Annotated in this window: 55 protein-coding genes, 1 tRNA gene, 3 pseudogenes and 1 riboswitch; of the genes and pseudogenes, 21 read left to right on the top strand and 38 right to left on the bottom strand. The window is 56.0% G+C overall.

Annotated elements, in window-relative coordinates; all coding sequences use genetic code 11:
• Positions 1–116 precede the first annotated feature (116 nt).
• Both TR2A62_RS17850 and TR2A62_RS17845 read right to left on the bottom strand, forming a co-directional pair.
• A pseudogene (locus TR2A62_RS17850) lies at positions 117–1,320 on the bottom strand (IS3 family transposase).
• A gap of 159 nt (positions 1,321–1,479) precedes the next feature.
• On the bottom strand, positions 1,480–3,339 hold the full coding sequence (locus TR2A62_RS17845; RefSeq protein ID WP_009157294.1) for an acyltransferase family protein: 1,860 nt from the start codon (positions 3,337–3,339) through the stop codon (positions 1,480–1,482).
• 1,054 nt (positions 3,340–4,393) lie between these two features.
• Here TR2A62_RS17845 and TR2A62_RS00275 point away from each other — a divergent pair.
• Complete coding sequence (locus tag TR2A62_RS00275) at positions 4,394–4,903, top strand: tetratricopeptide repeat protein (RefSeq protein WP_009159412.1); 510 nt, start codon at positions 4,394–4,396, stop codon at positions 4,901–4,903.
• A gap of 8 nt (positions 4,904–4,911) precedes the next feature.
• On the opposite strand, the pseudogene TR2A62_RS19460 reads toward TR2A62_RS00275, so the two are convergent.
• The 4 genes and pseudogenes from TR2A62_RS19460 to TR2A62_RS00250 form a co-directional block, all read right to left on the bottom strand.
• Positions 4,912–5,028: pseudogene (locus tag TR2A62_RS19460) on the bottom strand (IS3 family transposase); the annotation flags it as partial.
• A 504-nt stretch (positions 5,029–5,532) separates the two neighbouring features.
• Positions 5,533–6,290 (bottom strand): IS5 family transposase gene (locus TR2A62_RS17835; protein ID WP_150103435.1). Its coding sequence is split into 2 segments (ribosomal slippage): positions 5,533–5,966 and positions 5,966–6,290, totalling 759 coding nucleotides; the frame shifts between segments, so codons are not numbered across the junction.
• 184 nt (positions 6,291–6,474) lie between these two features.
• A complete protein-coding gene (locus tag TR2A62_RS00255; protein WP_223296043.1) occupies positions 6,475–6,948 on the bottom strand; it encodes a DUF1772 domain-containing protein in 474 nt (157 codons plus the stop codon).
• 11 nt (positions 6,949–6,959) lie between these two features.
• Complete coding sequence (locus TR2A62_RS00250; protein ID WP_009158931.1) at positions 6,960–7,589, bottom strand: NAD(P)-dependent oxidoreductase; 630 nt, start codon at positions 7,587–7,589, stop codon at positions 6,960–6,962.
• Between the two features lie 86 nt (positions 7,590–7,675).
• Between TR2A62_RS00250 and TR2A62_RS00245 the strand changes: the two genes are divergently transcribed.
• Entirely contained in the window at positions 7,676–8,263 is a 588-nt protein-coding gene (locus TR2A62_RS00245) for a TetR/AcrR family transcriptional regulator (protein ID WP_009158538.1), read from the top strand.
• A 131-nt stretch (positions 8,264–8,394) separates the two neighbouring features.
• Here the strand turns inward: TR2A62_RS00245 and TR2A62_RS00240 are convergent, their stop codons facing one another.
• The 3 genes from TR2A62_RS00240 to TR2A62_RS00230 form a co-directional block, all read right to left on the bottom strand.
• The gene (locus TR2A62_RS00240; RefSeq protein ID WP_009160705.1) at positions 8,395–9,258 is read right to left on the bottom strand and encodes a tyrosine-type recombinase/integrase; all 864 of its coding nucleotides are present in this window, start codon (positions 9,256–9,258) and stop codon (positions 8,395–8,397) included.
• 42 nt (positions 9,259–9,300) lie between these two features.
• Positions 9,301–9,387: transfer RNA gene (locus TR2A62_RS00235), tRNA-Leu, on the bottom strand.
• Between the two features lie 62 nt (positions 9,388–9,449).
• The gene (locus tag TR2A62_RS00230; protein ID WP_009160168.1) at positions 9,450–9,944 is read right to left on the bottom strand and encodes a DUF2306 domain-containing protein; all 495 of its coding nucleotides are present in this window, start codon (positions 9,942–9,944) and stop codon (positions 9,450–9,452) included.
• A 91-nt stretch (positions 9,945–10,035) separates the two neighbouring features.
• Here TR2A62_RS00230 and TR2A62_RS00225 point away from each other — a divergent pair, with 91 nt between their 5' ends.
• Both TR2A62_RS00225 and lipB read left to right on the top strand, forming a co-directional pair.
• The gene (locus tag TR2A62_RS00225; RefSeq protein ID WP_150103434.1) at positions 10,036–10,806 is read left to right on the top strand and encodes a LytTR family DNA-binding domain-containing protein; all 771 of its coding nucleotides are present in this window, start codon (positions 10,036–10,038) and stop codon (positions 10,804–10,806) included.
• Between the two features lie 5 nt (positions 10,807–10,811).
• A complete protein-coding gene (lipB, locus tag TR2A62_RS00220) occupies positions 10,812–11,486 on the top strand; it encodes a lipoyl(octanoyl) transferase LipB (RefSeq protein ID WP_009159018.1) in 675 nt (224 codons plus the stop codon).
• On the opposite strand, the gene TR2A62_RS00215 is transcribed toward lipB, so the two are convergent.
• The gene (locus tag TR2A62_RS00215) at positions 11,487–11,696 is read right to left on the bottom strand and encodes a hypothetical protein (protein WP_150103433.1); all 210 of its coding nucleotides are present in this window, start codon (positions 11,694–11,696) and stop codon (positions 11,487–11,489) included.
• Positions 11,697–11,813: 117 nt separating this feature from the next.
• Here TR2A62_RS00215 and TR2A62_RS17425 point away from each other — a divergent pair, with 117 nt between their 5' ends.
• Together TR2A62_RS17425 and TR2A62_RS17420 are read left to right on the top strand one after the other, a co-directional pair.
• Entirely contained in the window at positions 11,814–12,344 is a 531-nt protein-coding gene (locus TR2A62_RS17425) for a hypothetical protein (protein ID WP_009160641.1), read from the top strand.
• Complete coding sequence (locus TR2A62_RS17420; RefSeq protein ID WP_009157678.1) at positions 12,345–12,923, top strand: hypothetical protein; 579 nt, start codon at positions 12,345–12,347, stop codon at positions 12,921–12,923.
• Here TR2A62_RS17420 and TR2A62_RS18285 read toward each other — a convergent pair.
• Positions 12,906–13,082: a hypothetical protein gene (locus TR2A62_RS18285; protein WP_009157743.1), complete on the bottom strand. Its 177-nt coding sequence runs from the start codon at positions 13,080–13,082 to the stop codon at positions 12,906–12,908. The two genes, TR2A62_RS17420 and TR2A62_RS18285, sit on opposite strands and share 18 nt — an antisense overlap.
• On the bottom strand, positions 13,079–13,309 hold the full coding sequence (locus TR2A62_RS00205; RefSeq protein ID WP_150103431.1) for a hypothetical protein: 231 nt from the start codon (positions 13,307–13,309) through the stop codon (positions 13,079–13,081). Before TR2A62_RS00205 ends, TR2A62_RS18285 begins: the two co-directional genes overlap by 4 nt.
• Positions 13,310–13,654: 345 nt before the next feature.
• Here TR2A62_RS00205 and ctaD point away from each other — a divergent pair, with 345 nt between their 5' ends.
• Together ctaD and TR2A62_RS00195 are read left to right on the top strand one after the other, a co-directional pair.
• Positions 13,655–15,328 (top strand): cytochrome c oxidase subunit I, encoded by a 1,674-nt coding sequence (ctaD, locus tag TR2A62_RS00200; RefSeq protein WP_009160264.1) that lies wholly within the window; start codon positions 13,655–13,657, stop codon positions 15,326–15,328.
• Positions 15,329–15,346: 18 nt separating this feature from the next.
• Positions 15,347–15,898, top strand: coding sequence for a DUF2244 domain-containing protein (locus TR2A62_RS00195; protein WP_009159496.1), 552 nt, complete (start codon positions 15,347–15,349; stop codon positions 15,896–15,898).
• Here the strand turns inward: TR2A62_RS00195 and TR2A62_RS00190 are convergent.
• On the bottom strand, positions 15,877–16,704 hold the full coding sequence (locus tag TR2A62_RS00190) for a glycosyltransferase (protein ID WP_009158094.1): 828 nt from the start codon (positions 16,702–16,704) through the stop codon (positions 15,877–15,879). The two genes, TR2A62_RS00195 and TR2A62_RS00190, sit on opposite strands and share 22 nt — an antisense overlap.
• Positions 16,705–16,714: 10 nt before the next feature.
• Entirely contained in the window at positions 16,715–17,173 is a 459-nt protein-coding gene (locus TR2A62_RS00185; RefSeq protein WP_009160272.1) for a GatB/YqeY domain-containing protein, read from the bottom strand.
• A 199-nt stretch (positions 17,174–17,372) separates the two neighbouring features.
• Here TR2A62_RS00185 and carA point away from each other — a divergent pair, with 199 nt between their 5' ends.
• The 3 genes from carA (at position 17,373) to TR2A62_RS00170 (ending at position 20,501) form a co-directional block, all read left to right on the top strand.
• Positions 17,373–18,533, top strand: a complete 1,161-nt coding sequence (carA, locus tag TR2A62_RS00180; protein ID WP_009160659.1) for a glutamine-hydrolyzing carbamoyl-phosphate synthase small subunit — start codon at positions 17,373–17,375, stop codon at positions 18,531–18,533.
• An 81-nt stretch (positions 18,534–18,614) separates the two neighbouring features.
• Complete coding sequence (locus TR2A62_RS00175; RefSeq protein WP_009158417.1) at positions 18,615–18,902, top strand: hypothetical protein; 288 nt, start codon at positions 18,615–18,617, stop codon at positions 18,900–18,902.
• A gap of 147 nt (positions 18,903–19,049) precedes the next feature.
• The gene (locus tag TR2A62_RS00170) at positions 19,050–20,501 is read left to right on the top strand and encodes a glycosyltransferase (RefSeq protein ID WP_150103430.1); all 1,452 of its coding nucleotides are present in this window, start codon (positions 19,050–19,052) and stop codon (positions 20,499–20,501) included.
• Here the strand turns inward: TR2A62_RS00170 and TR2A62_RS00165 are convergent.
• The gene (locus tag TR2A62_RS00165; protein ID WP_009160652.1) at positions 20,455–21,108 is read right to left on the bottom strand and encodes a GntR family transcriptional regulator; all 654 of its coding nucleotides are present in this window, start codon (positions 21,106–21,108) and stop codon (positions 20,455–20,457) included. The two genes, TR2A62_RS00170 and TR2A62_RS00165, sit on opposite strands and share 47 nt — an antisense overlap.
• Before the next feature lie 110 nt (positions 21,109–21,218).
• Between TR2A62_RS00165 and TR2A62_RS00160 the strand changes: the two genes are divergently transcribed.
• Positions 21,219–21,863 carry a pyrimidine 5'-nucleotidase gene (locus tag TR2A62_RS00160; RefSeq protein ID WP_009159714.1) on the top strand — a complete coding sequence of 215 codons (645 nt, stop codon included), beginning with the start codon at positions 21,219–21,221 and terminating at the stop codon, positions 21,861–21,863.
• Positions 21,864–21,904: 41 nt separating this feature from the next.
• The gene (locus TR2A62_RS00155; RefSeq protein ID WP_040820951.1) at positions 21,905–23,095 is read left to right on the top strand and encodes a UbiH/UbiF family hydroxylase; all 1,191 of its coding nucleotides are present in this window, start codon (positions 21,905–21,907) and stop codon (positions 23,093–23,095) included.
• On the opposite strand, the gene TR2A62_RS00150 is transcribed toward TR2A62_RS00155, so the two are convergent.
• The 3 genes from TR2A62_RS00150 to TR2A62_RS00140 all read right to left on the bottom strand — a co-directional run bounded on the left by TR2A62_RS00150 (position 23,092) and on the right by TR2A62_RS00140 (position 25,207).
• A complete protein-coding gene (locus TR2A62_RS00150) occupies positions 23,092–24,225 on the bottom strand; it encodes an aminotransferase class V-fold PLP-dependent enzyme (RefSeq protein ID WP_009159083.1) in 1,134 nt (377 codons plus the stop codon). The genes TR2A62_RS00155 and TR2A62_RS00150 overlap by 4 nt on opposite strands.
• Positions 24,226–24,299: 74 nt before the next feature.
• Entirely contained in the window at positions 24,300–24,746 is a 447-nt protein-coding gene (locus tag TR2A62_RS00145) for an Lrp/AsnC family transcriptional regulator (protein WP_369699509.1), read from the bottom strand.
• Positions 24,747–24,751: 5 nt separating this feature from the next.
• Positions 24,752–25,207 carry an Lrp/AsnC family transcriptional regulator gene (locus TR2A62_RS00140; protein WP_009159125.1) on the bottom strand — a complete coding sequence of 152 codons (456 nt, stop codon included), beginning with the start codon at positions 25,205–25,207 and terminating at the stop codon, positions 24,752–24,754.
• Between the two features lie 139 nt (positions 25,208–25,346).
• Between TR2A62_RS00140 and ilvC the strand changes: the two genes are divergently transcribed.
• A complete protein-coding gene (ilvC, locus tag TR2A62_RS00135; RefSeq protein ID WP_009158563.1) occupies positions 25,347–26,369 on the top strand; it encodes a ketol-acid reductoisomerase in 1,023 nt (340 codons plus the stop codon).
• A gap of 105 nt (positions 26,370–26,474) precedes the next feature.
• Positions 26,475–27,371 (top strand): DMT family transporter, encoded by an 897-nt coding sequence (locus TR2A62_RS00130; RefSeq protein WP_040820950.1) that lies wholly within the window; start codon positions 26,475–26,477, stop codon positions 27,369–27,371.
• Here the strand turns inward: TR2A62_RS00130 and glmM are convergent.
• The 8 genes from glmM to TR2A62_RS00090 all read right to left on the bottom strand — a co-directional run bounded on the left by glmM (position 27,368) and on the right by TR2A62_RS00090 (position 37,730).
• Complete coding sequence (gene glmM, locus TR2A62_RS00125; protein WP_009159963.1) at positions 27,368–28,708, bottom strand: phosphoglucosamine mutase; 1,341 nt, start codon at positions 28,706–28,708, stop codon at positions 27,368–27,370. The two genes, TR2A62_RS00130 and glmM, sit on opposite strands and share 4 nt — an antisense overlap.
• A 51-nt stretch (positions 28,709–28,759) precedes the next feature.
• Positions 28,760–29,743: a dihydropteroate synthase gene (gene folP / locus TR2A62_RS00120; protein WP_009159779.1), complete on the bottom strand. Its 984-nt coding sequence runs from the start codon at positions 29,741–29,743 to the stop codon at positions 28,760–28,762.
• Positions 29,740–30,630 (bottom strand): dihydroneopterin aldolase, encoded by an 891-nt coding sequence (locus tag TR2A62_RS00115; protein WP_009158524.1) that lies wholly within the window; start codon positions 30,628–30,630, stop codon positions 29,740–29,742. Before TR2A62_RS00115 ends, folP begins: the two co-directional genes overlap by 4 nt.
• A gap of 72 nt (positions 30,631–30,702) precedes the next feature.
• Positions 30,703–31,365: a cell wall hydrolase gene (locus TR2A62_RS00110; protein WP_190275684.1), complete on the bottom strand. Its 663-nt coding sequence runs from the start codon at positions 31,363–31,365 to the stop codon at positions 30,703–30,705.
• 146 nt (positions 31,366–31,511) lie between these two features.
• Positions 31,512–34,067, bottom strand: coding sequence for a putative PEP-binding protein (locus TR2A62_RS00105; protein ID WP_009160058.1), 2,556 nt, complete (start codon positions 34,065–34,067; stop codon positions 31,512–31,514).
• 101 nt (positions 34,068–34,168) lie between these two features.
• Positions 34,169–36,268: a glycine--tRNA ligase subunit beta gene (gene glyS, locus TR2A62_RS00100; protein WP_009159280.1), complete on the bottom strand. Its 2,100-nt coding sequence runs from the start codon at positions 36,266–36,268 to the stop codon at positions 34,169–34,171.
• Positions 36,268–36,789, bottom strand: a complete 522-nt coding sequence (locus TR2A62_RS00095) for a DUF6446 family protein (RefSeq protein WP_009160011.1) — start codon at positions 36,787–36,789, stop codon at positions 36,268–36,270. The genes glyS and TR2A62_RS00095 overlap by 1 nt, the downstream gene beginning before the upstream one ends.
• A gap of 17 nt (positions 36,790–36,806) precedes the next feature.
• A complete protein-coding gene (locus TR2A62_RS00090; RefSeq protein ID WP_009158751.1) occupies positions 36,807–37,730 on the bottom strand; it encodes a glycine--tRNA ligase subunit alpha in 924 nt (307 codons plus the stop codon).
• 191 nt (positions 37,731–37,921) lie between these two features.
• Between TR2A62_RS00090 and TR2A62_RS00085 the strand changes: the two genes are divergently transcribed.
• A complete protein-coding gene (locus tag TR2A62_RS00085) occupies positions 37,922–39,718 on the top strand; it encodes a serine protease (protein WP_009157860.1) in 1,797 nt (598 codons plus the stop codon).
• A gap of 67 nt (positions 39,719–39,785) precedes the next feature.
• On the opposite strand, the gene TR2A62_RS00080 is transcribed toward TR2A62_RS00085, so the two are convergent.
• Complete coding sequence (locus TR2A62_RS00080) at positions 39,786–41,363, bottom strand: thiamine pyrophosphate-binding protein (RefSeq protein WP_009160388.1); 1,578 nt, start codon at positions 41,361–41,363, stop codon at positions 39,786–39,788.
• Positions 41,360–42,811, bottom strand: coding sequence for a TrkH family potassium uptake protein (locus tag TR2A62_RS00075; protein WP_009159572.1), 1,452 nt, complete (start codon positions 42,809–42,811; stop codon positions 41,360–41,362). Before TR2A62_RS00075 ends, TR2A62_RS00080 begins: the two co-directional genes overlap by 4 nt.
• Positions 42,812–42,923: 112 nt before the next feature.
• Here TR2A62_RS00075 and TR2A62_RS00070 point away from each other — a divergent pair, with 112 nt between their 5' ends.
• Positions 42,924–44,000 (top strand): GSCFA domain-containing protein, encoded by a 1,077-nt coding sequence (locus TR2A62_RS00070; RefSeq protein ID WP_040819898.1) that lies wholly within the window; start codon positions 42,924–42,926, stop codon positions 43,998–44,000.
• Positions 43,997–44,815: a hypothetical protein gene (locus TR2A62_RS00065; RefSeq protein ID WP_009159908.1), complete on the top strand. Its 819-nt coding sequence runs from the start codon at positions 43,997–43,999 to the stop codon at positions 44,813–44,815. The genes TR2A62_RS00070 and TR2A62_RS00065 overlap by 4 nt, the downstream gene beginning before the upstream one ends.
• Here the strand turns inward: TR2A62_RS00065 and folE2 are convergent.
• From folE2 to metZ, 4 genes and pseudogenes are all read right to left on the bottom strand, one after another.
• Positions 44,792–45,895, bottom strand: a complete 1,104-nt coding sequence (gene folE2, locus TR2A62_RS00060; RefSeq protein ID WP_190275723.1) for a GTP cyclohydrolase FolE2 — start codon at positions 45,893–45,895, stop codon at positions 44,792–44,794. The two genes, TR2A62_RS00065 and folE2, sit on opposite strands and share 24 nt — an antisense overlap.
• 162 nt (positions 45,896–46,057) lie before the next feature.
• Positions 46,058–46,216: pseudogene (locus TR2A62_RS18280) on the bottom strand (transposase); the annotation flags it as partial.
• Positions 46,217–46,736: 520 nt separating this feature from the next.
• The gene (locus tag TR2A62_RS00055; protein ID WP_009157536.1) at positions 46,737–47,096 is read right to left on the bottom strand and encodes a GNAT family N-acetyltransferase; all 360 of its coding nucleotides are present in this window, start codon (positions 47,094–47,096) and stop codon (positions 46,737–46,739) included.
• Positions 47,093–48,268 carry an O-succinylhomoserine sulfhydrylase gene (metZ, locus tag TR2A62_RS00050; protein ID WP_009158592.1) on the bottom strand — a complete coding sequence of 392 codons (1,176 nt, stop codon included), beginning with the start codon at positions 48,266–48,268 and terminating at the stop codon, positions 47,093–47,095. The genes TR2A62_RS00055 and metZ overlap by 4 nt, the downstream gene beginning before the upstream one ends.
• Positions 48,269–48,327: 59 nt before the next feature.
• A riboswitch (SAM riboswitch) is annotated at positions 48,328–48,405 on the bottom strand.
• A gap of 88 nt (positions 48,406–48,493) precedes the next feature.
• Here metZ and TR2A62_RS00045 point away from each other — a divergent pair.
• Positions 48,494–49,189: a glutathione S-transferase N-terminal domain-containing protein gene (locus TR2A62_RS00045; protein WP_009160544.1), complete on the top strand. Its 696-nt coding sequence runs from the start codon at positions 48,494–48,496 to the stop codon at positions 49,187–49,189.
• A gap of 733 nt (positions 49,190–49,922) precedes the next feature.
• On the opposite strand, the gene TR2A62_RS00035 is transcribed toward TR2A62_RS00045, so the two are convergent.
• The 5 genes from TR2A62_RS00035 to TR2A62_RS00015 form a co-directional block, all read right to left on the bottom strand.
• Positions 49,923–50,528, bottom strand: a complete 606-nt coding sequence (locus TR2A62_RS00035; protein WP_009158735.1) for an inner membrane-spanning protein YciB — start codon at positions 50,526–50,528, stop codon at positions 49,923–49,925.
• 9 nt (positions 50,529–50,537) lie between these two features.
• Positions 50,538–51,395, bottom strand: a complete 858-nt coding sequence (locus tag TR2A62_RS00030; RefSeq protein ID WP_009159771.1) for a DMT family transporter — start codon at positions 51,393–51,395, stop codon at positions 50,538–50,540.
• Positions 51,396–51,505: 110 nt separating this feature from the next.
• Positions 51,506–52,723, bottom strand: coding sequence for a signal recognition particle-docking protein FtsY (gene ftsY, locus TR2A62_RS00025; protein WP_083791090.1), 1,218 nt, complete (start codon positions 52,721–52,723; stop codon positions 51,506–51,508).
• Between the two features lie 578 nt (positions 52,724–53,301).
• Positions 53,302–53,931: a lysoplasmalogenase gene (locus TR2A62_RS00020; RefSeq protein WP_009158067.1), complete on the bottom strand. Its 630-nt coding sequence runs from the start codon at positions 53,929–53,931 to the stop codon at positions 53,302–53,304.
• On the bottom strand, positions 53,928–55,613 hold the full coding sequence (locus TR2A62_RS00015) for an NAD(P)H-dependent oxidoreductase subunit E (RefSeq protein WP_009159531.1): 1,686 nt from the start codon (positions 55,611–55,613) through the stop codon (positions 53,928–53,930). The genes TR2A62_RS00020 and TR2A62_RS00015 overlap by 4 nt, the downstream gene beginning before the upstream one ends.
• A 238-nt stretch (positions 55,614–55,851) precedes the next feature.
• Between TR2A62_RS00015 and TR2A62_RS18635 the strand changes: the two genes are divergently transcribed.
• On the top strand, positions 55,852–56,010 hold the full coding sequence (locus TR2A62_RS18635) for a hypothetical protein (RefSeq protein WP_009157791.1): 159 nt from the start codon (positions 55,852–55,854) through the stop codon (positions 56,008–56,010).
• A gap of 63 nt (positions 56,011–56,073) precedes the next feature.
• Positions 56,074–56,196 (top strand): hypothetical protein, encoded by a 123-nt coding sequence (locus TR2A62_RS19275; RefSeq protein ID WP_009158820.1) that lies wholly within the window; start codon positions 56,074–56,076, stop codon positions 56,194–56,196.
• A 32-nt stretch (positions 56,197–56,228) separates the two neighbouring features.
• Here the strand turns inward: TR2A62_RS19275 and xseA are convergent.
• Positions 56,229–57,505 (bottom strand): exodeoxyribonuclease VII large subunit (gene xseA, locus TR2A62_RS00005; RefSeq protein WP_009159847.1); only part of this gene is annotated, 1,277 nt, incomplete at its 5' end.

The following is a 57,505-nucleotide window of genomic DNA, read 5'->3' as shown; positions in this document are numbered from 1 at the left end:
TTTTGGCTCACCCGCTGACATCAGTCTCACTGAACCAAGCTGAATGAATGTCTGACGCCAGCACCTAATAGGCAACACAGGTTGAGCAGCCGCACTTGAGTGGTCCATGTTGAAAGTTAGTGCATGATTGGCCTTTGGTCCATCGGTACGATGGCTTCTGGCGCTGGTGGGCGGTAGCCCAATGCACTGTGTGGTCGCTTGGTGTTGTAATGGTTCCTCCATCTTTCGATAATGATTTTGGCCTCACGCAGCGAGTAGAAGATTTCGCCGTTCAGCAATTCATCCCTCATTCATCCGTTGAAACTCTCGCAGTATCCGTTCTCCCAGGGCGATCCGGGTTTGATATATGCGGTCTTGGCTCCAACAGCGTTGATCCAGTCCCTGACAGCCTCAGCGATGAACTCGGGACCGTTATCTGAACGGATGTGGGCAGGAACCCCTCGCAGGATGAACAGGTCTGTAAGAGCGTCGATGACCTCCGTCGAGTTCAACTTCCGTTTGACCCGGATCGCCAGACATTCCCGGCTGTGTTCGTCCAAGATGTTCAATGTCCGGAACGCCCTGCCATCGTCAGTTCGGTGATGAACGAAGTCCTTCTCAGCAGATTGCTACGCAATCGCCTGTCAGACAGTGCATAAGACCAGACATGATTGCGATACTCGGGGCGCAGCCGGACGCACGACCCATCATTGAGCCAGAGCCGCCCTTTCTTCGGTTGTTTCATGGGCACTTTAAGCCCCTCACGCCGCCACAGACGTTCCACACGTTTGTCATTCACTTGCCAGCCTGCGTCTCTCAGCAGGGCTGCAACCCGACGATAGCCATATCGACCGTATTGGCGTGTCAGCTCAATCATATCCGCGACCAAGCGTTCTTCGTCAGCACGCCCATGTGGCAATCGACGTTGTGTGGATCGGTGCTGGCCCAGAACGCGACAAACCCGTCGCTCTGAAACTTTGAACTGACTGCGAACATGGTCGATGCAGGCCCGCCGACGCGAGGGGCTCAGAAGTTTCCCGATGCGGCCTCCCTCAAAATCAGCTTGTCCAATGTCAGGTCGGATACTGCACGCCGAAGACGATCATTCTCTTTTTGTAGCCGCTTCAGTTCCTTCAGTTGTTCTGTGCCCATTCCGCACTCGACCGTTATTCTCGAACCAATGGCGAAAAGGTCTCGTTTCTTCTTCCAGCGATAATAGGTTTGTTCAGTCACACCGATCTGTCTGATTGCATCAATCCGGGGCATGCCTTGTCCCATCAGAACTTCAACCTGCCGTAACTTCACGACTATCTCTTCGGGCTTTGGTCTCTTAATGGCCATCGTTGGTCCTCCGCTTTCCTAACGATAGGGGCGGACCACTTCAAAGGGGGAGGCTCAGCATCACATTTCCATAAATAACCACTTTCATGCGACATTGTACAATGCCGCCTAAATCAGGTCGCAGAAAATAATTGTAAACATGACAATTCAATTATTTCTTCAACGTAACAGCTCTCCCATGCTGCGGACAACATCTACAGCGGAAGAATAGGTTAGATGACCATAATCAAAAGTCCATAACTCTCCTTCAGAAGAATATACGGGACACAAAGGAGAGCAATGCTCATTTAAAACAGAGTAATAATATGAATTTTCAATGCCCTCTAATGCGTCTCTTACTTCACTGTCAACTTCAAAACGGTCAAGTTTCAATGTATTTAAATATAGATATTCTGAATCATATTCACTGCCATAATACTGTGACTTAGCAATAGAATGCCAGAGAACGGGATTGTACTCAGGAACAGGTCCCACCACAATTATTCTTTCAGAAAATTCCAACAACTCTCTTATTGTGCGTGAAAAAGAAGCCACAGCAGAACGGTCAACGCGGCTAGATAACACAATTATATCCATAGTGTTATTGGGTAAAAATTCATTATAGATAAAATCAAATAAATCAGTGCAGCGACCTGCTCCATCTAATGGAAGAAGCGCCGTGCACCCAGAAGACGTCGCATGCAAAATATTTAAATCCGGATATTCATCAATCATTGCCTGAGCCAAATGAGCTCCATGAGAATCTCCTACAATCAAAACATTTTTAATACTATCACTTACTGGCAAACAAGTTGCTTGATCATACATGCTAAACTCGTTTCGACCTGATGTTAAAAAGCATTCTTTTCTCATATGCTTTGCTTCGTAATTCTCAAAAAATTTTGCAATTCCAACGTCTGACCAACGTCCTTCAAGCCCCTCACCTTGGTCCACTGAAAAACCAATAGCCACAAATATTGCTCCAACAGCCCCACTTGCGGCAAACACACTGCGCCGCGTTACAAGTATTGGATTTGCACGATTTCTAAAAGGTTGTTCCACCCAACGCCAAGTCACCCACGCTAGTAACAGCGCAGCGGCAGCGAGTAACGCCATCAAATAGTGGCTGGGTTCAGTTAGGCTGCGTATTCGTGCAAACGCAAACAACGGTTGGTGCCACAAGTAAGCGCTGTACGAAATCAGCCCAACGCCAACAAAACCGCGCGTCGATAGCAAACGCGCAGTCCATGTTGTTTTGTCAGCAAACAAAATGATAAGTGCTGTGCCTACTACCGGTACAAGTGCGTATGCGCTTGGGAAAGGAGTATTCTCATCATAATAAAATATTGCAGATATAATCAGTGCTATGCCAATTGCACCTAGAAAATTGCTCGATCGTTGTTTCTGACCGACAGTCAAAAATGCGCACATTGAACCTACTAAAAGTTCCCAAAATCGCGAAAACGTAAAGTAGAAGTTGATTTCTGGCTCATTCCGCCAACCCCATTCCGCCAACAAAAAACTCATCGCCGCTAGCAGAAATATGAAACCGAAAGTGAAGGGTCGAAAAATTCGCCAACACAGCAACAATAACAGTGGAAACATTAAGTAATACTGTTCCTCAACAGCCAGGCTCCAAGTGTGTAGAAGTGGTTTTAGCTCAGTTGCGGAGGCAAAATAACTAGCTTCAGACCAAAACAACCAGTTTGATAAAAACAGACTTACTGCAACTAAACTTTGTGCAAAGTCTTCTAGCTGCGATGGCAACATCCACATGTATGCAAAAGGCAAACAAGCCAACATTACTACAAACAGAGCTGGCAAAATCCTTCGTGCTCTGCGTTCATAAAAGCGCAGAATGGAAAAGTTACCCTGCTCCAACTCACCAATCAATATGCTCGTGATCAGGTAGCCACTAATAACAAAAAACACATCAACGCCAACGTAGCCGCCGCTAAACACACTGAAACCAGCATGAAACAAAATAACCGGCAGCACAGCAACTGCACGCAGTCCGTCAATCTCTCGTCTATATTGCATATTGCCTTTACGTCCTTATCCAATGCGCCTCGTAGCCACCTTCTTTCCCTTATTCAAATACTTAAACTTGTCCAGCATGCAATGACGTCAGACATTGGAGCGAGGTCTGGAAACAGAAGTACGAAACCCGATCCGTAGGAAAAACAAGACAGTGAGCGAGATGAACTCTCGCACTTGCTGGACTAGCCCCCTACGCAGTGTTTTCGGGGGTGCCTAATCAATCACACATAAGAGGCAGAGCCTCCATTGCTCAAACCGCTCTCATGTCCCATTTTATATGACGACGGACACCTGTGACCTCAGAGGTCTGGGAAGCTGCTGAAGGCTTTTCCCTCAAGCACCACATGATCCACGCTTGCAAGGATGTGGTTAAGAACAAGGATTACTATCATGACTAAACGTTACGCTACGCTACGCTACGCTAGTCCGACGCGATGATCCTGAAATCACAGACTACGTAGAGTGCCTATGGGATGAGCTACAGGATGAAAAGCTAGTCCAAGAGGCACTCACACAACCATTCTACGCAAGTTACAGGACGCATTGCCGATATGGTGGTCCTAGCGATGACCTAAAGCACATCCCGATACCAGTATCCTGCTCTGAGGTTGTTTCTGAGGCCATAGAAATCTCAAGGAAGTATCCAGAAGAGCCTGATGAGGAGGTGCTACAGCGTATCTTATTTAAGCACCTGCAAGTCAAAGAACCGCCGCACAGAGTAAGCCCTGAACCAAGCTGAATGAATGAATGTCTGACGCCAGCACCTAATAGGTAACACAGGTTGGCGTCAGGCTATCACTTACTTGTATTGTGCGTCATTCAATACCAGTGCATGACCAACACTAAATACTATCATAATGAGACTTCCTATGTTAGCTACGACTCAGCAACAAACGAATGCTCGGATAATTACGGACGAAATCTCTTCCACTGGCCGATGTTCCCTCGTGTCACGAAAGACCCCGTCGCCCAGCTTCGTTTGTTGCCCTCCCCCTGATCTACATGCGTTGCTCATTTGAATAGAGCTAAAGCAAGCGCAACAAAGGTTCATATTATGAAGAAGATCATCTCTGCTGTGGCTGTCGTTCTAGCTCTCTCTGTGAGTTCTTTGAACTATGGCACTGCTCAGGCTCAAGATTTCCAAAAGGGTGCAGCTGCTTATGACGCTGGTGATTATGCGACTGCTCTTCAGGAGTGGAGACCTTTAGCTGAACAAGGGGATGCTGACGCTCAATTTGGCTTAGGTGTCATGTACGGGAACGGTGAGGGTGTCCCTCAAGACTATACGGAAGCAGTGAATTGGCATCGTAGGGCTGCTGAACAGGGGCAAGCTTTTAGTCAATACAGTTTAGGTTGGATTTACCAGCGGGGTGAGGGTGTTCCTCAAGATAATATTCTAGCGCACATGTGGTACAATATCGGTATTGCAAACGGTAATACATTAAGTTCAAGCATCCGCGATCTGATAGCCGAACGAATGACCCCGCAAGACATCTCAACAGCCCAAGCTATGGCAAGAGACTGCATGAGCAGCAATTACCAGAACTGTGGCAGTAAGAATTAAATAGCTATCCGGCGTAGGTACTCAGCTAGCTTCGGCTGTAACCGCTTCAGTTCTTTAAGCTGTTTCCTGCCCATTCCATCGTACTTCTTCTTCCAACGGTAGTGGGTTTGTTCAGTTACGCTGATTTATCTGATTGCATCGATCTAGGGCAAGGTACGCCTCGGATGGATGCGATTAGTACGCTAGCTAACATCGCACGTAAGTCGTGGCATATCCACTCTCGTAGATTATCAATCCTTCGAGACCGTTTGTTGCAATGAACGCCCTACCTGCATCGAAATACTCTCCTTCTGCCCAACACTCTTGATCATATAACTTGCCCTCGGGCATATCTCGAAGGCTGGTAGGGTTTTCCAGCGTACAGCTAGCTTCATAGTACCTAATACTGTTTTCCGTCACGATGATGGGTGGGTTATCACCAGGGTCTGCCATATTGCATATTTCCTGCGACTGTCCCCAGACCCCTTGAATCGACTGAGCCGCTAATCCTTTAGCTACTGTAGCGGCAAACAAACATCCAATCGCAAGCTTCTTTATCATGTAAGGTTCTTCCCCAAACAAATATCTAGCCAGATCACCCTAAAATCCCATAGGCCAAACTTCAAGCTTCCACGGTCTAGGCTCTGGACTCATAACCAAAACAAGACCGTTGCCGCAAGGGCGATGGCAGACATGAAGATAACAGGGCACCTGTCATAGCGGGTTGCGACCCTGCGCCAGTCTTTCAGCCGCCCAAACATGTTCTCAATCTTGTGACGGCTTCGATAAATCTTGGTGTCATGTTGGATGACGTCTTTGCGGTTCCGCCGCGATGGGATGCAGGGTTTAATGCTTCTTTCTTTCAAGCCTTCTCGGAACCAGTCGGCATCATATCCGCGATCCGCTAACATCCATTCCGCAGCAGGTAGTGAGGGTAAAAGCGCCCGTGCGCCGATGTAGTCGCTGACGTTCCCCGCTGTCAGGAATAGCTGAATTGGACGACCCACCGCATCGGTCACAGCATGGAGTTTGGAGTTCAGGCCACCCTTGGTGCGGCCAATGAGGCGTCCACGCCCCCCTTTTTAAGCCCCATGCTGGACGCTGTACGATGGGTCTTCAGGTGGGTCGCATCAATCATTAGCGTGCCTGTTTCATCGCCTTGAGCGGCCAATTCGGTCAGGATGCGCGCAAAGACGCCCATCTGGGACCATCGAGCCCATCGGTTGTAAAGCGTCTTATGTGGCCCATAATCGGACGGAGCTTCCCGCCAGCGCAAGCCATTGCGAATGACATGGATGATGCCGCTGAGAACCTTTCGGTCGTCAGCACGAGCAACCCCCCGTGGCTTTGGGAACATATGCTTGATGCGGTTGAGACGCTCTTGGTCGAGCCAGAATAGATGCGACATGGACAATCCTCCTGTCGCACATGAATCACGTTACATGGGTGAATGGAATCGACCATCGCAAGGTCCGCTATCCATCCCGAACCAGTCATCCGACAAAAATCGTCAGATGACGGCACTGAGCCCAAACAAGACAACTCCGTCTGAGCTCAGCAAGAAGTTAGCCCGCTCAGCTCAGTCGCGCATATTAAAGCAGATTGGCTGCTATAAGCCAGGAAAGTGCCGCGAAGGCCGAAGCGGCGGTCCGAATGTGGTTCAGCCACGTCCAACGCTTTGCATAGTCCGTCCAATAGATGGCCATGTCGCCCGATCGCTCGGATGTGGCATCCAGACGGTTGTTCATCGGAACATTTCCAAAGCCAGTCACGGCTAAGACGCCAACAAGGTAGCTCAGCGTTCCTGTGACAACCAAAGACAACGCTGCGCCATCCAATTGCCAATAGGCCCACAAGGCAAGCGCTATGGAACCCAGTACCAACCCCATAAACAAAACCATGAAGATCGATTTATATACCGTGCGGTTAAGCCCGATCATGCCCGTGGCTCCCGCCGTGCCGGGGGCTTGCGCAAGCCCCCTCATCACGAAATCAGAAAAGCTCAGGAACACGCCGGAGATCAGAGCCATCAAAAGACCAGAAACCAGTAGAATCCAAGTCATCATGTCCACCCCCATCAGCTCGACAAGCCAACGGCGCGGCCCAGATACTGCGAGTCGATCACCTGGCGGGTCAGGAAACGTGCCAGTTCTCCACGCGAGATTTTCAGGTCCAGTCCGCGTGCGCTGTTCGGCACATCCTCAATAACAGGGCGCCGGGTAGCCTCATCGGAGAAGGCCGCAGGGCGCACGATCGTCCAGTCGAGTCCGCTGGCCTCGACCAGTTGCTCTTGCAGTTCATGATCGCGAAAAACCGGGGCCAGGAGCGCACCGAACATCACCCGCTTCCACCAGAAGTTTAGATTGGACCAGCTGTCACGAGCGCCAAGCGTGGACTGACAGATAAGGCGCTTCACGCCTTGAGCCTGCATCGCCCGGATGACATTCATTGTGCCTTGTGAACGAATGACGCTTTTGCGCGACAAGCCCGACCCAAGCGTAATCACAGCAGCGTCATGGCCTTTGACCGCTTCAAGGACGTCTTTGGCATCCAATGCATCGCCAGCGGTTCGAAACAGGTTGGCGTCAGTCAAACCAAGTTTTTCTGGCTTGCGGGCAAAGGCCGTGACTTCGTGGCCAGCCTCGAGAAGCTCTTTCACAGCCAAGTGGCCAACACTGCCGGTGGCTCCAAACACGATGACTTTCATTTTTGTTCTCCTACGGTTTTGGTGCAAGTCCATTGCTTGACACTGTGTAAAGTTGACATGGCGTCAATAAGCTATAACTTTACGTGATGTCAAGTAAGCTGATTAACACCAAAACCCGCATTCTCGATGTGACATGGAACCTGTTAGAAAATGGGGACAAAACCGTCCGAATGTCAGATATCGCAAAAGCCGCGGGCATTAGCCGTCAGGCGCTCTACCTGCATTTTCCGAATCGCGCTGAGCTGCTTGTGGCCACAACCCGCCACATCGATGTGGTGAAAAACGTGGACGCGCGACTGGCACGCAGCCGCTCGGCGGCGTCGGGGGTAGAACGATTGCACGCCTTCATCGAGGGCTGGGGCGGCTACATCCCCGAAATTCACGGCATGTCAGTTGCCTTGCGCGCCATGTGCAATTCCGACACAGAAGCAGCAGTCGCGTGGAATGACCGGATGCAGGCCGTCAGGCACGGATGTGAAGCCGCAATACACGCCATCTCAGAGGATGGTTTTTTGACAGATGGGCTGACAACGGTAACGGCTACCGACCTTTTATGGACTCTCTTATCTGTCGAAAACTGGGAGCGTTTGGTGCGTGAGTGTGGCTGGTCGCAGTTGGAATATGAGCAAACACTCAAGAAAACTGCTGAAGCCACGCTGATATCGCGAACCTGAAGGTCCGGAAAGTCCGCAACTCGGTCATAGCCGCATTTTTCGCCAGTGTCTGCTCTGGGTCAAAGCTGCCGTTGAAGCCGCGCCCCGTTTATAGGTCCAGAGCCTAGATGCTAACATCCCACCGACTCCGATTAAATAGCTATCCTGCGTAGGTAATCAGCGAGTTTAGGCAGACTGTAGCCTTTACCGTAGTTGGTTCCTACGCCTCCTACACTAGACCATCCACCAACCTGATCTATAGCTTCTAAAGGCACGTCACAGTCTCTCAGGCGGTCCCTGAAGCCATGTCTTAGGCTGTGGGTGGTCTTACCGTCAAAGGGCTGCTTGAGGTGTTTAAAGAACGTTGCTGAGGCCGTTGCACTGTTCAGGTAGCCACAAGAAGCATAACGCCGGAACAGGTAAGGACTGTCGCTCTGAGCCTCTAGTAACTTCTGTAGGGCTTTTGTGGCACTATCAGACACGACAGGTAGCGACCTCTTGCTATTCTCAGTCTTGAGACCCCTGCAATCATTCTCTCTGATATTAATAACCAGTAAGTCCTCAGTGTGGATTACATCCTGTTTCATGAGGCCAAGAACCTCAGACAAGCGACAACCAGTTTCACCAAGTATAGGTAGTATCAAGCGTAGCTGACCATAGGCTAGAGAGGCGCTGTACAGCTTCTTGAGTTCAACCACAGAGAACGGTTCCCTTGAGGTCGCATCCTTACCTTCACCCTTGATAATGACCCTTGAGAACGGGTTACTCTTGTCTATGTCGTACTCCCAATAAGCAAAGTTCAGGATAGACGAAAGACACTGGAGCCTTCTTCTACGGGTGCTGGTTTTCTGCTCACTGTAGGACGCTAGGAACGCTTTAGCATGGCTTCTGGCGTACTGATCCACAGGTAAATCACCAGCTACCTCTATGAGTCGCCTTACAGACTGCTCTGAGGGCTTTGGATTGATCTCTTTGAGGTCGAGATATTCGCGGTAGATTTCGCTGAGAAGGGCCATTTGTCTAAACTCCAGAATCTAAAGGTGAAACTGGAATAAGTATGGTGCGGTCGAGAAGACTCGAACTTCCACGGGTGTTACCCCACAGCGACCTCAACGCTGCGCGTCTACCAATTCCGCCACGACCGCACGTAGTCTGGTAGGACAAGGGGGCGTATAGACCAGCGGATTTGGGTTGCCAAGAGCCAAAATCACGCGGCCACCGGTGTCCGGCGTACACCGCCCCGCGACATCCAAGTGACGATGCAAATCCCGCCCAGCGCGATCATTACATAGCCAAGCTCGGGGCTGCTTTCAAAGAACACACGGTTGGTTGTCCGGCCCGGCAAAAAGTTGGCCAATCCAGCGATCAAAAGCCCCTGCCCGTAGAGCCCGACCATGTGGTTGCGGTGTGCAGCGACGTTGCCTTGGGTGATGTGCCAAATGCCCATCGTCACCGAATACAGCGTCAGGAACGCAAAAAAGTGGATCGGGCTCAGCCCCCACAAAACATCAAAGCTATGAATAAAGAACGACGACAGCGCCGTCGCGACCATGGCCAGCACCCAGAAGTAACCAACCGTCTTATGCAGCCGTTTGCGGCGACGCGGGAAAATGGCAATGGGCCCAATCAATAGGCTGATCATGGCAACAGCCACGTGAAACTGAACAACGGGTGGTGCGGCAAAGAGCGGATCAAGTGTCATAGGGTTTTTCCTTTTGTCTGGTCGTGTTAGCAACACCACCCAAACCCTTAGCGTTCCGCAATTCCGGATACGCAATTTGCAGGAGAGCTTCGTGAGTACCGGCCAAATGCAACACGCGCTTCGTGAAATGCGGGGTGTTCTTAGCGACCCGCGTGCTTGGGTGACCCTTTTGGGCGTGTCATTGGCGCTTGGGTTGGCGGGACCGTTTGGGACTGACCAGAACCTGTCGCTGTTGCCGCGCTGTCTCTATTGGATGGCGATCGTGTTTGGCACGTTCAAGATCGGTGTCTTGATGTCTGTATTGACAGAACCTTGGCGGCTTGGCCGACCAATCTGGGTCGCCCTCACTTGTTTGGCCGTCCTCGACGGGATCATGGTGTCAGTATGGCTCTTTTTATTGAACGGGATCGTCTACGGCATTTGGCCAGACCAGATTGGCTATGCGCTGTTGATCTTGGTAAATGCGACCGTGGTGTCCGGCATTGTTGTCGTGATTTTCCACGTCTTTAAACGCAAGACGATGTCTGACGATGACACCGTTCCACTTCTGGACCGCCTGCCCTTTGACAAACGCGGCGCCATTATCAGCCTCTCTGTCCAAGACCACTATACAGATATTCGCACGACCAAAGGGTCCGAGCTGATCTTGATGCGTCTCAGCGATGCGATGCGCGAAGTCGGGGCAACGACAGGATTGCAGGTTCATCGATCCCATTGGGTTGCGTTGTCCCAAGTCACATCAGCAAGCCGCACTGGCGACCGTGCCGAATTGACCATGTCCGACGGCACTGTCATTCCCGTCAGCCGCACTTATATACCCGCCGTACGTGATGCGGGCCTGTTGCCCAAGGGCAAAGGTTAAGCAAAATGGTTGAATGGATTACCAGCGTCGGGCTGACAGAATACGACGACGCCGTCGCATGGATGGAAACCCGTGCCGCCGCGATCCGCGCAGGAACCGCGGACGAGGCGATTTGGTTGGTCGAACATCCACCGCTCTATACCGCTGGAACCAGCGCCAAGCCTGTCGATCTGGTCGACCCCGATCGCTTTCCCGTCTTCGAGAGCGCGCGAGGTGGGCAATACACCTATCACGGTCCCGGCCAGCGGGTCGCCTATGTTCTGTTGGATGTCGGCGCGCGTGGGCGGGATGTGCGCAAATTTGTCCAAGCGATCGAAGATTGGATCATCGCCACCCTTACCGAATTCAATGTCACAGGGGAACGGCGCGATGGACGGGTCGGCGTCTGGGTCGCCCGCAATGACAAACCGCTCTCGCCCGATGGCACCCCGCACGAAGACAAGATCGCCGCGTTGGGCATCCGCTTGCGCAAATGGGTCAGCTTTCATGGCCTCAGCATCAATCTCGAACCGGACCTGTCGCATTTCGACGGCATCGTGCCATGCGGTATCTCGCAGCACGGCGTGACGTCATTGGTCGATCTCGGCCTGCCCGTAACAATGGACGATCTTGATCTCGCGCTGCGCCGTACGTTTGATATGCAATTTTCCAACGGGCCTCTGGCCCGCCAGATTGATTAACTAGTCGGACCCGCGAAGATCCTCTGGTCCGATGCGGTCAGCAAGATGCATCAACCACGACAGCACGTCCCGCTCGTCTGCCTTTAGATCAGAGCGATCCAAAATGCTCAGAGCTGAGCCGCGCGAGCTGGGCCAGCGATTGTAGAAATCAACAAGGTCACAGGTCGGCTGAGCGTTTGCCACGTTCGGTATGTCCTTTTGGTATGTCATACCGACAACCTAAGGGAGTAATTCGGGCAACTCGCGTGAAAAAAATGTGAAGTCCCTTGGATAAAGGGGATAGGCAAGGTTACGCTCATAACAGACCCGCAAGGGACTTGGAAAAACGTGACTAAAAAACGACTAGAGATCAGCCTCTTTGGGGCCTGCACTGTCCACGGGATCGATGGGACAGGTTTTGAAATTACGGGAACAAAGCACAAAGCGTTGTTCGCCCTATTGGCGACGGCGCCTTTTGGGCGTCGGACATGCTCGTTTCTTCAGGAAACACTTTGGGACCGCTCGGACTATGATACCGGACGCCAGAGCCTGCGCCGCGCCTTGGCCGACATTAAAAAGGCAATGGGCGAAGACGCATTCAGCTGCCTGATTGCGTCAACCAATTCCGAAATCGCGTTGCAACTAGAACATGTACACTTTGTCGGCGAACCGGGGCGTGGTGAATTCCTCGAGGGGCTGAACCTGCGCGAAAAGGGATATGTCGAATGGACCGACAGCATCCGCAACAATCCTAGACAAATCTATTCCCTTTATGGGGCCAGCTTTCAGCCCATCACCAAGGCGATCCTGCCGTCGATCTCGATCCTCCCTTTCAAGATCATCATGGGCAGCCCAGACCATCAGGTCTTGGGCGACTGATTGGCCGAAGAAACATGTCGGGCGTTGTCTCGCTCGAATCTGATCGCAGTGATTTCGCATTTGTCAGCGCGTGAGATCGCGAAACAGCCCTTTGTCTTGAAGGATGTCCGCGACAACCTAGCCGTCGACTATTGTGTGACCGGCAGCCTGCGGGTGCTCGATGACGAAGTGATCCTTGACGCTGACTTTATTGACGCCACATCGCGGGTCATCCTCTGGACACGGCAATTCTCAGGTTCGGTGCGTGATTTCTTGCATGGCGACGGCGCCGCAGTGTCCGAGATTGTTAAAACAGTTGGCCGCACCATTGCCAGCGATGCCATCGCCCACACCAAAGGCTTGCCTGTCAACGAAATCGAAGATCACCGTTTGCTGGTGGCTGGCATCGGCTTGATGCACCAGCTCAAACTCGAGAGCTTTGCCCGCAGCCGCGCCATGCGCTGGTGCATCAATTGCGACACCAGCGCCTGGATCAACGTTTCCCAGAACCCGTGCAAGCCGCCCATGCCCCAACAAATCATTAGCACCGGCACGCAAAACAAACACGTCTGCTTCGGTCTTTTACAAACCTACCACTAGGTTCCGGCTCTGAACCATTGTCGCCGCACGGTCTTGGCCAGCTGAAACCGACGCTACGGCAAACGTTTCACCTAGATGCGCCCAGACATCCGCACGACCTGTCGCATCGTCGCCCATTTCCAGAACCCGCAGGCGCGTATCGCCACCAATCCGGCTCAAATGATATCGGGCATTCCGCATAGGCGGGTCAAACACCCGATGCCGCGGTCACACTCGGGCGCCAGCGGGTCAAAAAGACGGCCCAGTGCCTCGTCCATACCAAACGGAGCATTCAAATACTCGGCTGGTACATGATACGCAGCCCCACGCAGCAGACCCCGGAGCCCAGCAAAATCGCTCTTGTCCAAAAGCACGTCAGCCCGTGCCTCGACGTCAATCCGTTTCATTGTGACCCCCATCAGATGCGGTCCAGTAGGTCTGGATCTGTCTTCCACATCGCGCACCCCACCGGCGGCGTTGTCCTAAAGTAATCACGAAATGCTGTGACTGGCGCCTGAGAAAAGTGTGAAAACCTCGAGGACCTCGGACAATTTTCTCTAAATGGTCAGGTTTCTCTAAATGGTCAGGAATTAAGCAACACAGCCTCTGTTGCCTGCGCCAAATTAACCCACCCCAAATACTGCATCCTTTATTGCCCATCGCGGCAAGGGCGATTAGAACGCCGTAAAAGCCGATGGGGACATCCGACTCGTCCTTCGTTGGTCTGTAGCCAAGATAAATGGGAGAGCCCTATGGCAGACGCCGCCATCCACGGCCATGAGCACGAAGATCAGCGCAACTTTTTCACGCGCTGGGTCATGTCCACAAATCACAAAGACATCGGGATCCTCTACCTGTTCACCGCAGGTGCCGTAGGTTTCGTCTCCGTTCTCTTCACTGTTTACATGCGCCTCGAGCTTATGGAGCCGCAGGTTCAGTACATGTGCCTCGAAGGTGCACGTTTTATCGCAGATAGCGCTGCAACCTGTACGCCAAACGGCCACCTCTGGAACGTTATGATCACCTATCACGGTGTCCTGATGATGTTCTTTGTAGTTATTCCGGCCCTATTCGGCGGTTTCGGCAACTACTTTATGCCGCTGCAGATCGGCGCGCCGGACATGGCGTTCCCTCGCATGAACAACTTGTCGTTCTGGATGTATTTTGCAGGTACGTCGCTGGGTGTTGCTTCGATGCTTTCACCAGGTGGCAACGGCCAGCTTGGTTCGGGCGTGGGTTGGGTTCTCTATCCGCCGCTCTCGACATCTGAGGCTGGCATGTCGATGGACCTCGCGATCTTTGCGGTCCACGTCTCGGGTGCCTCTTCGATCTTGGGTGCGATCAACATGATCACAACCTTCCTGAACATGCGCGCACCAGGGATGACCCTGCACAAGGTACCGCTGTTCTCTTGGTCGATCTTTGTCACAGCTTGGCTGATCCTCTTGGCACTGCCAGTGCTTGCAGGTGCGATCACCATGCTCCTTACCGACCGTAACTTTGGCACAACGTTCTTCCAGCCAGAGGGCGGCGGCGACCCGATCCTGTACCAGCACATCTTGTGGTTCTTTGGTCACCCAGAGGTCTACATCATCATCGTGCCGGGCTTTGGTATCATCAGCCACGTTATCGCGACGTTCTCTCGCAAACCGATCTTTGGCTACCTGCCAATGGTCTACGCGATGGTTGCAATTGGCGCGCTGGGCTTTGTCGTGTGGGCGCACCACATGTACACAGTCGGCATGACACTGAACCAGCAGTCCTACTTTATGCTGGCGACGATGGTCATTGCGGTGCCCACGGGGGTCAAGATCTTCAGTTGGATTGCCACGATGTGGGGCGGTTCGGTCGAGTTCAAGACACCGATGCTCTGGGCATTCGGCTTCTTGTTCCTCTTCACCGTTGGTGGTGTGACCGGCATCGTTCTGTCGCAGGCTGGCGTCGACCGCGTCTATCACGACACATACTATGTGGTTGCGCACTTCCACTACGTGATGTCGCTGGGTGCTGTGTTCTCGATCTTTGCAGGTGTTTATTTCTATCTGCCGAAAATGTCGGGCCGCATGTATCCTGAATGGGCAGGTAAACTGCACTTCTGGATGATGTTCATCGGTGCCAACATCACCTTCTTCCCACAGCACTTCTTGGGTCGCCAAGGTATGCCACGCCGCTACATCGACTACCCAGAAGCGTTCGCATATTGGAACTATATCTCCAGCTGGGGTGCGTTCTTGTCCTTTGCATCGTTCGTGTTCTTTATCGGCGTGCTGTTCTACACATTGTTCGCCGGTCGCCGTGTGACCGAGCCGAACCCATGGAACGAGTATGCGGATACGCTCGAGTGGACATTGCCGTCCCCTCCCCCAGAGCACACATTCGAAACCCTGCCCAAGCAGGAAGACTGGGACAAACCGCACGCCCACTAAGGGTACGCGCATCTCTCAATGCCTTATGAATGGGTAAAACAGATTGATACGGCCTCGGAGAATTCCGGGGCCGTTTCTGCATCCGGCGACGGCATCATCGCCGAACTACACCTTTGGCCCTATCGGTCCTTGCCCAAACGCGGCTTTGCGACCTTTATCGCGATCACCTGTGCAATTATCGCCCTGCCATTGATTGCGATGCTTGGCTCACCGATCTTGTGGGGGCTGCTTCCGTTTATCGTGCTGACAGTGGGCGGAGTATGGTGGGCGATCCAGCGCAGCTACAACGACGGGTCAATCCTCGAACAATTGGTTCTGCGTCGCGAGCTCGTTCAGCTCACCCGTCAAAACCCCCGCGGCTCTGATCAAAACTGGGACGCCAATCCGTATTGGGTGGACTTGCAACTCCACCCCACCGACGGGCCAGTTGAAAATTACATCACACTGCGAGGCAACGACCGCGAGGTCGAACTGGGCGCGTTCCTAACGGTCGAAGAACGCGAAACCTTGTTTGGGGAATTGCAGCAGGTGTTGGTCGCCGTCCGCTCTTATGCGTCGCGCAACCCGTAGGCTGTCGCAGTGACCCGATCACGCTGGGTCTGTTCAATCAATGCACGGTTCTTTGCGATGATCTCTGGATCCGCGTAGCCACGCGGGTGATCCAGATGCAGCATACGCGCGCTATACCGGATCCGGTGCGGTCGCACCCCTGCATGCCGCAGACGGTAGCCAAACTCGCGATCACCACCGCCATAGCCGATACGTTCATCAAACCCGTTGATCTTTAGAACGTCGGATTTCCAAGCAGATGAATTGTTGCCGTTAAACGTAGGCGACACCCTAAGAAGATGATCCAGAATAGACGCGACGCCCCATTCCTTTGCCCCCAGCTTACGTGCGACAGACCCTGAAACCGGCCCCAACTCCCGCAAGCCTTTGGGCGTGAAAATCTGCGCAGCCGCCACGTGATTTTGGGTGATGGCCTGACTGACCTGATTACTAAGCCGACAATAGGACCCCGACAAATAGTGCCCGACCCGTGCCCGCGCACGGTGGGTTGCGATCAAATCCGGCTCAGGGATGCAATCGCCGTCGGTCATCAATAGATAATCACCTGTCGCAGCCTCAATGGCACGGTTCAGGATCGTCCATTTGGCAAAGCCCGTGTCAGAATGCCAAACATATCGGTGGCTCAGCCCTGATGCCACAAGCGCTGCCTTGTTTGCGGCGACAACCTCGTCTCGCGACCCGTCGTCCGCAATCACAATTTCAAAGTGACGATCTGTCTGACCGGCATAGCCCCACAACACTTTTTGCAGCCGCTCTGGCGTGTTGTAGGTCGAAATCAGAACCGAGATCAGCGCAGGCTGGGCCATCCCAAATGCCCTAGCCCAGCTTGGCCTTGACCATCGGCCCGACGCGACCAAAATCCATCTGGCCGGTGTATTTGCCTTTGAGCACGCCCATGACCTTACCCATGTCCCGAATGCTTTCGGCACCGGTTTCTGCAATCGCAGCCGAGACGGCAGCATCTGCTTCGTCATCGCTCAACTGTTTGGGTAGGTAGTCTTCGATAATACCAATCTCGGTGCGCTCTTTTTCGGCCAACTCGAGCCGCCCGCCTTCGTCATAGGCCCGCGCGCTCTCTTGGCGCTGTTTGACCATCTTGCCCAGAATCGCAAGGATATCCGCATCTGTTGTGACCACTTCGTCACCAGTGCCACGGGCATTGATCTCACGATCCTTGATCGCGGCGTTAATCAACCGCAGTGTCGACAAGCGGTCAGCGTCTTTGGCTTTCATCGCATCTTTGAGGCTGGTTCCAATCCGAGTGCGCAAATCCATGATGATCCCCGTTCATGTGCATCTATCAGAGGCCTGACACTATCCCCGGATGCCGCGCGATACAACACACAGCCCCCCACGACGTGCCGCCACAATAAACAGACGTGGTAATTTCGGCGCAGGTGCTTTGGAGCCCTTGACCCTCTCCGGCCACCCCCTTATTGCACAGACACTTTGGCCGCTCGGGGGATCAGTTGATATGTCGATGACGCAACCGCAAAAACCTACAGCCTGCCTCGCTTTGGCGGATGGCACTGTATTCTACGGATTTGGCTTTGGAGCCACCGGCGAAACTCAGGCTGAGTTGTGTTTTAACACCGCAATGACGGGCTATCAGGAAATCATGACCGACCCGTCTTATGCGGGGCAAATCGTGACCTTTACCTTCCCGCATATCGGCAACACAGGCATCACGCCTGAGGATGACGAAACCGGCGATCCAGTCGCCGCGGGCATGGTCGTCAAATGGGACCCGACCGAGCCATCGAACTGGCGTGCATCCGGCGAGCTGACCGATTGGTTGGCCGCACGTGGCCGCATCTGCATCGGTGGCGTCGACACACGGCGTCTGACCCGTGCGATCCGCCAGCAAGGCGCGCCCCATGTCGCACTAGCCCACGACCCCGATGGCAATTTTGACGTCGAGGCGCTGGTCGCATCGGCCCGCGCATTCTCTGGCCTCGAAGGTCTGGACTTGGCGAAAACTGTCACCTGCGCACAATCCTACAAATGGGGTGAAATGCGGTGGGCATGGCCAGACGGCTACACCAAACGCGACACACCCGGTCACAAGGTCGTAGCGATTGATTATGGCGCCAAACGCAACATCCTGCGCTGCTTGGCCTCGGCTGGTTGTGACGTCACCGTCCTGCCTGCGACAGCAACATCCGAGGATGTGCTGGCCTTGAACCCAGATGGCGTATTCCTCTCGAACGGCCCCGGCGATCCCGCCGCGACAGGTGAATATGCTGTGCCAATGATCAAAGAGATTTTGGAAAACTCTGATGTCCCCGTGTTTGGCATCTGCTTGGGGCACCAAATGCTAGCCCTCGCTCTGGGTGCTAAAACGATCAAGATGAACCACGGCCACCACGGAGCGAACCACCCTGTCAAAGACAACGAGACAGGCAAGGTCGAGATCACATCGATGAACCACGGCTTTACCGTCGATAGCCAAACGCTGCCCGATGGTGTGCTGGAAACCCATGTGTCGCTCTTTGACGGATCAAACTGCGGTATCCGCATGGCTGACCGGCCTGTGTTCAGCGTTCAATACCACCCAGAAGCCAGCCCCGGCCCGCAAGACAGCTACTACTTGTTCGAGCGGTTTGCCGATGCAATTTCTGCGCGCGCCAGCTAAGCCCTTCTTTTACCAAGATTAACGCGCCGTTAACCTTGGGATGTAAGTGTCGCCTCTGGGACAATAGGGACACTGCGGGCAATGGGACTGCTCAAGACGCCAAAAGGGACGATTGCGACGAACGGCGGCCTCTCGCTCGATGCTTTGCTGATCTCGCATGGCCGCGCAGGCGCGCGGGCTGTTGAAACTGCACGCAGAGCGACAACAATCCAAGGCGTACGAGTGGCCGACATCCTGCGGCTCAACGGGCGGGTCGCGGCAAAACCTCTGCTCGAACTCGAAGCTGAACGTCAGAACCTGACGATCATCAACCCCGTTGCACAACCCCCAAACCCGCTGTTGATGGATCGGCTTAATCCGCGCTGGTGACTCAAGCATTCAATCCTGCCGTGGCGGACTGCGGGGGGTGTCACCATCATACTGACAACAGAACCTGACCAAGTCGCGCAGCATCTTGGCCACCTGCAATCCCATCTCGGCCCTGTTCAGGTTGCCATTTGTGGCCATGCACGGCTCATGCGGTCCATCCAATCTTTGCGCGCGCCCCAGCTGGCCACCCTCGCCGACACTCGGGTTCCGCTTAACGAAAGCTGCCGCAACATGCGCCCGACAAGGACCGCTTTTGTGTTTCTCGCTGTGCTGGCCGTGATCCTTGTTGCTGGGGTCTTATCACCCTTGGTGACCTTTGCCGTTTTGGCAGGTTGGGCGATCCTGACATTGGCCTGCAGCACCATCATGAAGATCACAACCGCGGTCCTGCATCTACGTGGGACCTCTGCCCCGCCCTCTCGGTCCGCCCCGCCGATCACGGAACGCATGCCTGTCGTGTCGATCATGATCCCGCTGTTCAAAGAAGAAGAAATCGCTGGCCGGTTGCTGGAACGCCTCAAGGCATTGGAATACCCCCACGAACTGCTCGATATCCTATTGGTCCTAGAAGAAGATGACGACACGACGCTCACCGCCTTACAAAACACGGTCCTGCCAGATTGGATCAGATCCATTCGGGTGCCGCGCGGGATCATTCAAACCAAACCACGCGCGCTCAACTACGCGCTCGATTTTTGTCGGGGCAGCATCATCGGCGTCTATGATGCCGAAGACGCGCCCGCACCCGACCAAATCCGTAAAATGGTTCTACAATTTTCCACATCCGATCCTAAAACTGTTTTTCTTCAGAGGGTTCTGGATTTCCACAATGCGGACAGCAACTGGCTGGCTCGGTGTTTCACAGTCGAATATGCGGCGTGGTTTCGCGTCATTCTCTCCGGTCTTTCGAAACTCAACCTTGCAATTCCACTGGGCGGAACGACCCTGTTTTTCAGACGTGACGCGCTAGAGCACCTTGGCGGATGGGATGCGCATAACGTGACCGAAGACGCTGACTTGGGCATTCGTCTGGCGCGACATGGCTACCAGACCGAGCTTTTGGCATCGACCAGCCAAGAAGAAGCGAACGCACGCATGTGGCCGTGGATCAAACAGCGCTCTCGTTGGCTAAAGGGCTACGCAGTCACCTACGGTGTGCACATGAGAAACCCCGCCGCCCTATGGCGTGATCTTGGGGCGTCGCGGTTCTTTGGGATCCAGCTGATCTTTGCCGGCACGCTTTCGCAATTTCTGCTCGCACCGCTGCTCTGGTCGTTTTGGCTGGTCCCGCTTAGCCTGCCCCACCCGCTCGTTGGTGTGATGCCGCACTGGGGGTTCATCGCAATCGCGCTTACGTTTTTCGCGTCTGAGATCGCTGGCATTTTTGTGGGGATGATCGCGGTGCGTGCCACTGGAAAACCACGCCTTATGAAATGGGTGCCCACCCTGCATCTGTATTACCCGCTCGGGGCAATTGCATCTTACAAACGCATATGCGAGCTGGCCCGCAAACCGTTCTACTGGGATAAAACCGCCCACGGCATCATGACGCCTACTCTGCCGCCTGAACCGCCCGCGCATCCAGTTTCAGACGGGTGACATAGGCCGCCGAGATGTGATCGCGCAGCGCCGAATAGGCCGCATCTCCGTCCTTGGTCTCAATGGAATGCACGATTTTGTCATGCTCTGCGATTGTCCCAGCACCGCGCCCTTCGGCCGACAGTGACGTGGTCGCCAGCAACGCCATAGACCGATAGACCAAATCCAGTTGCCGCACCAAAAACCGGTTGTGCGACGCAAGGTGGATTTGTTTGTGAAATCTGCGATTTGCACGGCTCAATGCATCTGGATCATCGGTGAGGCTTTTATCTTCTTCCAACATGTCGCGCAGAACGCGGACCTCTTCGGGGGTTGCATGCAGCGCGGCCAAACGTGCCGCCAACCCTTCGAGCTCGCCACGCACAACATAGAGTTCGGCCAATTGGTTGTGGTCCAGTGATGCTACGATCAAAGACCGCCCATCGCGCGTGAGTAACGACTGGGTCTCCAACCGTTGTAGCGCCTCGCGGATCGGCGTGCGTGACACGCCAAACCGGTCCGCCAATTCGCTTTCGACCAACCGGTCTCCGGGGCCGTAAATACCCACATCAATCGCATCTAGGATCATGCGATACGCATCTTTTTGAGGTTGCCGTTGGTCTGCCATAGTCCCGCACCGATCATTTTGTCAGTCTTCGCTGACACTAGCGGCAATTCAACGAGCCGATCAAGCGAATCCGCGTTGTCAGCTTGACGCACCTGCCCTAGCCTAATCCGATGATACGCCAAGACTTCAGCCAAACAGACACATGGGTCTTTGACCTCGACAATACGCTCTATCCGCCCCACATGCGGCTGTTCGATCAGATCGAAGTCAAAATGACTGACTATGTATCGACCGCTTTGGGTGTCGATCCAACCGAGGCGGACCGCCTACGCGGCCACTATTGGGAAACGCATGGCACCACGCTTGCGGGATTGATGCGAGAACACGACCTAGATCCCGATCCCTATCTCATAGCCGTTCATGACATCGATTTTAGTGTTCTAGACCCCGATCCCGCACTGGCTGCCGCGATCAGCGCGCTTCCTGGGCGCAAGATGATCTACACCAACGGCACAGCCCCCTATGCGCGCAATGTGCTGGCCGCTCGCGGGCTCTCGGACCTGTGGGATGCAATCTACGGGGTCGAACACGCCGACTATCACCCTAAACCAGATCGCGCCGCCTTTGACCGTGTGTTTGGGACAGACGGGTTCGACACAACCCGCGCAGCGATGTTCGAGGATGATCCGCGCAATCTGGAACAACCGCACGCGATGGGGCTGCGTACGATCCATGTCGCCCCTGCCCCTGTGATCGCACCCTATATTGGCGATCATACCCCTGATCTGACGGCATTCTTGTCGCAGCTGGTCTGACAGGCCTTTCCTCAATGGCCGTGGCGGCCTATCTGAACAGTATGAAAGAACAAACTGATATCCTTGTGTCCGGTGGCGGTGTCGCCGGCCTCGTGGCCGCAATCGCGTTTGGGAATGCAGGCTTTGACGTGATCTGCGTCGATCCAACCCCTCCTGTGACAGAGCGTGATGCCGAAGGGTCTGACCTGCGCACCACCGCGTTTCTACAGCCCGCACGTGACTTTCTCGACTTGATCGGGCTGTGGTCCAGCTTTGACAGCTATGCGACCCCGCTGACCACGATGCGAATTGTGGATGCCAGCAGCGATGACCAGATCACTCGCGATTTCGTATCCTCCGACATCTCGGACCGCCCCTTTGGCTGGAATCTGCCCAATTGGCTGTTGCGCCGCCAAATGCTCGCCCATTTGGGCCGCCTACCCAATGTGCAATTCCGCGCAGGCGTCGCCACCACATCGGTCTTTACCCGTCAGTCCGAAGCACGCGTCAAACTCAGCGATGGCACCACCGTTCTCGCGCGCCTTGTGATCGCGGCAGACGGTCGCGGATCACCCATGCGCGAGGCGGCTGGCATCGACGTAAAAACCACACGTTTCGGACAAAAAGCACTCAGTTTCGCCGTCACTCACGACGTACCACACGACACCGTCTCGACCGAAGTGCACCGCTCGGGTGGCCCCTTCACATTGGTCCCCTTGCCCGATCACGACGGCAAACCCTGCTCGGCCGTGGTCTGGATGGAAGACGGCGCCGAGGTGACGCGTCTCTTGGCCTTGGACCCAAAGGAGTTTGAGGCAGAAGCCACCGATCGGTCCGCCCATGTCGCGGGTCAGCTACGTCTGGCCACCCGCCGCACGGCGTGGCCAATTATCAGTCAAATCGCCGACCGGATGAGCGCAGAACGCATCGCGCTGATCGCCGAGACGGCCCATGTGGTGCCACCCATTGGCGCGCAGGGTCTTAACATGAGCCTTGGTGACATCAAGGTCCTGCTTTCCCTCGCACAGGTCAAACCAGACACCTTGGGCGATGCTGAAATGCTGGACGCGTATCACCGCAAACGGATGTCCCCGACCAAACTGCGCGTGTCGGGGATCACGTGGCTCAACCGCGCGTCGCAGGCCGATCAACCCATGGCCCAAGCCGCCCGCGCGATGGGTTTGCGCGCGCTGCACGGATCAGGAACCGTGCGCAAGTCGTTGATGAAGCTAGGCTTGGGCGCGTCTGGTTAACCCAGAACCGCATCCAGCGTTGGCTCGAGCCGCGCCAGTGTTGCGTCGACGTCCCGCAGCTTGTCCAATCCAAACAGGCCCAAACGGAATGTGCTGAAATCCGCAGGCTCGCCCACTTGCAGCGGGACACCAGCCGCGATTTGCATCCCTTCAGCGGCGAATTTCGATCCGTTCTTGATCGCAGGATCATCCGTATAGCTGACCACCACACCGGGTGCCGCGAAATCACCATGGGCTACGGACCGCACACCGCGTTCAGCCAGAGCCGCGCGCACGCGGTTGCCCAATTCCAATTGCGCCTCGGCCATCCGGTCAAAGCCAAACTCACGGCTTTCAATCATTGTGTCGCGGAATTCGCGCAGGCTGTCTGTCGGCATCGTCGCATGATAGGCATGACCTCCCGCGAGATAGGCTTCCATGATGTTTGTCCATTTCTTAAGATCCACGATAAAGGAATTGGCCGTCGTCCCTTCCATCACATCGCGCGCACGCTGGGACATCATCACTAGGCCGGCACAAGGGGTCGAGGACCAGCCCTTTTGCGGGGCCGAAATCAACACATCCACGCCCGTCGCCGCCATATCCACCCAGATGCAGCCCGATGCGATACAATCCAGAACCATCAACGCGCCGACGTCATGGGCCGCAGCGGCGAGCGCTGTGATATAGTCGTCAGGCAGGATCAGACCTGCGGATGTTTCAACATGCGGTGCAAACACAACGTCCGGCTTGGCCTCTTTGATCGCCGCGACGACCTCGTCGATGGGTGGCGGTGCATAGGGCGATTGGCCCTCGTTTCCTGTTGTCTTGGCCATCATCACGGTCGTATCCGCGGCAAAATCTCCGGCGTCGAAAATCTGTGTCCACCGGAACGAAAACCACCCGTTGCGCACGATCAATGCATGTTTGCCACCAGCAAACTGCCGCGCCACCGCTTCCATACCGTAGGATCCACCGCCCGGAACAACGGCGACATGATCCGCGTTGTAGACGTCTCGCAGCATGTCAGAGATGTCGTTCATCACGCCCTGAAACGCTTTGCTCATCGAATTCAGCGACCGGTCGGTAAAGACCACTGAGAATTCGGACAGACCATCAGGGTCAACGGTGCTCTTAAAGGTATCAGGCATGGTATTCTCCTCTGTTACCATAGAAGTAGAACGCGCATCTGGCCGTTGCAAAGTCTATTTTGGTATACCGAGTTCTAGATCGGCCCCATCCGGCGCTCTTCGGAAAGCAGAACATTGGATTCGATATCTCCAACACCGGGCAATGTCATGATCCGGCGTCGCAGCACCCGCTCGAAATCGGCCAAGTCCCGTGCAACCACCCGCAAACGGTAGTCATACAGCCCCAACACGTGATCCACTGACTGTACCTCTGGGATCGCCGTGATTGCGCGTTCGAAATCCTCGAGACTGACGCGCCCTTTGGTCGCCAGTTTGATCCCCAAAAATACCGTGACCCCAAATCCGACAGCCGCACTATTCAGCCGCAGACGCCGTCCCTTTAGAACGCCAGCGTCCTGCAACCGTTTGATCCGGCGCCACATCGCAGGCTGGCTTAGCCCAAACTGGCGCCCTAACGCCCCCGCCGATAGGCGCCCATCGCCGGCCAATGCCAACAGGATGTCGCGGTCCATTGCATCCATCTGGATCACAGCGGCACCCCCGTTTCATCCTTGATCCGGCTGACCAGCATCAACGCTTCGATATCGGCAATATGGGGCAGCGTCAGGATATGGTCCCGATAGAGCTGTTGGTAATCCGCCATGTCACGGGCCAGCACGGACAGCCGCACATCAACCCGCCCCAGAAACGTCTGGATCTCGATCACCTGCGGAACCGCACGTGCGGCCGCAATGAAATTATCAAAGGCACGGGTTTGCGTTTTGTCCAATGCTACCCGCAACGACACCTCGACCACATAGCCCAACGCGGCCCAATCAATCACCGCTTCGACACCTTCGATCACACCCGATTGGGCAAGCTTGTCCAACCTCCGCGTGGCCTTGGCCGCAGACAAACCCGCTTGGGTCGCCAAATCAGCGAGGTTCAGGTCGGGGTCTGATTGATAAAGCCGCAAAAGACGGCGATCCACATCATCAAGCATGAAAAATCTACTACCACGCCAATCAGAGAATGATAATCCTGAATTTTGTGGAAATAGTCAGATATTCAATCTCGAAAATCACCTAACCCCACCCTACAACACTGATCAGATACAAACCTCAGGGAAAAGGACCGCCACTATGCGCGTTTATTACGATCGCGATTGCGATGTGAACCTCATCAAAGATCTCAATGTTGCCATCCTCGGCTACGGCTCGCAGGGCCACGCCCACGCACTGAACCTGCGCGACAGTGGCGCCAATAACCTCGTCGTTGCTCTGCGCGAAGGCTCGCCAAGCCAAGCCAAAGCCGAAGGCGAAGGCCTCAAGGTTATGGGCATTGCCGAAGCTGCGGCTTGGGCTGACGTAATCATGTTCACAATGCCCGACGAACTGCAGGCTGAGACATACAAAAAATACGTCCACGACAACATCCGTCCGGGTGCAGCGATTGCATTTGCACACGGCCTGAACGTGCACTTTGGCTTGATCGAGCCAAAAGAAGGCATCGACGTGATCATGATGGCGCCAAAAGGCCCAGGTCACACAGTTCGCGGCGAATACACCAAAGGTGGCGGCGTCCCGTGCCTTGTTGCTGTTGACACAAACGCATCTGGCCGCGCGCTGGAAATCGGTCTGTCCTACTGCTCCGCCATCGGCGGCGGTCGCTCGGGCGTCATCGAAACCAACTTCCGCGAAGAGTGCGAAACTGACCTCTTTGGTGAGCAGGCTGTTCTCTGTGGTGGCTTGGTCGAACTGATCCGTTGTGGCTTTGAGACATTGGTCGAAGCAGGCTACGCACCAGAAATGGCATATTTCGAGTGTCTGCACGAAGTGAAGCTGATCGTGGACCTGATCTATGAAGGCGGCATCGCAAACATGGATTACTCGATCTCGAACACAGCCGAGTATGGCCAGTACGTCACAGGCCCACGTATCCTCAAGTACGATGAAACCAAAGCCCGCATGAAAGAAGTCCTGCAGGACATCCAGCAGGGTAAATTCGTTCGTGACTTTATGCTCGAGAACGCTGTTGGTCAGCCAACACTCAAAGCGTCGCGTCGCGCAAACGACGAGCACATGATCGAAGAAACCGGTGCGAAACTGCGTGGCATGATGCCATGGATTTCCGCTGGCAAGATGGTCGACAAATCCAAGAACTAAGCGGCGCCCGCCTCTTAGATCTGCGAATGGCCCCAAGGGATCTCGGGGCCGTTTTGCATTTTATGATTGCTGGACATTGCCTGCGTGCTTTGGTCAAAGCGGTTCATGACATCACACCCCACCGCGACAAACTGGTTATCGATATTCCTGCTCGGATTGATCTGGGGCGGAACCTTCATGGTCGTGACCATCGCGCTCGAAGGGTACGGCCCTTTGACCGTCGCTTGCGCACGCACCACTTTGGGGGCCGTTTCGTTGTTGGTGTTGATGTGGGCCTTGGGCCGCCCGATTCCACTCGGTACAATCGTCTGGGGCTATCTTTTGATCACCGGCATCCTGAACACGGCGCTTCCCTTTGCCTTGCTGTCGTGGGGCCAACAATACGTTCCATCGGCATTTGCCGGAATTTCGATGGCGGCCTTGCCTCTCTTTGTATTGCCGCTCGCGCATTTCTTTACCGATGAAAAACTAACCACGCGCAAGACAATCGGCGTCATCGTGGGATTTTTTGGCGCCGCCGTGTTGATTGGACCAAATGCTCTGCGTATCGGGCAAGGTATTGAACCAATTGCACAATTGGCCTGCCTGATGGCCTCTCTGTCCTATGCCGTGTCCAGTATTTTAACCCGTAGATGCCCGCCAGTCGACAGTATCTCGATGGCGGCAATCACGCTCGTTGTAGGGTCGGTTTGTCTGATCCCCGCCATGCTCGCGTTCGAAGGGATACCAGAATGGGTCCCGACCCGCGCGGGCTATGCGATCATCTTCCTAGGGCTGGTGCCGACCGCCTTTGCCGCCCTGTTGCGGGTGCAAACCATTCGCACCGCAGGGTCGGTCTTTATGACATTGGTCAACTATCAGGTGCCCGTTTGGTCGATGATCTTTGGTGCATGGATCTTGTCAGAAGCCTTGCCAATACACTTCTTCGCGGCCCTAGCATTGATCTTGGGCGGTTTGGCCATCATTCAATGGGCAAGCCTGAAATCCCTGTTGCGCCGCTAGGCTGCCGCTTCAACTTCGGCGACGATTCCATCAACGACCTGCTCTAGCAACGCGTTATCTTCGCATTCAGCCATGACGCGCACCAACGGCTCGGTTCCTGACTTGCGGATCAACAGACGCCCCGTCCCGACCAAATCAGCCTCAGCTTGAGCAATCGCAGCTTTGACCAGTGCTGCATTCAACGGATCAGAACCCGCATCATAGCGCACGTTTTTCAACAGCTGTGGCACTGGCTCGAATGTCCGTGACAACGCGCTCGCTGGTTTCCCGCTGCGCTGCATTTCCGACAGGAATTGAAGCCCTGCAATCAGGCCATCACCCGTCGTCGTATAGTCAGTCATAACAATATGCCCAGACTGCTCACCGCCTAGATTGTAGCCACCATTGCGCATTGCCTCGACCACATAGCGGTCTCCGACGCCAGTGCGCTCTAGGCGCAGACCTTTGGCCTCGAGATGCCGCTCTAACCCGAGGTTCGACATAACTGTCGCTACCAAAGCACCGCCACGCAGCATGTCCATTTCGGCCCAACGGGTCGCCATCAACGCCATCAACTGATCGCCGTCACAGACCTGACCGTTCTCATCTAGAACCATCACACGGTCGGCGTCACCATCCAGACAAATGCCCACATCGGCATTGTGGCTCACGATCGCGTCAGCCGCTGTTTGCGTGCTGGTCGAGCCACAATTTTCATTAATGTTATAGCCATTGGGCGAGGTCCCGACAGGGATCACTTCGGCACCCAATTCCCACAGAACTTCCGGGGCACAGCGGTGCGCCGCGCCGTTGGCACAGTCAATCACGACCTTCATGCCATCAAGCCGCTGACCTGACGGAAACGTCGATTTAACCCGCTCTTGGTAGCGAAAACGCGCGTCATCCACACGTTTTGCCCGTCCAATATTATTGGCCTGCGCGGGCACCAAATCACTAAACACCAGCGCTTCGATTTCGGCCTCGGCCTCGTCCGACAGCTTGAACCCATCAGGGCCAAAGAACTTGATCCCATTGTCATGATGCGGGTTGTGGCTGGCGGAAATCATCACGCCGACATCCGCACGCATCGAGGTGGTCATCAATCCCACTGCAGGTGTTGGAACTGGCCCTAACAACAGCACATTCATACCGGTCGACGTTAGACCCGCCGTCAGCGCATTCTCGAACATATAGCCCGACAACCGTGTATCTTTGCCGATCACCACACGGTGGCCGTTCGATCCGTCATTACGGAAATACCGTCCCGCAGCCGCACCGATTTTGAGCGCCATTTCGGCGGTCATCGGATATTGGTTTGCTGTGCCTCGAACCCCATCGGTCCCAAAGAGCTTGCGCATTTTACTATGTTCCTTACCCATCAAACAGGCACGCAATAGATGCGGCTTGCTTCACAAATATGATGCCAACTGCAGTGCCTGCTGTGTAGGGGAAATATCATGAACCCGCAACATCTGCACCCCCTGAGCCGCGCTATGCACTGCAATCGCAACCGATCCATGCACACGGTCTTGGGCCTCGTCCGTACCTGTCAGTGTCCCAATAAAGCGTTTGCGCGATGCGCCCAGTAAAATAGGGCATCCTAACCCATGAAACGCCGATATACGCCGCAGTAGTTCTAGGTTGTGATCTAGTGTTTTGCCAAAGCCGATCCCCGGATCGACCATGATCTGATCGGCAGAAATCCCCGCTTTGATGGCCGCGTTGACCCGCTCTTCGAGGTAGCCATACACATTGCTGACCACGTCCGTGTACTGCGGGTTGTCCTGCATCGTCTTGGGATCACCCTGCGCGTGCATCAGACACACTGGCACGCCAGCACGCGCCACAACCGCCGCTAAATCGGGGTCATGTGTCAGGGCCGATACGTCATTGACCAACGATGCGCCCGCGGCCAAAGCCGCTTCAGCAACCGCTGCTTTGCGCGTATCGATCGAGATCGGAACATCCGACTGCGCGCGGATCGCCGCGATCACTGGTGCGGTGCGCGCGATCTCGTCCGCGACGTCGACATATGCCGCACCAGGCCGCGTGCTTTCGCCGCCAATGTCCAGAATGTCAGCCCCCTGTTCCACCATCTCGAACGCGCGCGCCACGGCCGCGTCGGGGGCATTGAATTGCCCACCGTCGGAAAAGCTGTCTGGCGTGACATTCAAAATGCCCATGATGGCTGGGCGCGACAAATCCAACCCCGCAATCTGTGGTGCGGGTCTGGCCCAAGCCGCGAGAACCTCTGCTGGCACCGCGTCCATCAGGACAATACCGCTCCCGACCTCTTCGGCCTGCGCGGCCCAAACGGCCCCGCCTGCAATCTGCATCGCGGCCCCTGGACGCGCGGGATCAGTGATTGGAATGGGGCGATAAACAGGGCTCATAACGTGGCCTCGTCTACACCGACGATCCGTGCGCCATCACACAGACGCCCAATCGAGACAAGCTCGACCGCACCGACGAAGCGTGCGAACCACGTCGCCAAAACACCTGCGTCCGTGCGATCGGGGCCGTCGACCGCATCCATCACGATCTTGGACGGGGCCCAAACGCTAAGCTGCCCATTGCGCATCCCCCAATCCAGTTCGGTCATCGTACCAACCACAACACATCGCGGGTCACGGTCCATCAGGGACCACGCGACTTGTTCGGTCGCCAATAGATCAATCCGGCGTTGCGCCGTGGCACTGTCAACCGCTGGGACATCCCCCGCTCCGACGCATAAAATAACCGGTGCATCACCTGCAGCCAGCTGATCCAGCCACCCTGCAAAATGCGGTGACGCAATCGCCGCGTCTGACAGCAAAACGACACGTGGATGCAGGGCCACTTGGGCCGTTGAACCATCCCCGTCGCCTGCGCGCTCGCGCACGATCTCGACCCCCAGGGCTCCGCCGCCGCGATCCAGTTTTTCGATCCGAACAAACACCCGCATCGCTGGGGGTTCACGCAGAATACGCTCAGCCACCCGGTCGGCCAAGGTCTCTAACAGGTTCAACCGCTCGGCGGCCAGTTCGGCGTCAATAGCCTCGGTCACGCGATCATAGGACAGGATACGGTCAACATCGTCCGCGACGTCATCGGTCGCAGGCCGCACCTCGACCACGATGCTAAAGCTGATGCGCTGCGTCATATCGCGTTCGGCCTGAAACGCGCCAATCTCAACATCCACAATATGATCGCGCAGCGAAATCCGATCGCGCGGCGCGGGCGTCGTCGCAGTTGCTCGCACCTCGGGGTGGGCAAATGCCATTTCGATTTCAGTTGTCATGGCTCACGCCCTCTCGCTCAGCTGCCCGTATCTACAGTGCCGTGTAGCACCGCACAAGCATCCGGCGCGAGATCAGTTTGACGCAGTGCGCGTTGGCTGGCGGTAGAAATGGTGCGATCCGATGGTCGTGGTCCGCGGAAACTTGCGGGACCAGTTCGGGCTCACCGCGCGCGTATGATAATGCGTGGCGCCATCTGTCAATGTCCGGGGTGCGCCATCCATCAAAATCTGCGCGACCTTGCTAACCTTGGCAAAGGCTGCTGGCTCCGAAATGACTTCGGCCTTGCCGTCACAGGTATATGTAAACTGACAGGCAAACTTGCGCCCCGTGCCTTGGTTAATGACACCGCACAGCGAATTTGGATACCGGCGGTCATCGACACGGTTCAGGATTACCTCGGCGACCGCAAACATGCCCCGTACGCTTTCGCCCCGCGCCTCAAAATACAGCGCCTCGGACAGACAGCGCCACTCGGGTCCACCTGTCGCACTCGGAACACCTGCAAGAAACGCGTTTGAATACTCTGGCTCTGCCGGACGCACCGGAATGTTGCGCGCCTGAGCGGATGGCGGGGTCGTCAAAACACCCGCGCGGCTGGTTGGAATTGCCTCCATTGCGCTGCGCTCTGCGCCCAAGAGCGACCTAAGCCGCGTCTCAAGAACAGACTGTGCAGATCCAGCGGATCCAATGCACAAAGCGGCCACAGCGACCAAAACCAAACGAAAAGAAGTCATTCCAAATCCAACAGACATGCACGATCAAGCCACCGCAAGGCACGGCTCGTCTAGTGCAGAAGTCCCTAAACGTCCACCCAAGCGGCAAATCACGCAGTGTCAAACGCCCAAACACCTATATTTTGCTGGTTCTTCGGCGCAAACCACTACCGGCGGGGTGACAGTTTCTCAGCCACGACCAAACGAGCAGCGGAAAGCCGCGCCACAGGCACGCGAAATGGCGAACACGAAACGTAATCGAATCTGTTTGCGCGAGCAAAAGCGATGGCATCCGTCGTGCCCGCATGCTCGCCACAGATCGACAAAACCACGTCATTGCGTTGCGACCGACCCCGATTAGCCCCGATCGACACCAATTCACCCACACCTTCGACGTCAAAGCTGTGAAACGGATCCTCGGGATAGACACCTTGGCGCACATAATCCGACATGAAACGTCCCGCATCATCGCGCGACAAACCATAGGTCATCTGTGTCAGGTCGTTTGTACCAAAGCTCAGGAACGTTGCATGTTCGGCAATATCCCCCGCGCGCAATGCGGCCCTCGGGGTCTCAACCATCACACCGAGATTATAGTCAAAGGTCTGACCACTCTTGGTTTGCACCTCAGCCGCCAGCGCGTCGATCTGCGTTTTGACCAGTTCAACTTCGCGCCGTGCGCTGACCAGCGGGATCATGATCTCGGGGCGCACGATGACACCACGTTCGGCCAAGGCAACTGTCGCCTCAAAAATCGCGCGCGCCTGCATTTCATAGATCTCGGGGATCGAGACGCCTAAACGCACACCGCGCATACCCAGCATCGGGTTATATTCGCGCAGCTCACCAACCCGTTCGGTCACATCCGACAGCGGGCGATCCAGCGCTTCGGCCAAATCACGCAGGCCCGCACGATCGCTGGGCAAAAATTCGTGGAGGGGCGGATCAAACAGTCGCAAACACACGGGCTGCCCTGCCATAATCTCGAACAATTCGATAAAATCCGCCCGCTGCATTGGCAACAAACGGTCCAGCGTCGTGCGGCGATCCTCTGCATCATCGGCAAAGATCATCTCGCGCATCACAGTCAGACGATCATCGTCAAAAAACATGTGCTCGGTCCGGCACAACCCGATACCCTGGGCCGCGAAATTGCGCGCAGTTTGTGCATCAGACGGCGTGTCCGCGTTGGCCCGAACGCCAATATCGCGCACATCATCCGCCCAGCTTAGCAGGGTCTGGAAGCTTCCATCCAATGACGCCTCGCGCAACGGTGGCTCGCCCACCAATAGCTGGCCCGACGTGCCATCCACGGTCAGCATGTCACCTTCGACCAGAACCCGACCATCCGGCGACACCAATTGACGCTTGCGCGCATCAACCACCAAATCCGACGCGCCAACGACACAAGGCAAACCCATGCCCCGCCCGATGACCGCAGCGTGGCTGGTGATGCCGCCCCGTACCGTGACGACAGCTTGGGCTGCGTGCATTCCGCGAATATCCTCTGGCGTGGTTTCACGCCGCACGAGGATACAGGCCTCTTTGCGCGCCGCACTTGCCTGCGCTTCGTTCGCAGTGAACACAATACGCCCACGGGCCGCACCGGGGCTGGCCGCGATCCCTTGGCCAAAGACGTCCCGCACCGCTTGGGGGGCGACTTGGCGGTGCAACAATTCGTTCAACGCGACCGGTTCCACCCGCATCAACGCCTCTTCGCGTGGGATCACACCATCATCGGCCAAAGCGACCGCAATTTTGACCCCAGCCCGTGAAGACCGTTGTAACCGAACCGCATCCAGAATGCGCAGACTGTTGCTTTCAATCGTAAATTCGATCTGCATCTCTTCGCGCAGCCGCAACCGCGAGACATCGCCAAACCGCAAAAGCTCGGCAAAAATGTCAGGGCACAACTCTTCTAATGATGCGCCGCGTTCGTCCCGCGTCAGATAGATCGCAGGGGCATCAAGGCTCAGCGCCTCGCGCCCTTGGCTTTGGCTCAGATAGCGGCCTTTGATCTGGGTCTCGCCCGTTGTCTCGTCGACATATTGAATCACGCCCGATCCGCTCTCGGAGGCCCCAACACCCAGCGCCATCGCCTGAACAACCAATCCCAGACCAGCATCCGCAGGCGCTCCTTTGGCCTGACGCAGCAACCGCGCGGTTGTCCCTTCCCATGCACGCGCCATCGACCGCAAAACTTCGGTCAATTGACGAATAGGGTCTTGTGGAAACGGCTCTTCTGCATCGGCTTCATAGGCCGACAGCGCAGCCTCTAACGCTTGGGCCGTAGGCTCGCTTGGGACATCAAACTCGTCTGGGTCCAATCGCGCGACATGCACGGCAAACGCTTGGATAAATCGCAGGTACAGCGCGGTCGCGGCCCGTTCGCCGACTTCTTTGGACAATTCAACCAGTTTGGTATTGTTCATCCCAATGTTCAAAATCGCGCCGGGACCACCCCAATCGGGATCCTCACTGCTGGGCCGTACAGACAACAACGGCGCCCCGCCAAAGGGTTCGATCAACACGTCCATATCCGGCATCGTGCCGCTGGCAATCGATTGAACCGACTTAAAATCCAGTGAAACCGTAGTTGGCACAGGCATATCCAGCCGCACCAAACGCTGCAGACACTTTGCCCGTCCGCCGTGAACGTCCGCTGACATCTTGGCCGTGGGCGTGATCAACGTCAGGTTTGAAAAATTGGCACGATGAGGCATGGCGCACTCACCTTTCTGCACTGCGGCGTAAAGAATTCAGCCGCAGCATAGACATTCCACGCTGTCACGCAATGTTTACGTGCGTCAGCGTTGGGGCAGATTTAGCCCTCTAAACGGGTTAGGTCAGCAACCGAAAGACAGGTTTTGCTAATCCGGCTCAGCAGGTTCAGACGGTTGCGGCGGATCACATCGCTGTCTGCGTTCACCTTCACAGCCTTAAAAAATGCGTCAACTGGACCGCGCAATTGCGCCATTGCAGCCATCGCCGTTTCAAAATCTTCGGCACCCATCGCCGCAACAATCGCAGGCTCGCCCGCATCCAGAGCTGCAAACAATGCGCGCTCTTCGTCGGTCTCGGCAAATTTGATATCCGCGCCAAAGGAATACTCGACACCGTCCTTCTTTTCCTCAGCCGTCAGCATGTTGTTCGCGCGCTTGAACCCTTGAACCAAGTTCTCGCCATCGTCGGTCCGCAAGAAACCAGACAGCGCTTCGGCACGGCGCACCAAGAGGCTTAGATCATCATTGCCCGGCATCGCCACACTGGCGTCGATCACATCATGTTTGACGCCACGATCCTTGAGATAGACCTTCAGACGGTCATGGACGAACCCCATCAGGCTGTCAGAAATAGCGTCAGAATCCACACCATCAGACCCATCTTGGGCCTTTGACACCACCGTCGCTTGGCGGGCAAACACGTCGCGCAATCCGAACCGCAGATCGTTTTCGACCGCCAACCGGATCACACCCAATGCCGCACGGCGCAGGGCAAAAGGGTCTTTACTACCCGTTGGCTTTTCGTCGATCACCCAGAAGCCTGCCAGCGTGTCCACTTTGGCCGCCAAAGCAACCGCCATCGACACTGGCGCGGTCGGCACATCGTCTGACGGGCCCAATGGTGAATAATGCTCTTCTATGGCAGCACCAATAGCGGCGTCATGGCCCGCCTCTGCGCTGTAGTAGCGGCCCATAACCCCTTGAAGTTCTGGGAATTCGTAGACCATTTCAGAACTCAGATCCGCCTTAGACAGCTGCGCGGCTGTCGTGGCCATCACAGGATCGGCCCCTGTGGTCGCCGCCAAATGGCCGCTTAGATCCGAAATGCGTTCAATCTGTTCAGCAACTGATCCCAGCTTGTTGTGAAACGTCACGTTTTCAAGCGCTTGTAGCCAGCCCTTCATGCCAGACTTGGCTTCGCGCAGATCGTTCTCCCAAAAGAACTTGCCATCTGCCAAACGCGCCGACAAAACACGGCCGTTGCCAGCCAAAATCGTCGCGCCGTTATCCGCCGTTTCTATATTTGCCACAGTGATAAACTGCTCGATCCGGCCCGTCTTTGGGTTCTTCACGGAAAAGAACTTTTGGTGCTCTTTCATAGACAATTGAAGCACTTCACTCGGTAAGTTCAGGTAATCTTTGGCGATCGGCCCCATCAGAACGACAGGCCATTCGACCAGTCCTGCAACCTCGGCCAACAGCCCGCGATCCTCGATCACTTCTAGCCCGTTGGCGAACGCTTGGTTCGTTGCATCTGCCCAGATCGCCTCGGCCCGTTCGGATGCGTCTAGCACGACATAGGCCTGCTTGAGCTTTGTGCTGCAATCATCGAAATTCACGACCTTAATGGCGTCCGGCGCCAAAAAGCGGTGACCAAACGTGACATCGCCCGAGACGATCCCGTCCACGTCCAGCGGCACAACCTCTGCCCCGTCTTCGGCGCTGAGAATGCACAAGATCGAATGCAGCGGGCGCACCCACCGCAGGCTGCCGTTGCCCCAGCGCATTGATTTGGGCCATGGGAAGTTGCGGATCGTCGCATCCAGAACTTCGGCCACGATCTCGGATGCCGCACGGCCTGGCTTTTCAACAATCGCGAACCAAACGGCCCCCTTTTTGTCGTCACGCTCTTCTAGCTGATCTTTGGTCAAACCAGTCGACCGCAAAAACCCCTCGAGCGCCTTTTCAGGTGCGTCGGTGCGTGGGCCTTTGCGCTCTTCGCGCACATCTGCGGAACGGTCGTTCAAACCCTCGACAGTTAACACCAAACGGCGCGGTGTCGAAAACGCACCCGCACTCGCATAGGTCAGCCCAGCCTCGACCAATCCGTTGGTCACCAAACGCTTGAGATCATCTGCCGCCTTGGCTTGCATCCGTGCAGGGATTTCTTCGGAAAAAAGCTCAATCAAAAGATCGGACATCAGTTGTCCCCTTCTGCGTCAGGTTGGGGTTGAGGGGGGCAGTTTTCCGGCACAGGATTGCCGTCAAAAACCACTTCACCGCATTCGTTGATCTGGTGCCAGACAAAGCCGCGACCGTCGTCCATGACAGCGACAACGCGGTCGATGCCGTATTCGATGTTGCGCGTGCCTAAAAACACGATCGCGCTGCCGTCTTCGATGGCTTCACCGATCTCGGTTGCGTCAAAACAATCAAACCAGCGCGGTGCGACCCGTGGCTCGGCATCGTCGACGATGACGTAGGTTTCCGTCAACATCGCGTGGCTGTCAGGTGTTTGAAAACATGCGCGATACCGCAAGGGCGAGCTATCTGCGTCAATGCCTTGGAAATCCTCAAACAGGATATCTTCGGGCATTTCATAGGCGAGCAACGTCATCTGCACAGACCGATCTTCTGCGACGGTGATCTCTTCATAATAGGCATAGACCTGCTGGTAGTACATCAAACCGCCAGCGGCCAAAGCAGATGCAAGTAGCGCCATAATGATTATCCGGGCGATCACGCGGCCCAGCCTCCTGCTCGGGTTTGCACAAACGCGTCGGCACAGGCCTTGGCCAATGTCCGCACCCGACCGATATAGGCCTGACGTTCCGTGACCGAAATCACGCCGCGCGCATCCAACAGGTTGAACACGTGGCTCGCCTTGATGCATTGGTCATAGGCAGGCAGCGCCATAACGATACGGCGGCCCGTCTTGGGGTCATCATGTGGCTCGGCCAGAATGCGGGCGCACTCGGCCTCGGCATCCTCAAAATGGCGCAGCAACGTGTCTGTGTCGGCCACATCAAAATTCCACCGTGCATATTGTGCCTCTGCCTCGCGGAACACATCACCATAGGTCAGCGGAATCGGGGCATCAGGTGCGTTGAACGGCATCTCGTTTCCGTCGTCGCAGTTCAGAATATACATTGCGAGGCGTTCCAACCCGTAGGTCAGCTCACCAGAAACCGGTTTGCAATCATGGCCACCAACCTGCTGGAAATAAGTGAACTGGGACACTTCCATCCCGTCACACCAGACTTCCCAGCCTAGACCCCACGCGCCCAATGTCGGGCTTTCCCAGTCATCCTCGACAAAACGGATGTCATGCATCGCCATATCAATGCCAATGGCCCGCAGCGACCCCAGATACAATTCCTGCAGGTTGGGCGGCGACGGTTTGATGATGACCTGATACTGGTAATAATGCTGCCACCGGTTTGGGCTGTCGCCATAGCGGCCATCGGTGGGCCGGCGGGATGGCTGAACATAGGCCGCAGACCACGGCGTCGACCCCAACGACCGCATCGTTGTCGCAGGGTGGAACGTGCCCGCACCGACTTCCATGTCGTAGGACTGCATTACAGCGCATCCGTGTTCAGCCCAGTAGCTTTGCAACCGCAGGATGATCTCTTGAAAACTCTTGGGTTTGTCGATTGACATAACTGGTGCGCCCTTGGTTGTAACAGCGCCTTACTAGGCCGCGGCGGCCAGAGGGTCAATTCCGCCACGGCCCCTAATTTGTCACGCGATTTGGGTTATTTTTCGGATGCACCCCACGTCGATCCAGCTTAGGTTAACCGCAACCAATAAATCAGCCGGTTACAATCTGGCTGCATCCTCGGGGACCATTGATGATACGCTTATTTTGTAGCTTGCTGTTTTCGGCTTTTTTCGCGACCGCCACATTGGCCCAAGAGGTCGCTTGGATCCAGATCGAAGCCCAGTCCAAACTGACGCGCGCGCAAGAACGCGCACAGGACTATTCCGGCAACTTGCAAGACGTGAACGGTTTCGACCTTGGGTCTGGCTGGTACGGTATCGCACTTGGCCCCTACACCCCTGCCGATGCGGCCGCACTGGCCCGCCAGTTGCGCCGCGACGGTCTTATTCCTGGCGATAGCTTTGTCGCCGAAGGCCGAAACTACCGCAATCAATTCTGGCCAGTTGGCGTCAGCGTTTTGGGCACTGCAAACATTGTTGACCCGATCGCCCAAGAACCCGAAGCCGCACCCGAAGTTGCAGTATCAGAACCAACAATTGAGCCTGTGATCAAACCAGAGCCCGAGCCCGTTGTCGAGGTTCCTCAGATCCAAAACCCAGATGAAACCCGCCAAGAGGCCCGCGCCTCTGAGGCCGAACTGAGCCGCGAAGACAAAAAAGATCTGCAGATCGCGCTCAAGTGGGCCGGATTTTATACAGCAGCAATCGACGGCTCGTATGGCCGCGGCACACGTGGATCGATGCGCACATGGCAAGAGGCCAACAATCACGAACCCACTGGTGTTTTGACGACCCTCCAGCGTGTTGAACTGCTTGCCGCCTATAACGCCGTGCTTGAGGGTGTGAACCTGCGTCCAGTCCGTGACGACATTGTCGGCATCCGCATGAACGTGCCGCTGGGCATCGTTGCAATCGACGCTTACGAGCCTCCGTTTGCCCGCTATGCCCCCACTAGCGACGTGCCTGCACAGTTGATGATGATCTCGCAAGCTGGCGATCAGACCACCCTCTTTGGTCTCTACGAGATTTTGCAGACCCTCGAGGTTGTTCCCACTGAAGGGCCGCGCAACCGCACCAACAGCGGCTTTGAGATCGACGGTCAAAACCAAGAGCACCACACCTACGTCACTGCCGAGCTGCGCAATGGCGAGATCAAAGGCTTTATGCTGGTGTGGCCGTCCGGTGACGACGAACGCCGCACGCGTATCCTCGACGATATGAAGAGCAGCTTTGAACGTCTCGAAGGTGTTCTCGACCCTGCCATGGGCGAGCCTGGTGAAGATCAGGCCATTGACCTGATCTCTGGCCTTGATGTGCGCAAACCTGATCTGTCGCGGACAGGGTTCTACCTTGATGCCAATGGCTTGGTCCTCACCACGTCCGAGGCCGTCGGCTCCTGCGCAAGGATCACCCTCGACCAAGACTATGACGCATCCATCGTCTATGAGAACGCCGATCTAGGCCTTGCTGTGCTGAAACCCTCAGCGGCTCTAGCCCCCGAGAAATCAGCCGTCTTCCAGTCGCGCGTGCCGCGTTTGCAATCCGAAGTCGCCGTCGCAGGCTTCCCTTACCAAGGCATCTTACCTGTACCCGCGCTTACTTTTGGCAAGCTGGCTGACATTCGCGGGTTGAACGGCGAAGAAGATCTCAAACGTCTGGCCCTCACGGCCCAAGCAGGCGATGCAGGCGGCCCTGTGTTTGACACAACGGGTTCGGTGCTAGGCATGCTGTTGCCCAAGGGGAATAGCAATGGTCAGACCTTGCCACCACAGGTCAGCTTTGTTGCAGACAGCGATGCGATCTCGGCCGCGCTGACAGAGGCCGGCATCACGATCAACACCCAAGAGGTTGCAACATCGATGACACCAGAGATGATGACCTTGGCGGCCCAAAAGATGACCGTTCTGGTCAGCTGCTGGGGCGAATAAACGGATCAACTGCGCGAGGGGGACAGCCCCCTCGCCGCACATCCGGATCTCAATCTAGAACGGACGCTTAGGTCAGATGCGGCGTGACGTAGATCAGCGTCGGCTTGTCTGCGGCCAGTGCAGTTGTCACCGCATCTTGGAACGCGCAGATCGTTGTCGGTGCAGCCGCATAGGCGCCATAGGCTTCGGCCAATTTGCAGAAATCAGGGTTGTGGGCGATGACTGAATTGGGCGCGATTTGCGCGCGCACCATGCTGTCTTCGATCTCTTTTAGCTTGCCGTTGTCCCACAGGATGATCGGCAAGGGCAGGTCCATTTCGACCGCAGCACCCAATTCTTGAAGCGTATATTGAAACCCGTAATCGCCTGCGATGGCGATGGTCGGCTTCCCGCTCCGCGCCATGGCCCCGCCAACAGCGGCGGGCATCGCATAGCCCAACGTCCCAAAGCCATACGGGTGGTGCCAATGCCCCGGCTCGCTCATCGGGATCACCTCTTTGGCGACATAGGCGAACTGGGTCATGTCGGAATAGAACATCGTGTTTTTGGGCGCGGCCTCTCGCAGCGCTTCGCAGATCGGCAAAATGCCGGGGCGTTCTGCGTCGGTCTCGGCGCGCCACAACTCGTTTTGCACCGCGATCTTGTTGCGGTCCCAATGGCACGGTTTGTCCCAGCCTTCAGTCTCGTTGAAAATATGCCCCAACGCGTCAGATGCATCAGCCAGTACCGGAATTTCCGCACGCATGGCGTCAGACAAAACTTCGGCATCAATATCGATGCGCACCAATGGGGCATCGTGCCCCAAATGATCACGCCACAAATCCACATCGGCCAGCTCTGTGCCAACGGCTATGACCAAATCGGCTTGGGCAATCACATCGGCACTGTCTGGCCGCGCCAACCACGACCCGATCACCCGTTCATCCGTACCATCAACCACGCCACGTCCGGCATATGTGGTCATCACAACCGCACCGGTATTGCGCAGGATCCTCCACATGTTGCTGGCGTATTTCACGCCACCACCCACAATGAACAACGGTTTATGCGCAGTCTTCAGCGCGTCGATCACCGGCGCCATATCTGACGGGGCAAAGATTGGGCTGGTCTTGGGACGGGCCAACGCCGCAGGCGGATCTTCTGCCAGCGCTTCAAGCAGTTTGATCGGCACTTGGATATGTTTGGGGCGCGGCCGCTGGGTTTCGAACTCCATCAACGCGCGATCAATCAAACGGTACGCGGCCTGCGCCGTTGTTGCCGTCTGAGACCAATCACAGACACAGCCCGCCGCCCCTTCTTGGTCGCGCATCTGGTGCAACTGACCACGGGTCGACGCCACTTCGTCCAGACAGCTAGAGATCACCAGCATCGGCACGCTGTCAGAATAGGCCTGTCCCATGGGCGTCATAATGTTGCACAGCCCCGGCCCCGTGATCACATAGGCCACACCCGGTTTGCCCGTCGCACGTGCATATCCATCGGCCATGAATCCCGCACCTTGTTCGTGACGCGCCAGAACATGGGTGATCCCGGCCTCTTCGATACCGCGGTACATTTCTTGGTTATGCACCCCCGGAATACCAAAGATCGTATCAACGCCTCGTGCGCGCAGCATGTGCGAAATCTGAGCTCCAAGAGGCTTCATACAGCTCTCCAAAATTGAACAGTAAGCAGGGTAAAGACGGCCATGACTTCGAGACGACCAATCAACATTGCCGTGGTCAAAATCCATTTCGCAACATCATTCAGACCCGAGAAATTCCCCGATGGTCCGATCTCTGATCCCAAACCGGGACCGATGTTGGCCATCGCGGTTGCGGCCCCAGAGATTGATGTGATGAAATCCAGACCCGTCATCGACAGCGCGACTGCCACGATCCCCAAGATCACGGTGAAGAACACAAAGAACGACATGACCGAACTCAGCACGTCATCACTGACAGTTCTGCCCTGATAGCGCGGCGTAAAAATGCCGCTGGGGGAATGGATGCGCCGAACCTGCGCCTTGATGCTGGCGAACAGCAACTGGTAGCGAAAGATTTTGATGGAACAGGCCGTCGATCCCGCACAACCACCGATCAGGCCGATGAAAAAGAACATCACAACGGCGAATGACCCCCACAGCATATAGTCTGCACTGGCATAGCCCGTGCCGGTGATGATCGACACCACGTTGAACAATGCTTTGCGTAGGGCAACCTCGCCGGTCAGAGCCGAACTGTTCCACAGCCACAGCGTGATCATCGCCACGATGATAAAGACGGTGGTAAAGAAAACGCGAATTTGGCTATCCAGAAACAGCGGCTGCGCCGTGCCCGCCAGCAGTTGGACGTAGCGCACAAATGGCAACGCCGCGAGCAGCATAAACACACAGGCCGCATATTCGACCCCTGCCCCAAACGCCCCGATTGAGGCGTCGTAATTTGCAAAACCGCCTGTCGCGATCGTCGTCATCGCATGGGTGATCGCATCAAACGGTCCCATGCCCAGCGCACCATAGGTCACCGCACATGCCCCTGTCAGGCCAAGGTAGATCACCGAAATACGGCTCGCGATTTCACCGGCACGCGGCAGGATTTTACCCATAGTGTCGAAGGCTTCGGAGCGAAAAATCTGCATACCGCCAACACGCAGCTCCGGCAAAAATACCATCGCCACAACAATAATACCAACACCGCCCAGCCATTGCAGAATGGCCCGCCACATCAGCAATCCAGGTGGCAAATCCTCAAGCCCCGTCAGCACAGTTGAACCTGTGGTCGTCAGGCCCGACATCGCCTCGAAAAATCCGTCGGTGATGCTGGTTTGTGCGTCGCCCAACACGAACGGCAACGTCCCGAACCCAGGCAAAGCAACCCAAACAAACGTGGTCAGCAAAAATGTTTGCCTGATCGTCAATCCCGCAGACACCGCATTAGCACAGGACATTGAAACCAGCGCGCCCACCAACACAGTGATGATCGCGCTTTCCGCGAACACGACCCAATGGCCGTTGCCTGCGCGCAGGTCGATAAACATCGGCACCAACATGGTCAGCCCCAAGACAGCCACAAGCAGGCCGATCACATATCCAACGGGTCGCATTTCAAACATGACAAAACCCTTGGGGCCGCACACCAAAACTGTCAAGCGTCACGGTTTTTTCCACGCCTATTTGCGGCCGCACATTCTTGACGTGCTTGGGCTGAAATGAGACTGTGTGCCCATGTCGCATCCCTACACCAAGCTTCCGTTCCATGCCTTTTGGCGCAGCGGCGTAGCGAAAGCGGACATTACCCGCTTCAAAGGGTTGTTCCGCCCGAAATTCCCGATCACAGACGAAATGTCTTTTGCCACTGCTGGCAGCTGCTTTGCTCAGCACATCGGCCGCTTTTTGCGAATGGCAGGTTGCGACGTGCTTGAGGCTGAACAGCCCCCCGAATTGATGTCCAAACCGCTGGCTCATCAGTTTGGCTACAGCCTCTTTTCAGGCCGCTACGGCAACATCTATACGACACGCCAAATGCGCCAATTGCTCGAGGACGTGGCCACCGGATTTACCGACAAACGCTATGTCTGGTCCAAGGGCAAACAATTCGTCGACGCCTTTCGCCCCACCGTTGAGCCCGAAGGTCTCAAATCCGAAGACGGCGTTTTGTTGCACCGTGCCTACCACCTGAAACGCACGTCACAGATGCTCAAACAGGCCGATCTCTTTGTATTCACACTTGGGTTGACCGAAACTTGGGTCGATGCAGAGACAGGCCGCGCCTTTCCCAGCTGCCCCGGTGTCGCGGCGGGCACATTTGATGCCGACCAACACCTGTTCTACAACATGCCAACAGCCGACATTCTGGCCGATTTGGGCGATATCCGGCGTGCGCTGAAACGGTTCAATCCAGACATGAAGCTGCTGCTGACAGTCTCACCTGTTCCGCTGACAGCCACGGCCGCCGATGACCACGTGTTGTCCGCGACAACATGGTCCAAATCCGCGCTGCGCGCCGCCGCCGGTGAATTTGCCCGCGAACATGATGACGTTGATTACTTTCCCAGCTTTGAATTGGTCACCAGCCACGCGACAGGTGGACCATGGTTTGACGCCAATCTGCGCGGTGTCCGCGAGGATGCGGTTGAACGTGTAATGTCGATCTTCTTTGACAGCACCGGCCTCGCCCCGATGGACGAACACACGGCCCCACCCGAACCAACCGATAGCGCCGCCGAAGAAGACGCCGGGTCAGACACCGATCTGATTTGCGACGATCTGTTGCTAGACGCCTTTGCCGAGCCTGACACATGAGCATTCCGATTTGCCTCTTTGGCAACAGCCACATCGCAGCCCTGCGCACCGCCCATCTCGAGGCGCCTGAACGCTGGTCTGAGCTCGCCCCTCAAATGGTCGGAGCCCATAAAACCAAACTGGTCCAGACCGAAGTCATCGACGGCGTTCTGCGCCCACGGACAGAAGACGCCAAAGTCGCCTTTGCCAAACTCGGCGGAGGCGCGGGCATTGAACTAGACCGCTTCGAGGCCTTCGTCATCGTCGGATGTAACTCGGCCAGCTCGAACCTTGTGCGTTTGCACCGTGATGCACGCTTTCTTGGAATGGCCTCGCTCAAAGAGGTCGAAGACCTCGCAAAGATGGAACCCGCTCTGTTGTCACGCTCGGCGTTTGAAACCATCGCTGTTGAACATATGGGGCGCCGTTTGTGGACCCGTTTTGCCGTCCTGCTGCGCGAACATACCGACAAACCGATCTACCTGTGCCCCCAACCCCACGTTAGCCAAGACGCCGTGCATTCGGATGATCCAAATCACGTCCTGTTGCAAAATATCGCAGTGTCAGGTGACGGACGCATCATGAACAACATCCACCGTTTGACCCTGACCGAATTGGCAAAAGATGCCAACGTCACAGTCCTGTCTCAACCCAAATCAACGATCTCGCGCGGAATCATGACCAAACGCGAAATGTCACGTGGATCGATCCGCTTGGCAGCAACGGGACGGTTTGAACATGACCGGACGGATTATGACCACGCCAACGCCACGTACGGCGGGCTGGTGCTGGATCAAATCCAAGAGGCGGTGCTAGCCGACGTGAAACAAGGTTGAAAACAGTTTGGGGTCGATGCTGTCGGCACTGAAAGTTTCGCCTTCCGTCAGGATCGACACTGCATCATGGGAATGCAGGCTTTCTTGGTGAGACGCGACAATCCGGAAATCACCGATCCGCGGGTCTGCCTGTAGCAATTCACAAAATGACCGTGCTGCGTCTTCCACAAAGATCGGATTGGCCGCGTTCAGTTCGGCAAAGGCTTGCTCGTCCTCGCGTTTGACCATGACTTGGGTTTCGGTCGGCACCGCACGTCGGCACAGATCAATCAGATCCTCGAACCACAAAATCCCAGCTGTTTCGTCAACTTGGACCGACAGGCGCGCAACAGACCGCTGGGAATGCGGCGTTGCCAGCTGCCCACGGAACTGACGCGCATGTTCCGACAGCTCGAGCGAACAGGGGCATGTACTCGAATACACATAGTCCAGATGAACGATCTTTTGGCGCACGCCCCCGACATCGATCACCTCAAGAGCGAGGTCATAATACTGATAGCCCGACAGCCCCGATCGCAGGCTGTCCACCTTCATCGGGAACGAGAACCGCATCTGGATACGCGCGTCAAAGCTCTCTAGATCGGCCTTATAATCTTCCAGAGCCCGCTCAATCACGTCAAAGCTGAACGTCTCTTCCGCACGGCGGTAAAACGTCCGCATAATGCGGGACATGTTGATGCCCTTTTTCTCGGCCTCTAGGCTCACTGTGCCTGTCACACTGGTTTCCAGCGTCAGAGGTGCGCCACCACGTGTCCGCACCTGAATGGGCAGGCGAAAATTCGAAATTCCAACATGCTGGATCTGTTGCTTGGCCCCACGGATCAGGCTGGATGGTCCGTTCTGCAGATCGGGCATCGATGCCTTGTACAGCTCATCAACCTCGAACTCTTCGGGATAGGCCCGCGCAAGAGCCGGATAATTCATCAATTCTTGACCCGGAACGAGACACGACACCAATGCATCCAACGTCGCGATCTCTTCGTCGGTCACAGACACGGCCCACTGCCGCAGCAACGCCAACGCCTCACGCGCCTCGTCCTGCGTTGGTTCACGCTCAAACTCCTGACCCTCTAAGGTCATCTCGGTCTCCCCATCTTCGGGCCGCAAGAGCTTCATATGGGGCGTATCACGATCAATTTCCATGGGTAGACCCCTGTTGAGACGCCCCTTGCTAACAGATTGAACCTGCCCCGCCAATGTCGTAGCCCGTCACACCGCCCCCAGGATGCGACGTCCAAACCGATCCTGACAGGGCTGCTGCCGACCCCGCTTACCACTTGGCGGAGGTGTCCAAACCATCTCTGGATCAAACCAGATCGATAACGATCCGCGCTGTTTCAAACTGTCATTGTAAGACGACCAATTCTTGGTCTTATACTTCGTAGGGGCCCAACTGCTCATGGCCTTCAGCTATCACGTTGGATTCATGCAGTGAATCCCATCAGCCTATTTGTGCAACAAAGTCGTGCGTGACAAGAGTCACCGTTTGTGGGATTTTGCTTTCGTGTTTCAAATGACCAAACATATCGAGGCTTTTCTTTAATAAAATATACGCGGTATTTATTCTTATTTTGGCTCTGATAATCTTCTTTAAGCGCGCTTCCATTCTGATAACCCACCCTGTTTTTTGGGATCAGTTCCGTTGGTTTCGAAACCACCAATTGGACAAAGGGAAGCCATCAAGCTACGCATATTTTTTGGCGCTATATTTGTCTATTTTCAGCCCCAGCACCCTTTGGCATGCGCACAACCTGCCAGACCGCACAATCAGGGGCTTTAAATCAGCAGTTATCATTATTTTTCTCGTTTTAACCGCACTCTACTTTGCCCCAATTTGATGAGCGACATGGATCCAAAACTTCAAGATACAGTCGACGAAATTGTATCATTCCTGAAACGAGAGTTATCGGTTAACTTTGATTCAATTGTCGATAGGCATTGCAGATGCAAACGTCAGCCGCGCAAATCTTTGATCCTGCGCCCACGCAAGGCAAGCATCATAGAGCGCGGCCGCCGTGCCATCGCCGCGACGTTCGGGCAGCACATAACTGAAATCCAGATAGTCACCGTCCATGGACATGAACCCAACAGGCCCCACGTCGTCGGCGACAAAAGTCGTCAAAGCCGACAACCGCGCGTGCCACGCCTCAGCGCTTGGCACCTCGGGTGCCCATGCGGCGCGCTGTGCCGCACTATAGGCCCCAGCAGCCCCCTCGTGGACACCGCGATAATAAATCAGCGCCAACGCACCCGCATCTTGGGGCACATACTGCCGGATCACATCACGCCAATCGCCGCCGTCAAATCAGAGATCAGATCATCGGCATCCTCAAGCCCGACACTAAACCGGATCAAGCCGGGCGTGATGCCCAACTCGGCGCGATCTTCTTCGCGCAGCCGTTGGTGCGTGGTGGTTGCAGGCGGTGTTGCAATCGATTTGCTGTCGCCCAGATTGTTAGAAATTACCGCAATCTCGAGCGCATTCAGCATCTTGAACGCACGCTCTTTGCTGCCGCAATCAAAAGCCACAATCGTGCCGCCCGCATTCATCTGGCTCATGGCAAGATCATGCTGCGGATGGCTCTCGAGCCCAGGATAAATCACACTGGTCAAAGCACCGTTCTGCGACAGCGCATCTGCGATCCGCATGGCCGAGAACGTCTGCGCCCGCACGCGCAGCTCCATCGTTTCTAGGCCTTTGACCAGCAGCCACGCATTGAACGGGCTCATCGAACCGCCGGTGTGTTTCATGTAGGGCTCGACGGTTTTGCGAATGAACTCGCGGGTGCCTAGGATCACTCCACCCAAAACACGTCCCTGCCCGTCGATATGTTTGGTCGCCGAATACACGACCACATCGGCCCCCTGCGCAATCGCATCCGAAAACACTGGCGTGGCAAATACATTGTCGACAATCACCACCGCATCGACCGCATGAGCCAGCTTCGAGACGGCCTCGATATCAACCAATTCCAACGTGGGGTTCGACATGCTTTCGAAAAACACCGCCTTGGTGTCAGGCCGGATCGCCGCCTTCCATGCCGCCAAATCAGTCCCGTCGACAAACGTGACCTCGACCCCGAACCGCGTCAGCACTTCGTCCAGCACATAGTGACACGATCCAAACAACGCGCGCGACGACACCACATGGTCCCCCGTCCGCAGCATGGACATCAACGCACCAGACACCGCCGCCATACCACTGGCACAGGCGAACCCGTCCTCGGCACCCTCAAGGGCTGCGATACGTTCCTCGAACATCCGGACCGTCGGGTTGCCGTAACGGGCATAGATGAATTCATCATCCCCTGACTGGATGAAACGCGCCTCGGCGTCTTCGGCCGTCTCATAGACAAACCCTTGGGTCAGATACATCGCCTCGGCCACTTCGCCGTATTGCGATCGTCTGATCCCTGCGTGAACCGCTTTGGTGCGTTTTGACAGCTCTGTCATGTCATTCTCCTGTTGGGGGTCACCCCAAATAAAAAACCTCGGACCGTAAGGTTCCGAGGCGAAAACGCGACCGACCCCTTTTAGCAGATTATTTAACGTGGCCCGCAATCCGGTAACAAATCGCCACACCGTTTGTTTATGCCGCACCTGCAAAGCGGTCAAGACCTGCCCTTGCAACTTTGGCGCTATCCGTCATTCTAACGTGATACTTCAGGAGCGTACGCAATGATCGATCTCTATTTCTGGCCGACCCCCAACGGATGGAAGGCGACAATCGCCCTCGAAGAGATGGGGCTCGACTACCGCGTCAACCTGATCAACATCGGCAAAGGCGACCAGTTCACCCCTGAGTTTCTCAAGATTTCGCCCAACAACCGGATGCCTGCGATCACCGATCCCGACGGCCCGGACGGCGCACCCATCTCGATGTTTGAGAGCGGCGCAATCCTGCAATACCTTGCGCGCAAAACCGGCCAGTTCGGCGGCAGCACAGAACGCAAACGCATCGCGGTTGATCAGTGGCTGATGTGGCAAATGGGTGGTCTGGGACCAATGGCAGGCCAAGCGCACCACTTTTTGAAATACGCACCCGCGATGGATCCGCCCAACGACCTGGCCTACGCCAAAGACCGCTATCGCAGCGAGACGGCTCGGCTATACGGCGTGCTGGACCGGCAACTGGCGAACAACGAATTTGTGGCAGGCGATGAATATTCCATTGCCGATATGTCAGTCTGGGGCTGGGCATTATTGTGGGAAGGACAGCAGCAAACGCTGGATGACAAACCCCACATGAAACGCTGGTTGGATCAAGTGTCAGCGCGCCCCGCGGTGATCCGTGGCCGCGCAGTCCACGCCGACCTGCGCGGAGATTTCAAATCCGACAAGGGCGCGCAGGACAAACTGTTTAAAAGCGCGTGAGATTGCACGCGCCAAAGGGTGGGGTTTTTATATGTTGCAAGACAAGTGGTTAACGTTTGCCGCAGAAGAAACCGCCAAGGGGAACCCCCAAGAAACGCAGGGGCGGCGTTCGTCAAATACTGCGAGAAACAGGACAAGCTACGTCAAAAGGAATGCTCTTTGACACAAAATTCATCTACCTGTTTGCGCTAGTTGTCCTACCCTTGGTCGCGCAGTTTCGGAGTTGGCCTCCATTTTCATTGTTTGCTATTGCGACTGCAACATATGCTGTAATCACCGTAATCAGCTTTGCTCAAGTAATGGTTTTTTTTGCATCAAGCGGAGCGCTCTGAGCCTGCCTACCATGACACATACTACGTTACGTTCTCAGGAAACTACGCAACAATTTTTGTTCTAGTGTTGTTGTTATTTGCTATCGTAGCTTGGTTACAATAACGCTATGGCGCGATGATTTATCCAAACACAACACGCGCACTCTTTTGGGTTCTTCACATCTCACTTCTAGCTTCCGTCACTGCAACCATACTATTTGCATCTATGCTTTCTCCATTGCTTGGATCAAGCTTTGAACAGCCAAGGCGATATGTTGACTATCAAGCATACTTTGAACGGATAAACACAATTTCAACATGGGCTAGCTACATAGCCATTTTTTCATGCCTACTACTTATTTCTCTTGCTACTTGGTCAGCAATCCATGTGTGGCGGTCCTAATGCTCTTTCTTGGGTGGCGTTAGTCTTTGCTCGGCTCTTCGATCAGGTATTTCTGCAATCCAACAATCTGAAGCCACAAAAACGCAAACAGCGCGATAGGAAATCCAAAGGTCTCGATCTTGACCCATAGATCCGTCGACAGGTTGCGCCAGATCAGTTCGTTCGCGATGGCCAGCCCCGCAAACATCAACGCCAAACGCTTGGTCAGGATCATCCAGCCTTCGTCTTGCATTGGCATGAACTCGGCCATGACATAGGCTAGATACGACCGCCCACGCAGCAATCCAATTCCTAGGATCACTGCAAAAACGCCATAGACCAGCGTAGTCTTCATCTTGAAAAACCGCTCGTCATTAAAATAGGCCGTGAGCGCCCCAAAAAAGATCACCATAAAAGCGGTGAATATTTGCATCCGGCTCAGCTTACCGGTCAGGAACCACAAAATCCCCATCGCGGCCAATAGGATCGGCACGAACACGATCGTTGCGACAGTGAACCCCGAATACTCGGTCCCGCCCCACGTATATACGTTGTCGCGGATGCGCAGATAGATCAGGAAAAAGACAAGCGTTGGCCCCAGTTCGAGGACTTGCTTGAGGATCGGGTTGATTTCTTTTTGTGCCATGATGTCCTTTTACCCGCCCAGTTCTACAATGACAGCCCCAACTGCGATCAAAGCCATCAAACCTAATCTGCGGGGGCCGACTGTCTCTTTCAAGAAGACCCAGCCAATTATTGCGGCAAAGACGGTCGAGGTCTCGCGCAGCACGGCCGCTTCGCCGACTTGGTCCAGCCGTGTGGCCAACATAATCGATCCGAACGATGCCATCGCGGTGACGCCGCCTATGACACCCAATCGAAACAGCGGCACCAGTTCAGGCTTTTGCGCCATGCGCCGATAGTGCATCCATGCGATCCCCGGCATCACGCCCAATCCATCGAGGAAAAAGAACCACGCCAGAAACGTCAGCGGGTCAGCCGTGGCGCGAATGCCGTAGGCATCATAGGTCGTATAAAGAGCCACAAAAAGACCGGTCAGCACAGCCAACCCCAACGCTGACACCAGCGTGTCGCGATCCGCCGTGATCGTCGCTAGATTGTAGACAGCCAAACCAAAGATACCGGCCAACAGCACGGCCACGCCCATCCACTGAACACTTGAAAAAGTCTCGCTGAAAATGATGCCAGCGCCAATGACGGCAAACAGGGGCCCTGTTCCGCGCACCACCGGATAGACGACCGTATAGGCCCCCTTGGTATAGGCCCACGCCTGTAGCAATTTATAGCAAACGTGGATCACATAGGCGCCCGCAAAGATCAGCCACATATGCGGCTCGGGCCACGGCACTACAAACAAGGCCAAGGGTGCAGCAATCGCGCTATAGCAAAAATCGACGGTCCCGCGCGCCAACCACGGATCATATCGCCCCTTTTGCAGCGCCCCAAACACCGCGTGCAAAACAGCCGCAGCAAGCGCAAGGACCAGCGCCACCCGGTGACCGGCCGCCGTACCTTCTAGTGAGATCAGCCAATCGCTTAGGATACTTCAAACCTAGGGGCCATCCGCCCCCGCCCCCCGAAATTATTGGGGATGTGAGGCATCTAGCGGTTCAGACCTGTCAGGGCCGCGGCAAAGTCTTCGGGATCGAAGGGTGCGAGATCGTCAATCTGTTCGCCCACGCCAATCGCGTGAATAGGCAGGCCGAATTTGTCAGCCAGCGCCACGAGAACGCCACCCTTGGCTGTGCCATCAAGCTTGGTCATCACAAGGCCCGAAACATCCGCCAGCTCTTGGAACGTCTTGACCTGTGACAGCGCGTTTTGACCCGTTGTCGCATCCAGCACCAACAATGTGTTGTGCGGCGCTTCGGGATCTTTCTTGCGGATTACACGGACAATCTTGGCCAACTCTTCCATCAGATCGGCGCGGTTTTGCAGACGCCCAGCCGTGTCGATCATCAACAGATCTGCGCCATCCGCCTCGGCCTGTGTCATCGCATCAAACGCGAGGCTGGCAGGGTCCGACCCTTCGGGGGCGGTCAGAACCGGCACACCGGCGCGGTCGCCCCAAACTTGCAACTGCTCAACTGCAGCGGCACGAAACGTATCGCCCGCTGCGATCACCACGGACTTGCCTGCAGCGCGGAACTGGCTGGCCAGTTTGCCGATGGTTGTTGTCTTGCCCGAACCGTTCACGCCCACAACCAAAACCACCTGCGGTTTCTTGGCATATAGCGGCATTGGCTTGGCGACGGGTTCCATAATACGGGTGACTTCCGACGCAAGCAGCTCTTTGATTTCGTCCACCGACAGCTTTTTGCCAAAGCGTCCCTCGGCCATATTCGCCGTCACACGTAGCGCCGTATGCACACCCATGTCGGCAGTGATCAACAATTCCTCGAGGCTCTCGAGCATGTCGTCATCCAGCGCACGGCGCACGACTGTTTTCTTTTCGCCGCGTCCCAACATCCGCCCGAAAAAGCCGGGTTTTTTGGCGGTCTCTTCGCTGGGCTCTTCCGTCAATGCCGCAGCAATTGGCGCGCGTTCAGACAGCGGCACAGCGGCCACCGGTTCTTGAGCCACTTCGGCAGCGGCTTGCGCCTCTGCTTGCGCCGCAGCTGCTGCAGCAGCCGCGTCCGCTTGACGGGCAGCTTCGGCCTCTTGGCGTGCAACTTCGGCAGCGGCTTCAGATGCTGCGCGACCTGCGGCCTCTTGGGCGGCGCGCGCATCTGCCTCTGCTTGGCGTGCGGCGTCTGCCTCTTGGCGTGCAGCTTCGGCTGCCGCTTCAGACGCCGCACGATCTGCGGCCTCTTGGGCCAAACGTGCGGCTTCGGCGGCAGCAGCCTCTTGGGCGGCCCGATCTGCTTCTTCTGCCGCGGCAGCAGCAGCGGCGGCTTCGGCGGCTTGTTGCTCGGCCAATGCGGTCGCTGCAGCCAATTCTTCTTGTTTGATCCGTGCGGCTTCTGCTTCGGCTTCGGCGGCATCACGGGCCGCTTCCTCTGCGGCTTGGGCCGCTGCGCGTTCCGCCCCTAAGCGCGCGCGCTCAACCTGCTCCGCCTCTAACCGCTCGGCTTCGATCCGCTCCGCCTCTACACGTACGGCCTCTAAGCGTTCGGCTTCAACACGCTCTGCTTCAATGCGCGCAGCCTCTGCCTGCTCGGCCGCAACACGTTCAGCCTCAACGCGTTCCGCTTCGGCCTCTTGCGCGGCCGTATCCACCACCAGCTCTTCTTCAACACCACCCTCTTCGACGATCGCGTCCAACCCTTCCTTAATCTTAGACGAGGATTTGAACAAACGTTCTTTGAGTTTTTTGAAGAATGCCATGCCGGTGCTTTCGCTGAAATTGTTCTCTCAGACCTAATCGGCAATCGGCAGCAATAAAAGGCCCAGACGCCCTAAACCGCCACAAAGGCCACCAAAAACAGGAGCTGTGCGGCCATATACGTGACCCAGATCGCCGGTGGCAGCACCTCAATGCCACGCACACGCGGTTGCCACATGAACATATGCACCGCGATCATGGCATCTGACACGATGAAAAACGCAGCAGCCACTGGCACCCATGCCACGCCGACAACGCCAAAGGCCACGATCCCCATCACGCAAATCAATGCGATGTAGCCCAAAATCGGCCCGCGTAATTCGCCTGCGTTGCGCCACATGGCGATCGCCATGACACCTGTCAACGCCACGAGCACAAAGGCCCACACCGTCACCCCTCCATAGAACGGCAGGAACACCACGAGATAGGCCAGATGCGCCACGGCAAAGCTGATCATTCCGGTGAGAAACGCGATTTTTCCGTCACGCGACAATGCCAAATCGCCCATGGCGCTGGCCACAAAGGCCGCGACCAAGACCCAAGAGCCCCCCTGCCACCACGCGATGACAGCCAACAGCGCTACAGGCACCGTTTTGAACACGGATCTCAGGATCGATGGCGCCCGCACCGTCATTGGCAAATAAGCCAATGCCGCACTCAAACTGGCTCCGAGCAATGTCAGAGCCAGTGAGAGGTCGCTCATATCTCGTCTTTAAAGTGGGTCATAACCATCTTGATCGGATTTGGGGCAGCTTGTCCCAAACCACAAATCGACGCATCAACCATCGCCGTCGACAAATCCGTCAACAGCTCTTGGTCCCATGCATCCGCCTGCATCAACTTGACGGCCTTTTCACAGCCCACGCGGCACGGCGTACATTGGCCACAGCTTTCGTCCTCAAAGAACCGCAGCATGTTTAATGCAGCATCGCGTGCACGGTCCTGATCAGACAAAACCACAACGGCAGCCGAGCCGATAAACGTCCCCAGCGGCTGAAGCGTGTCGAAATCAAGCGGCACATCATTGATAGACGCAGGCAACAGGCCCGATGATGGACCACCCGGCTGGTAGGCTTTGAACACATGACCCTCGGCCATGCCGCCTGCCGCTTCAATGATCTCGGTGATCGTCGATCCTGCGGGCAGCAAAAACACACCTGGTTTGGCGATGCGACCCGACACAGAATAGCTGCGCAGACCTTTGCGGCCATTGTGTTCGACGCTACTCAAAATCTCTGGACCTTCGCGGCAAATCCGGCTGACCCAATGCAGTGTTTCAATGTTGTGCACCAGCGTTGGTTGACCAAAGACACCGACCTGCGCCACAAACGGCGGACGGTGACGTGGCATGCCGCGTTTGCCCTCAATGCTCTCAATCATCGCGGATTCTTCGCCGCAGATATAGGCACCCGCGCCGCGACGCAGATCAATATAGCCTTCTTCGACAATACCAGCCGCCTCGAGCGCTTTGATTTCCTCTGCCAGAATATGCAAAACCGCAGGGTATTCGTCGCGCATGTAGATGAAACAGGTCTCGGCCTCGACCGCCCACGCTGCGATCAACATCCCCTCGAGGAATTGATGCGGGACGCGCTCTAGGTAATAGCGGTCTTTGAATGTACCCGGCTCGCCCTCGTCGCCGTTGACCGCCAGATAGCGCGGTCCTGCGTTTGCACGGACAAAGCCCCATTTTTTACCAGATGGGAATCCAGCACCGCCCAAACCGCGCAAGCCAGAAGCGAGGATTTTGTCCTGCACGTCTTCCCAGTTGCCATCCGCGCGCAAATCTTTCAGCGCGGCATAGCCACCTTCGGCCACGTAGGCGTCAAACGTCTCGTAGTCAGGGATATGCGCATGGGTGTCACCCGCAGCAATCGCAGCTTCGACTTTTTCCACGGTGGCGTTGTCGATATGGGCGTGGCCCAGCTCTAAAACAGGGGCCGTGTCACAGCGCCCCATGCAAGGCGCGCGCAATACGCGAACCTCGGAGGCGTCCAATCCGTCCTCAAGTGCGGCTTTGAGCTGCTGAGCACCTGCCAATTCGCACGACAGCGAGTCGCAAACCCGAATGGTCAATGCAGGCGGCGGTGCCTCGTCTTCTTTGACCACGTCGAAATGCGCGTAGAACGTCGCGATCTCATAGACCTCTGCCATGCTCATCCGCATCTCTTCGGCCAAGGCGCGCAGATGCGCAGCGCTCAGATGGCCATAGGCGCCTTGGATCAAGTGTAGGAATTCAATCAACAAATCGCTGCGGCGTGGGCGATCCCCCAACAGCGTGCGGACCTCTTCCCATGGGCCGTCCAACAACGCGCGACCCTTTGGTCCCGTGCGTCCTTTGCCCTTGCCCGATTTCCAAACACCTTTGCGTTCGTCCAGTGCCATGCCGACAGCCCTTTTTCTACTTCACAGCCAACCTAGCCCAGCACCCGCCCCTTCGCCCACGCCAAAAGCGACACAATCCTTGGCGGATGCGTTGCGCGGACCGCTGTTGAGGCTCCACATGACGCCAATCGGAAACCCGTGACTGGTCAGACGCCCCCACCTCTGGCAAACTCGACACATAAAACACCTGATCCTCGCCTTGAGTGTCTTGGCCAGCCCCGCTGTTGCAGACGCTCCCATGACCGCCGAAGAATTCGACGCCTTCGGCACCGGAAAAACCCTGCGTTATCTTGTCGACGGTGTGCCTTATGGGGCCGAACGCTACCGGGAAAACCGACGTGTCACATGGTCCTTTGTCAAAGGCCAAGACGTCGCCGAATGCGAAGACGGTGTTTAGTATCCTCAAGAGCAAAGCATCTGTTTCGTCTACGAAGGCGGCGGCGACCCACAATGCTGGGACATGTACGAACGCGAGGGTCGGTTGGACGCAAAATACCGGAACGACGCGGACAGCAACGCACTCTACGAGGCCAAGCCGACGTCAGATCCGTTGTTGTGCTTGGGCCCCAACGTCGGCGTTTAGGCCACAAATCCGCAACCCACTGAACATCGGCGCTACAGCAGGCTTCCCTGCTCGGGCGGCTCTGGTTTTGGCTTTTTCGCAGGCTTGCTTGATGCACCGCTCGGGCTCACCGTCCCGTCTTGGAATTCAATCTCTAGACTGCTTGCCGCCTTGGCCGCTTTGGCGGTCGTCACTGGCGCGCCGTCACCGCGCACCACCGCATAACCGCGTTTCAGCGTTTGTTTATACCCGACCGAATTGCGCACCCGCTCGAGCGCATCAAGCTTTTGCCGCGCGGTCTCTAGCTGGTTTTGACCGCGGGTTGCGAACCTCTGGCTCAGACGATCCAGATCGGCCCGTTGCCGGTCTAGCTGCGCAGATGGGTTTCGTGTGGTCAAACGTGCAGCCAAATTGCTCAAACGGTCCGTCGGGCGGGTCAACGTACGGGCCAAGCTGGGGGCCAGTTGCCGCCCAAGATCGTTCACGCGCCGCCGTTCGTTTTGGGTGCGATTGGTCAAAACCGACGGGCGCAACGCACCGCTGGTTTCTGTCAATTTTTGCCGCTTCAACTGTGCCGCGCGCAGCAGGGCATCGGTCATTCGCTGGCTTGTGATGTCATAGCGTTGCCGCGGATTGGCCAGAAGGCTCTCGAGATTGGGTAGCGCCCGCGCCAAATCACGCAACCGTTGCTCACGCTGCGCGACCCCTTGGGACAGCGCGCGTTTCAGACGGGCCTCTTGCTCGCTAACCCATGCCAACAGATCCAGCCGGACAGGCACAGCCAACTCTGCCGCAGCCGTCGGTGTCGGCGCGCGTTTATCCGACACAAAATCAATCAGCGTCGTGTCAGTTTCGTGGCCCACCGCCGAGATCAGCGGGATATCACTGGCCGCCGCCGCCCGTGCGACCACCTCTTCGTTAAAGCTCCACAGATCTTCGATCGATCCACCGCCACGTGCGACAATGATCAAATCAGGGCGCGGCAATGCTCCACCAGGTGTCAGCGCATTAAAACCTGCGATGGCAGCCGCGACTTGGTCCTTGGACGATTGCCCTTGGACGGCCACAGGCCAAACCAGAACCTTGCGCGGGAAACGGTCGCGCAGACGGTGCAAAATATCGCGGATCACCACGCCTTGGGTTGATGTCACAACCCCAATAATGTCGGGCAGATAGGGCAGCGGCTTCTTGCGCCCCTCGTCAAACAGCCCCTCGGCGGCCAGCATCTTTTTGCGCTTTTCCAACAGCGCCATGAACGCGCCTTCGCCCGCCACAGACAATCTTTGCGCATTCAGCGAGAATTTCGACTGCATGCCGCTGGCGGTCATCT

Origin of the sequence: Thalassobium sp. R2A62, assembly GCF_000161835.1 — a bacterium.
In the GTDB taxonomy this organism is placed as follows: Bacteria; Pseudomonadota; Alphaproteobacteria; order Rhodobacterales; family Rhodobacteraceae; genus Thalassobium.
The sequence above is the reverse complement of the archived record's forward strand: the minus strand, read 5'-3'. Positions and strand labels throughout refer to the sequence as shown.

Coding starts and splice junctions, on each gene's coding strand:
- TR2A62_RS17845 (WP_009157294.1), bottom strand. CDS start 3,339: ATGCAATATAGACGAGAGATTGACGGACTGCGTGCAGTTGCTGTGCTG.
- TR2A62_RS00275 (WP_009159412.1), top strand. CDS start 4,394: ATGAAGAAGATCATCTCTGCTGTGGCTGTCGTTCTAGCTCTCTCTGTG.
- TR2A62_RS00255 (WP_223296043.1), bottom strand. CDS start 6,948: ATGATGACTTGGATTCTACTGGTTTCTGGTCTTTTGATGGCTCTGATC.
- TR2A62_RS00250 (WP_009158931.1), bottom strand. CDS start 7,589: ATGAAAGTCATCGTGTTTGGAGCCACCGGCAGTGTTGGCCACTTGGCT.
- TR2A62_RS00245 (WP_009158538.1), top strand. CDS start 7,676: ATGTCAAGTAAGCTGATTAACACCAAAACCCGCATTCTCGATGTGACA.
- TR2A62_RS00240 (WP_009160705.1), bottom strand. CDS start 9,258: ATGGCCCTTCTCAGCGAAATCTACCGCGAATATCTCGACCTCAAAGAG.
- TR2A62_RS00230 (WP_009160168.1), bottom strand. CDS start 9,944: ATGACACTTGATCCGCTCTTTGCCGCACCACCCGTTGTTCAGTTTCAC.
- lipB (WP_009159018.1), top strand. CDS start 10,812: ATGGTTGAATGGATTACCAGCGTCGGGCTGACAGAATACGACGACGCC.
- TR2A62_RS00215 (WP_150103433.1), bottom strand. CDS start 11,696: ATGACATACCAAAAGGACATACCGAACGTGGCAAACGCTCAGCCGACC.
- TR2A62_RS00205 (WP_150103431.1), bottom strand. CDS start 13,309: ATGAAACGGATTGACGTCGAGGCACGGGCTGACGTGCTTTTGGACAAG.
- ctaD (WP_009160264.1), top strand. CDS start 13,655: ATGGCAGACGCCGCCATCCACGGCCATGAGCACGAAGATCAGCGCAAC.
- TR2A62_RS00195 (WP_009159496.1), top strand. CDS start 15,347: ATGCCTTATGAATGGGTAAAACAGATTGATACGGCCTCGGAGAATTCC.
- TR2A62_RS00190 (WP_009158094.1), bottom strand. CDS start 16,704: ATGGCCCAGCCTGCGCTGATCTCGGTTCTGATTTCGACCTACAACACG.
- TR2A62_RS00185 (WP_009160272.1), bottom strand. CDS start 17,173: ATGGATTTGCGCACTCGGATTGGAACCAGCCTCAAAGATGCGATGAAA.
- carA (WP_009160659.1), top strand. CDS start 17,373: ATGTCGATGACGCAACCGCAAAAACCTACAGCCTGCCTCGCTTTGGCG.
- TR2A62_RS00175 (WP_009158417.1), top strand. CDS start 18,615: ATGGGACTGCTCAAGACGCCAAAAGGGACGATTGCGACGAACGGCGGC.
- TR2A62_RS00170 (WP_150103430.1), top strand. CDS start 19,050: ATGCGGTCCATCCAATCTTTGCGCGCGCCCCAGCTGGCCACCCTCGCC.
- TR2A62_RS00165 (WP_009160652.1), bottom strand. CDS start 21,108: ATGGCAGACCAACGGCAACCTCAAAAAGATGCGTATCGCATGATCCTA.
- TR2A62_RS00160 (WP_009159714.1), top strand. CDS start 21,219: ATGATACGCCAAGACTTCAGCCAAACAGACACATGGGTCTTTGACCTC.
- TR2A62_RS00155 (WP_040820951.1), top strand. CDS start 21,905: ATGAAAGAACAAACTGATATCCTTGTGTCCGGTGGCGGTGTCGCCGGC.
- TR2A62_RS00150 (WP_009159083.1), bottom strand. CDS start 24,225: ATGCCTGATACCTTTAAGAGCACCGTTGACCCTGATGGTCTGTCCGAA.
- TR2A62_RS00145 (WP_369699509.1), bottom strand. CDS start 24,746: ATGGATGCAATGGACCGCGACATCCTGTTGGCATTGGCCGGCGATGGG.
- TR2A62_RS00140 (WP_009159125.1), bottom strand. CDS start 25,207: ATGCTTGATGATGTGGATCGCCGTCTTTTGCGGCTTTATCAATCAGAC.
- ilvC (WP_009158563.1), top strand. CDS start 25,347: ATGCGCGTTTATTACGATCGCGATTGCGATGTGAACCTCATCAAAGAT.
- TR2A62_RS00130 (WP_040820950.1), top strand. CDS start 26,475: ATGACATCACACCCCACCGCGACAAACTGGTTATCGATATTCCTGCTC.
- glmM (WP_009159963.1), bottom strand. CDS start 28,708: ATGCGCAAGCTCTTTGGGACCGATGGGGTTCGAGGCACAGCAAACCAA.
- folP (WP_009159779.1), bottom strand. CDS start 29,743: ATGAGCCCTGTTTATCGCCCCATTCCAATCACTGATCCCGCGCGTCCA.
- TR2A62_RS00115 (WP_009158524.1), bottom strand. CDS start 30,630: ATGACAACTGAAATCGAAATGGCATTTGCCCACCCCGAGGTGCGAGCA.
- TR2A62_RS00110 (WP_190275684.1), bottom strand. CDS start 31,365: ATGACTTCTTTTCGTTTGGTTTTGGTCGCTGTGGCCGCTTTGTGCATT.
- TR2A62_RS00105 (WP_009160058.1), bottom strand. CDS start 34,067: ATGCCTCATCGTGCCAATTTTTCAAACCTGACGTTGATCACGCCCACG.
- glyS (WP_009159280.1), bottom strand. CDS start 36,268: ATGTCCGATCTTTTGATTGAGCTTTTTTCCGAAGAAATCCCTGCACGG.
- TR2A62_RS00095 (WP_009160011.1), bottom strand. CDS start 36,789: ATGGCGCTACTTGCATCTGCTTTGGCCGCTGGCGGTTTGATGTACTAC.
- TR2A62_RS00090 (WP_009158751.1), bottom strand. CDS start 37,730: ATGTCAATCGACAAACCCAAGAGTTTTCAAGAGATCATCCTGCGGTTG.
- TR2A62_RS00085 (WP_009157860.1), top strand. CDS start 37,922: ATGATACGCTTATTTTGTAGCTTGCTGTTTTCGGCTTTTTTCGCGACC.
- TR2A62_RS00080 (WP_009160388.1), bottom strand. CDS start 41,363: ATGAAGCCTCTTGGAGCTCAGATTTCGCACATGCTGCGCGCACGAGGC.
- TR2A62_RS00075 (WP_009159572.1), bottom strand. CDS start 42,811: ATGTTTGAAATGCGACCCGTTGGATATGTGATCGGCCTGCTTGTGGCT.
- TR2A62_RS00070 (WP_040819898.1), top strand. CDS start 42,924: ATGTCGCATCCCTACACCAAGCTTCCGTTCCATGCCTTTTGGCGCAGC.
- TR2A62_RS00065 (WP_009159908.1), top strand. CDS start 43,997: ATGAGCATTCCGATTTGCCTCTTTGGCAACAGCCACATCGCAGCCCTG.
- folE2 (WP_190275723.1), bottom strand. CDS start 45,895: ATGACCTTAGAGGGTCAGGAGTTTGAGCGTGAACCAACGCAGGACGAG.
- metZ (WP_009158592.1), bottom strand. CDS start 48,268: ATGACAGAGCTGTCAAAACGCACCAAAGCGGTTCACGCAGGGATCAGA.
- TR2A62_RS00045 (WP_009160544.1), top strand. CDS start 48,494: ATGATCGATCTCTATTTCTGGCCGACCCCCAACGGATGGAAGGCGACA.
- TR2A62_RS00035 (WP_009158735.1), bottom strand. CDS start 50,528: ATGGCACAAAAAGAAATCAACCCGATCCTCAAGCAAGTCCTCGAACTG.
- TR2A62_RS00020 (WP_009158067.1), bottom strand. CDS start 53,931: ATGAGCGACCTCTCACTGGCTCTGACATTGCTCGGAGCCAGTTTGAGT.
- TR2A62_RS00015 (WP_009159531.1), bottom strand. CDS start 55,613: ATGGCACTGGACGAACGCAAAGGTGTTTGGAAATCGGGCAAGGGCAAA.
- TR2A62_RS18635 (WP_009157791.1), top strand. CDS start 55,852: ATGACCGCCGAAGAATTCGACGCCTTCGGCACCGGAAAAACCCTGCGT.
- TR2A62_RS19275 (WP_009158820.1), top strand. CDS start 56,074: ATGTACGAACGCGAGGGTCGGTTGGACGCAAAATACCGGAACGACGCG.